A 57,671-nucleotide genomic window follows, 5' to 3' on the forward strand; every position below is an offset into this window, starting at 1 on the left:
CCGATCCCTGAGGTGTTGCCATGAGCCCTGCCAATCCGAACGACCCGTTCAGCGACCCGTTCGCGGCGGTGGAAAACCAGCGCACTTTCGTGATGCCGAACCCGGGCGCGCGGGCGCCTGCCACGCCGCAGCCGGGCGCGATGCCGAGCGCCGGCGCAGCCGACGTGGTGGCCGATCTCAGCGCCCCCGACACCGGCCTGAACCCGCTGCTCGCGCTCGCCAACCCGCTGCTCGCGGTGGTGCCGCAGATCCGCACCACGAGCCACTTGCCCGACCCCGGCGTGCTGAAGGAATCGCTCGCGCAAGGCCTACGCGAGTTCGACGCGAAAGCTCCGCAGCAAGGCATCGCGCCCGAGCGGGTGATGGCCGCGCGCTACATCCTGTGCACCTTGCTCGACGAGGCTGCTGCCAGCACGCCCTGGGGTGGCTCGGGCGCCTGGGGCCGATACAGCCTGCTGGCGATGTTCCACAACGAAACCGGCGGCGGCGAAAAGGTCTTCCAGCTGATGGCCAAGCTGGCCGAGAACCCGGCCGCCAACCGCGACCTGCTGGAGCTGATCTACGCCGCGCTGTGCCTCGGCTTCCAGGGCCGCTACCGCGTGGTCGACGGCGGCCTCGCGCAACTCGAAGCGGTGCGCGACCGGCTCGCGCAGATCCTGAAGAAAGAGCGCGGTGGTTACGCCCAGCCGCTGGCCGAACACTGGCGCGGCCAGACGCTCAAGCGGCGGCCCTTCCTGACCTGGCTGCCGCTGTGGGTCACCGGGGTGGTGGCCGCGGCAGTGCTGCTCGGTCTTTACTTCGCGCTGTCGATGTCGTTGGGCGGCGTGTCCGACCCGACCTTCGGGCAGATCCAGAGCCTGCGCCTGTTGCCGCCCACGCCGACCGTGGTGCAGCCCGCGCCCAAACCGCGCCTGGCGCAGTTTCTGGCGAGCGAGATCAAGGCCGGCCTGGTGGCGGTGCGCGACGACCTCGACCGCAGCGTGATCACGATCCGCGGTGACGGCCTGTTCGAGCCCGGCAGCGCGAGCCTGAGCGACGACCGCGAAGCGCTGATGAAGCGCATCGCTGAAGCACTGGCGCAGGTGCAGGGTCAGATCCTCGTGACCGGCCACACCGACAACCAGCCGATCCGCTCGGTGCGCTTCCCGTCGAACTGGCACCTGTCGGAAGAACGTGCCAAGGCGGTGCGCGGCATTCTGGTTTCGCGTGGCGTGGCACCAGCGCGTGTGGCCGCCGAAGGGCGCGCCGACGGAGAACCGGTGGTCGCGAACGACACGCCAGGCAACCGCGCGATCAACCGGCGTGTCGAAGTCACGCTGGTGGCGGCCCGCACCGGAGCGGCTTCATGAAGAAAATAGTCGGGTGGATCTTCAACGGTTGGGTGCTCGCGATCCTCGGGCTGCTGGCGATCTCGCTGCTGATCTGGATCGTCGGGCCGATGATCGGCATCGGCGAAGCGCGGCCGCTCGAGAGCGCCACCGTGCGGCTGGCAGTGATCGGCACGATCGTGCTGCTCTACGTGCTGCAGAAGGCCTGGAAAGCCTTTAGTGCGCGACGCACCAACACCGCGGTCGTGAACCACATGCTCGCCGACGCGCCCAAGGCGGGTGGTGACGCCGCGAGCGCCGAACTCGCCACGATCAACGAACGGTTCCAGAAGGCACTGACCACGCTGAAGCAGGCACGCTTCGCCGGCAACCGCAGCCTGTGGTCGAGCGCCTCGGCACGCGTCGGCCAGCGTTACCTGTACGAGCTGCCTTGGTACGTGATCATCGGCGCGCCGGGCTCGGGCAAGACGACCGCGCTGCTCAACTCCGGCCTCGAATTCCCCCTCGCCGCGAGCATGGGCGACGCGGCGGTGCGCGGCGTGGGCGGCACCCGCAACTGCGACTGGTGGTTCACCAACCAGGCCGTGTTGATCGACACCGCCGGGCGCTACACCACCCAAGACAGCGACCGCGACACCGACCAGAAAGCCTGGACCGGCTTTCTTGGCATGATCAAGAAGAGCCGGCCGCGCCAGCCGGTCAACGGCGTGCTGGTCACGGTGTCGGTGCCCGACCTGCTCACGCGCAACGCCACGCAACGTGCCGAATACGCCGCTGCCGTGCGCACGCGCATCCAGGAACTGCACCAGCATCTCGGCATCCGTTTCCCGATCTACCTGCTCGTCACCAAGACCGACCTGCTGGCCGGGTTCATGGACTACCTGGGCGACGCGAGCAAAGAGGTGCGCCAGGACCCGTGGGGCTTCACCTTCGCGCTCGACGCGCAACAGCGCACCGACCCGAGCTCGCTGCCACAGGAGTTCGACCTGCTCCAGGCGCGCCTCACCGACGGCCTGATCGACCGCCTTCAAAGCGAACGTGACCCGGCCCGCCGCGCCCGCATCTACGCCTTCCCGCAGCAGTTCGCGGGGCTGCGCGGGGTGCTGAAAGAATTCGTCGACAAGGTGTTCTCGCCGTCGCAGTTCGAAGAGCGCCCGCTGCTGCGCGGTGTGTACTTCATCAGCGGCACACAGGAAGGCACACCGATCGACCGCATGCTCGGCAGCATCGCCCGCACCTACCGCCTCGCGCGCACGCCGGTGCCGGCAAACCAGGCCAGCGGCAAGAGCTTTTTCCTCTCGCGCCTGCTGCAAGAGGTGGTGTTCAGCGAAGCCGAACTCGCCGGCACCAACCTGAAGTGGGAACGCCGGCGCTCACTGCTGGCGGCCGGCGGTTACGCGCTGATCGGGCTGGTGTTCGTGTCTGCCACCGCCGCCTGGACGATCAGCTACCTGAACAACCGCAAGTACGTGGCCGAAGTGACGGCCAAGGTCGACAGCGTGCGCCAGCTGGTGCAGGCCACGCCGAACCGCGCGTCGTCCGACATCACCGTGCTGCTGCCGGCACTGGCCGCCACCAAGGCGCTGGCCGTGGAAGAGCAGGCCAGCGTGCCGTGGTCGCTCGGCTTCGGCCTGTACCAGGGCCGCAAGCTCGACTCGGCGACGCAGCAGGTCTACAAGCGCATGCTGGTCGACGCGGTGCAGCCACGCATCGCGCTGCGTGTGGAAGACCAGCTCAAGCGCAGCTTCGACAACCCCGAGTCGCAGTACGAGGCCCTGAAGGCCTACATGATGCTGCAGGACCCGGAGCACTTCGACGCGCAGGCGCTCAAGCTCTACGTGATGGTCGACTGGGAAGTGAACCTGCCGCGCGACGTGACGACCGAGCAGCGCACCGCGCTCGAATCGCACCTCGACGCGTTGCTCGCGCAAGGCGCGACCGTGTCACCACTGCCCGAAGACAAGGCCCTGATCGCGCAGGTGCGCGCCAAGCTCGCTTCGGTGCCGCTGGCGCAGCGCGTCTACAACCGCATCCGCCTGCAAGGCGTGGGCGCCGACATCCCCGAGTTCAGCATCGCCAAGGCGGCCGGCACGAGCGCGCCGCTCGTCTTCGCGCGCGCCAGCGGCCAGCCGATCACACGCGGCGTGCCGGGCCTGTTCACCTACGACGGTTACTACAAGGGCTTTCAGCCCGAGGTCGAGAAAACGACCAAGCAATTGCGCGACGAAGAAGGCTGGGTGCTCGGCCTGCCCGAGGCTTCGCGCTCGGCCGCCTTGCGCGACCCGCTCGCGCTCGGCCGCCTGACCGACGAAGTGCGGCGCGCCTACCTGCTCGAATACGCCAAGCTCTGGGAAGCCTACATCGCCGACATCCGCATGCTGCCGATGGGCAACCTGGCGCAGTCGGTGCAGATGGCGCGCATTCTTTCGGCGCCCGACAACCCGCTCGCGCCGCTGATGCGCGCGCTGGTGCGCGAGACCACGCTCACGGCCACCGAGTCGAAGTCGGTCGTCGAACAGGCGAGCGACAAGGCCAAGAGCACGATCGACAAGTCACGCGAGCAGTTGCTCAGCATGCTGCGCGACAAGAACGCGCCGGCCGCCGCGCCGGTGGCGCGCATCGAGCGCATCGTCGACGACCGCTTCGAAGGCCTGCGCCAGCTCGTCAAGCCGGGCACACCCGGCGGGCCGGCACCGATCGACGGCACCATCGCGCTGATCAACGAGGTCTATGCCTTGCTCAACGCCGCCGACACTGCGGTGAAAGGGGGCAACGCACCGCCGCCGTCGGAAGTGCCGAACAAGGTCAAGGGTGAAGCCGCGCGCTTGCCCGAGCCCTTGCGCAGCCTGATGAACACGCTCTCGGCCAGCAGCGGCGCCGCGGTGGCGCGCGAGATGCGCAGCAACATCAGCAGCGGCGTCAATTCGAGCATCGGCGAGTTCTGCCGCCAGGCGATCGCCGGTCGCTACCCCTTCTCGCGCAACAGCACGACCGACGTGACGCAAGACGACTTCTCGCGCCTGTTCTCGCCCGGCGGCCTGTTCGACGAGTTCTTCCAGAAGAACCTCGCGGCGCTGGTCGACACCAACACGCGGCCCTGGAGCTTCCGCCAGCTCGGCGAAACATCGCTCGGCAAGGACAGCGGCACGCTCGCACAGTTCCAGCGTGCGGCGGTCATCCGCGACACCTTCTTCCGCTCCGGCGGCAAGGCGGCCGGCTTGCGGCTCGACTTCAAGCCGCAGGAGATGGACGAGTCGATCACGCAGTTCACGCTCGACCTCGACGGCCAGCTTGTCAAGTACGCGCACGGCCCGCAGATCCCCACCGCCGTGCAGTGGCCCGGCCCGAAAGGCAGCACCCAGGTGCGGGTGCAGTTGCAACCCGCGATCGCGGGCGGCACTTCCGGGCTGGTGACCGAAGGGCCGTGGGCGCTGTTCCGCATGTTCGACAAGCTGAATCTCGTGCAGTCGGGCGGGCCCGAGCGCTTCAAGGTGACCTTCAACGTCGACAACCGCAAGGCCACCTTCGAAGTCACCGCGAGCAGCGTCGTGAACCCGTTCAAGCTGCCGGAAATCGCGGCGTTCGGCTGCCCCAACGCGATCTGAGTTCGGCGCGATCACGGTGACCGATTTCAGCACCACCCTCGACCCCGTGCCGGCCTGGTTCGGCAAGCTGGCCTGCCTGGGCGACTTCGCCAGCCGGCGCCTGCCGCAAGACACGGCCCAGGTCTTCGACACCTGGCTCGCGCGCGGGGTCGAAGCCAGCCGCGGCCAGCTCGGCGAGCGCTGGCTGAACGTCTACCTCACGAGCCCGCTGTGGCGCTTTGCGCTCGCGCCCGGCGTGATCGACGCGCGCTGGTGGTTCGGCCTCATGATGCCGAGTGTCGACAACGTCGGCCGGTACTTCCCGCTGCTGGTCACCCAGCCCTGTGCCGAAGCGCCACAAAGCAGCGACGCCCTGCACCAGCTCGAACGCTGGTATTCCGGCATCGCCCGCGCCGCGCTCGGCACACTGCAACCGGGCGGCAGCCTGGAGCAATTCGAAAGCGAGTTGGCGCAAGCGCCCCGTTTGCCGGCGAGCGAGCCGGCCGCGCCCTGGGCTGCGGCACAATGGCCCGAACGCAGCCGCCACGAACTGGCCGCTGGCGTGACGCTCGCGCAATGCCTGAACGAGCTGGCGGTGGTCGAAAGCCTGCGGCGCTTTCGGGGCTGCTCGTTGTGGTGGTCGTTGCGCCCGGGTTCGGGCCCGAGCAGCCTGAGCACGGCGGTCGGCTTGCCCGGCGGCGATTCCTTCATTCACATGCTCGAAGGCACCTGGTGAAGATGACGTTCCTTCAACGCGCGGGCGCTGCACTCTCGGGAGCGCGGCCTTGACCGAGAACAGCGGCGCGCCGTCGGCCTTCACCGAGTTCGCCACCACCATGGCCAGCGTGCGCCCGGTGCCGCCCCCGCCGGGCGAAGGTGGCAACGCCTTGCCGGCCGGCTACAAGATCCACGAGTTCGAGATCGTGCAGGTGGTGGGCGAGGGCGGCTTCGGCATCGTCTACCTCGCCCACGACCTGCAGCTGCAGCGCACCGTGGCGCTCAAGGAATACATGCCGAGCTCGCTCGCCACCCGCGGCGCCGACCACGGCATCTCGCTGCGCTCGGAGCGCCACCGCGAAACCTTCGAGCTCGGCCTGCGCAGCTTCGTCAACGAAGCGCGGCTGCTCGCGTCGTTCGACCATCCGTCGCTGGTGAAGGTGTACCGCTTCTGGGAACAGAACGGCACGGCCTTCATGGTGATGCCGTTCTACGAAGGGCCGACGCTGAAGATGCTGTTCAAGCAGTCGCCGCACCCACCCGACGAAGCGTGGTTGAAGAACCTGCTTCGGCCGCTGCTCGACGCGCTGCAGATCATCCACAACGACCACTGCTACCACCGCGACATCGCGCCCGACAACATCCTGCTGCTCGGCTCGCAGCTCAAACCGCTGCTGCTCGACTTCGGCGCAGCGCGGCGCGTGATCGGCGACGCGACACAGGCGCTGACCGTGATACTCAAACCCGGCTACGCGCCGGTCGAGCAATACGCCGAAGTGCCTTCGATGAAACAGGGCGCGTGGACCGACGTGTACGCGCTGTGCGCCGTGCTGTACGCCGGCATCACCGGTCGCGCACCGACACCTTCGGTCGGCCGGCTGATGAAGGACGAGATGATGCCGGTCTCGGAAAGCGCCCGCGGGCGGTATTCGGCGGCTTTCCTGGCTGCGATCGACCACGGTCTGGCGGTGCGGCCCGAACACCGGCCGCAAGACATCGCTTCGTTGCGCGCCAGCCTGTTCGCCACCGAGCAGCCCGACGCGGGCGACGACGTGACGCTGATCCGCCCGACGATCGCCCCGGCGCCGGTGCTGCTGGAACCCGCCGGTGGGCCACCCTCGACCGGCTTCGGGGCGCTCGCCGCGCCACAGTCGGACGTCCGCCCGCCTACAGCCGCGCCGGCGGCGCGCAAGTCGAAGGTGCCGCTGATCGCGGGCGTGGCCCTGCTGGCCGTGGGCGCAGGCGTGGCCTGGTTCCTGACCCGCGGAAGTGCAAAGCCCGTCGAAGCCGCCGCGCCTTCGGCCGTGACCACGCCGGCCGTGGCTGCCGCCGCGAGCAGCGCGGCCACGCCGGCGGCAGCCTTGCCCGAAACCGCTGCCCCCGTTCGAGGGCCGTTCAGCACGGTGGCCGCGCTCGAAGACATCGTGCGCCACTCCGACCCACTGATCTCGGTCAACACGCTGGCCGACAAGCAGAGCCTCGTGATCGGCCGCGACCGCATGAAGTTTCGCGTCAAGTCGAGCGAGGCCGGCTACCTGTATGTGTTCTTCAGCGGCACCGACAATGCCGGCCTCACGCTGCTGTTCCCGAACGCCAACGACGCCAAGAACCGCATCGTTGCCGACACCGAGATGGTGCTGCCGCGTGAAAGCTGGAACATCGACGCCGGCGGCCCGCCCGGCGTGAACCACATCGTGACGATGGTGTCGCGCTCGCCGCGCGACTTCTCGGGCGTCGGCCTCAAGCCGGCCAACCCGCTGTCGGAGTTCGACCTCGCCACGCTGCAGCGGCTGTGGCCGACGGCGCCCGCCGACAGCAGCGTCTATGCGGGCACGGCACGCTGCGTGGTCGGGGTGGCGTGCCCGGCGGAGTTCGGCGCCACACTGATCCGCATCGCCGAAGAAGCCCCCGGCAAGTAGCCCGGCTTGCGGCGCCGGCGCCGCTTACTGCGTGATCGTCGTGATGGTGACGCGGCGGTTTTCGGCAGCAGCCACGTCGCGGGTGTTCATGGGCTCGGTGTCACCTTTGCCCACGGCGCGCAGGCGGGCTTCGGCGATGCTGTGGCTGCCCACCAGGTAGGCGCGCACGCTCTCGGCGCGTTGCTGCGAGAGCAACTGGTTGGCGTCGGCCGCACCGCGCGAATCGGCATGGCCTTCCACCTCGAAGCTGAAGTCCTTCAGGCGATCGTTCTTGAGCGCCGCCGCCACCACATCGAGCTGTTCTTTCGAGCGCGCGGTGAGCTGCGCCGAGTTGGTCTCGAAGGTGATCAGCAGCGACGCGCTGGCTTTCTTGCGTGGCGCCACGGCGGCAGCCGAAGGTGTGTTGGAGGTGACGCGCAGGCTGCGGGTGCGCACCGCCACGTCGGCATCGCCATTGCCATCGCCCGCCGCAGCGGGTGCAGCAGCCGGCGCCGCAGCGGCAGGCGTCAGTGCATCCAGCAGGTTGTTCTCTGTCACGGCCTTGCCGCTCAGCACCTTGCCGTTGCCGGCCTGGGCCCAGACCGTTTGCGAGAACACGAGGCACGACACGATGCCCGCCGTGGCCAGGCGCTGGGCCAAGGTGGTGCGGTGTGAAAGGGCAGGCGCGAAGGGTTTCGTTTGCATGATGGTTTCCTTGGTTCGAATCTGACTGGTTTGAATGTGGCCGCTCACAAAGGCCCGATGCGCGTGACTTCGGCCGGGTTGCCCACCCACACCGCGACCGCGCTGAAGTTGTCCTGGTTGGCGCGCTGGCGCTCGTGCACCAGCGCCTGCATGCCGTCGAGCCAGTCTTCGACACTGCCGGCCTCGGCCAGGCAGTGTTCGATGTCGGCTTCTTCGAGGCGGTCGTACCAGCCGTCGGAGCAGAGCAGGAAGGCATCGCCGTCCTGCACCACGAAGCCGGGTTCGCTCACGTGGGGCTCGATCGGTTCGTCGGAGCCCATCGCAGCGATGAGCTGGTTACGCTGCGAATGGCTGCGCGCTTCGTGGGGGGCGATCAGGCCGGCGTCGACCATGGTCTGCACCACGCTGTCGTCGCGCGTGACCTGGGCGACGCGGCCCTGGCGCAGAAGATAAAGACGCGAGTCGCCGACGTGTGACCACATGGCCTCGCGTGAGCCCTTGGCGATCCAGAGCATCACCAGCGTCGCATGCATGCGCTTCTGACCGCGCAAGCCTTGCTGCTGACGGTTGAGCGCATCGTTCGCGGTGTGCACCACCTCGTCGAGCGCCGGTTGTTCGCGGCCCTGCTTCGTGAGCTGGCTGCCGAGTTCGTGCGCGACCATGCGCACCACCAGGTCGGCAGCGACCGCGCCGTTGCTGTGGCCCCCTGCGCCATCGGAGAGCACCGCATACCAGCCCGCGTCGAAAGCGCCGTGCTGAAGATAGTCTTCGTTGCGGCTTCGCGCTCCGACCTCACTGCGGCTGGCGATCACGACATCGGGCATGGTGGCGGAGGAAGATGAACTGAAGGAACGCATGGGCCGCGTCAGCCACGCGGCGGGGGCAGCTGATCGAGCTGCTCTTCGTAGGCGGCGACGAATGCAGCGCCGAAGAGGTTGTGGAAGTCGTCGTGCGCATCGTTGCGGATCGACTCGAAATGCTGCAGGTACAAGTCCCAGAGTTTGGCCTTGCGACCGCCCGGCATCAGGCTGTCGAGCATGCTCTTGCCGGCCAGCTTGGCTTCGAGCTGGCCCGGCTCGAAACGCGCCAGCACACCGGCCAGCGCCGCCCGCATGCCGGCCATGGTGCCGATGCTGTGGCCCACCAGATCGTGCATCGCGTCCTGCATGGCCACCGGCCCGGCCATGAAGCCACGCAGCGGCGGCTGCAACATCTGGCCGAGCGCCACGTCGGCGCTGGGCGAGAACTTGAGCGGGTTGTTGTTGCGGGCGCGGATCGTGGTCACGGCCGCGCGCAATTCGGTCTTGGCGGTCGCGCGCACCGCCATCAGGCGCAAGGTGCCGTCGACAGCCTCGCGCAGGATGGTTCCGAGCACGCGCATCTGCTCGGGCGTCAGGCCCTGGGGCAGCGCCACGTCGACGCCCGCGCCTTCGCAGAAGGCTGCCCACAACGCGTCAGGGGCGTGTGGCGCCGCACCGGCCGCCGCAGTCGGTTCGGCACTTCGGGCCGGCGTGGCGGCTGCAGCAGCGGGCGCAGCAGGCACTTTGGCTGCCGGCGCAGGCGCCGCGGCGATGAACGCCGCCAGCGGGTCGCTCGAAGGCGCCGGGCCGAGCCCGAGCCCGGCGAACGGATCGGTGGCCGCTGGTGCGGCGACCGGGCTCGGTGCCACGATCGGCGCCGGCGCCACCTGGCGGATCGCAGGCCGTGTTTCGTGGACGATCGGCGGCGGCTCGTAGGCACCCTTCAGTTCGGGTGTGTGGTTGAAGGCAGCGGGCCCGGGCGGTCGAGCCGCAGGAGCGGCTCCGAACATCGCAAACGGGTCGGTGCTCGCCGAAGCCGCGCCGGCCATCGGGCTGGCAGCGCCCGATGCCGACGCGCCCGCCATGAAGGCGGCCAAGGGGTCAGCCGACGACGCAGCCGCGGCCCCACCCAGGCCAAAACTCGCGTCGAGCGACTGCGCCGGGCCGGCACTGGCGCCGATGGAGGCGAGCAGGTCGTTGGCACCCACCGGTGCCGCAGAGGCAGCCGTGGGCTTCGCCGGCGGGGGGCTGGCAAGAAGACCGGCGAACGGGTCGAAATCGTCGGGCAAGCGCGCCGGTGCGCCGGCGGGTGCGGCGCTCGGCGTGGCCGACGCCGCCGAGCCGGCGCCCGGCGCCCCGAGAAACGCGAACGGGTCGTCGGCAGAAGACGCCGATGCCGCCGGCGCCGCCAACAGATCGGAAAACGGATTCGAAGCGCCACTGGCGGGCGCCGCCAACGGCGGCGGAACCACCGGATCGGGCGCCGCAGCAGGCGCCTTTCGCCCGACGCCCATGTTGCGCGGGTCGGTCCGGTTCTCGACCGCCGAGCCGACGATCACGGCGCGCGCATCGATCACCGCCCGGCCTTGCGTGATGGTGCGCACGACTTCGTTCTCGGCCTCGACCATCACACCCAGCGCGTAACCGCCGATGCGCAGCTCGTCGCCGCTCGACAGCAGGCTGCCTTCGCCGGGGGCGAGGGCCCGGCCGTTGATGAAGATCGCGTTGGCGGCACCGGAATTGCGGATTGAAAAGCCACCGCTCTGGGCGCTGACCTCGGCCTGCAGGCGCGAGATGTGGCGTTCCGGGTCGGGCAGCGCCATGGTGTTGGTGTCGGAGCGGCCGATCGTGCCGCCTTTCAGGTCGAAACAGCCGACGATCGCTTGCGACAGCGGCCGATCGTTGAGGGTCTGGGCGCGGATGACGAGATTCATGGTGCGTGGGCCGGGAAGAATGTGGCTGCGGGTGCTCTCGTGCGCGGCATGGTGGGCAATACCGCCTTTATCGGTGACTGGCGCCGGGGCGGCAATCAACGAAAGTCACATGCCACTGCGCGCTCGGAAAAGCCTGCCCACCGCTTTGTGAACTGCGGCCGCACGACGTGGCAAAAGTGCCGCGCCGGCTCAGTGAACGGGCGCCGGGGCAGACACCGGCCGCCCTGCCAGCGCAGCGCGGGCCGCCAGCTCCCAGCGTGCTTCGAGGTCGAGCTGCGTCAGCCATTCGCGCGGGTTGTCGCGATCGAGATCGAGATCGAGCCCGTTGCACCAGCGCCTGCCTGCCGCCCACTCGGGGCCTCGCCGCTCGAGCAGCGCGCGCGCGCTGGGCACGTCGGGCAACCACACCTCGGGCGCCATTTCGCGGCTGAACTCGTCGGCGCCTTCCGGCACCGGCAACTGCTGGCGCCGGCCCCGCACTTCGGCGCCGGTGATGCGCGTGAAGGCTCCGCCGGCCGCAGCGGCGAGCGCGAGATCGTCGCCACCCATCCAGTGCAGCAACGCGTTCAGGGCAGACGGGTGACCGAAGCGCGCGAGCAGCACGCAGCGCGCGCCCACATCGGGTGTTGCAAGCGCGGCCTTTTGCAGCAGCGGCACGTCCTCTTCAGTACCGAGCACGGCGAGCCAGTGCAGTGCAGGCGCGTCGCCGCTTTCGGCCATCTGGCGCAGCAGCGGCAGCGCGCGCGTCTGGCCTGACCAGGCGGCGGCCGCCCAGCCCGCGCTGCGCACGGCGGGCGAGTCGTGCGCCAGCGCGTGGTTGAACGGGCGCTTGGGTGCGGCCAGTGGCGCCACCGCATCGGCGGCCGTGGCAGCGCGCCAGGCGAGCTCGCAGACGCTGGCGTCGGGGTCTTCGAGCAAGCGCGCCAGACGCGGCGACGCGCTGTCGAGCAGCCGGTGGTTGGCCAGCACCACGGCAGCAGCCGCCGCGGTGGTCGGCTTGGCCTGATCGAGCGCCGATTGCATCTCGGCGGCGAACAGTGCGTGCGGGGCCACGCTCAGCGCATCGCGCAAGCCCGCGAGCGCCGGCCCCGCAGCGCGCGAGAACTCGACCACCACGCTGTGCGTCGAGGCCGGCTCGGCCAGGCGAAGCAGCGAGTACGCGGCAGCAAAGACGTCGTCACGTTCGACGCCCGTCAACTGGGGTTGAAGCCACGAACTGAGATGCTCCGGTTCGGCGACCAGCAGCCCTCGAAGATGGGCTTCGATGCGCTCGTTCAGCTCGCCGTATTCACGCAGCGTGTGCTTGCGCGAGCCGAGTGCCTCGCGACGCTGGCCCCAGAGGAAAGCCAGCTCTTCGAGGTGGACCTGCAGCAGGTCGGCGATGTGGCGCGCGCGCGAAGCGGTCATGCGGGATGGCGTGTCCGTGGGCCGCTCAGTTGATCGACACCGTGCCGGCGCGAATGCGCTGCGTGCCCTTGGCGCGCAGCAGCACGTCTTCGCCGCGCACCATGACCTTGCCGTCGGCTCGCAGGTCGACAGAGGCTTCGCCACACTTGAGCACCAACGAATGGCTGGCTTCGATCACGACCTCGGGCTGAACCGGCTGGCGAGCCTGGTATCGGCCGACACGCCCCAGCACCACGCCGGGTTCGCCGTCTTGCGGAGGCAAGACCAGCAGCCGGTCGCCAGGCAACCAGGCCGGACCGACCTGGGGCTGCTGAAGCACGTCGCACAGCCACGTGCCCGTGGCACTCTCGACCAGCACCTCGCCGGCGTCGGAGATCTCGATCAGCGTGGCCCGCACCGGGGAGCGATCGACGGCGTCGGCTTCGTTGGCAACGAGCTCGGCGGGTCTCAGGACACGGTTCGTTTTCATGCGGTGCATTCCTTTCAGCCGACCCACTCTTCAGGGGCCAGAAACGTGAGTGTGTCGATGTTTGCGGCCTCGATGGCTTTCTTGACGCGCTCGTGCACGACGATGCCGTTGACCGACTCGGCCAGGCGAAAGAACAAGGCGCCTCTGACCCGCTGCTCATCGATGGCGAGCTTGTCGAAATCGACGGAAACCATCGGGCCATCGGGCGCGCTGAAACTCGACTTGCCGAGGTCGGCAGCCGCGATACTGCCCACGATGTTGAACGCCACGTGCGACACGTGCTTCTGCTTCGTCTCGAGGTCGTGCACGACGACATCGTAGTAGTCGACGTTGGAGACACCCGCTGCCTGCAGCACTTCGGCCAGACGGCGGGACATCAAGGCGATGGTGGCGTCGTACAGCTCGAGCACGACGCCGGACTCTCCTTCATCGATCGTCACCTCGATCGGGGCCGGGGGTGCGTCGGCAAAACGCTTGCACGACTTCCACGTGCGCAGCTCGCCACTCGCCGATTCGTCGGGCTGATAGGTCAGCAACGCCGGCTCTGCGTCGACGGGGGACTGGCACACAAGCATGAAGTACACACGCGCTCCGTCAGATGATGTGGGCTGGAAAGGGCACGATCAGCCCTCGAGAATCGGCGGGGAGTTGCTCGAGACCATGTGCATGCCTTCGAGGTGCGCCCCACGGCCCCAGCTCGACGTGTAGACCTGCGCATGCCCACGCTTGCCGATCAGGTAGCGAGACAGCCGATCGGACACACCGTTCAAACGGTGGGCCAGCATGAAGTGCGTCGGAATGCCCTCGTCGGCCACCTTCTTCAGGCGCTCCTTGCACTTCGGGCATGAAGGTTGGAGATCGAGCTTTCTCTCCTGGTAGGCCTGCGCGATCTTGTCCAGGATGCCGGTGACGAACAGGCTGTAATCGCCATGGCTGTCGTGGAACTGCGCGTTGTACAGGTAAGTCGCGCCCATCACGTACTGACCCTTGCGGTTGTTGTCGAAGAAGGTGTGGCGCATCCCCGTCAGTTGCCGGCTCTGCGGTGGCGCGGGCGGAGCGGCCTTGGCGCTCGCCTTTTCGTTGTCGAGCGCGCTCGGCGCCGACGTCCATTCGGCCGTGCCCCCCGTGGCACCACCCACCGCGTAGTTGCCCGGCAACCAGACGCCATTCTCGACGCCGTTGACGTCGTAACCCACGTCGGCCCAGACCTTGCCCGTCGCCGACCCGCTGCCACCCAGGGGCTCGGACTGCTTCTTGTAGACCATCCACTTGTGCAGCGCGACCGACTTCTTCAGCGAAGCCTGCGCCGGAATCAGGTGATGCGCGGCGCAGGTCACCGGGTAGTTGTGGCCGTCGACCACCACCGGCCAGCTGTTGTTGGCATCGGTTTCAGGGTACGGTCTTTTCGGTGGCGCATTCGGCAGGTTGGGCTTGTAGGTGATGGCGCTCTTGGCCGCTTCCATGTTCTTGCCGAGCGTTCCGCCATCACCGACGAAGTTGTTCTCGCTCTTGATCGGCGTGATGTCGCTGTGGTCGAGCGGGCACTCGAGCTCGGATTCCGACAAGACGCCGATCGCGACGGCTTCACCCAGTTGTGTCATGGCCGCCTCACCCGCAGATGTTCTTCTTGTTGTGCCACAACGGGTCGCCCATGCGGCACACGTTCTTGCCTTCGAGCATCACGTTGAACGAGTACATCAGGTATTCGCATTCCTGCTTGAACACGCTGCTGATCATGCCGCCGATGCTGCCGGGCTCGTCGCCCGCGCTCATCATGTACTTGGCGCCCTTGACCATCACCATGTTGCCGTCGGCCTCGACCTTGGTCGTGCCTTGCGAGGTGTCTGCCGACTTGCCGATGTTGGGGTAGGGGATCGGCACGAAGGGTGCCGGCGGCGCCGGTGTCTTGCACACATCGGGGAACACCATGCTCATGCCGCCGCTGCCCTTGTGGGCAAAACCGGTGATGTTGTGGACGGTGCAGGGCATGGTTCAGCTTCTCCAGAAGTTCTTCATTGCAGCCGGCCGAGCAACGAGGCCGCGCGGTCGCCGTGGTCCGACGAGGCATACACGAGACACGGCGCCTGCCGGTAGCCCTGCTGCACGGCGTGCGCCGCCAGCGCGGCGAGCGCCGGGCCGTGCGCCGAACCCATGTCGCCGAAACACTCGGCCGGGTGTTCCATCGGGTGCTCGGGCATGAAGTTCTTAGAGTGGCGCAGGCGGGCCACACCGAATTCGCGCGCCCAGTAGCGCTCGCCGTTGAAGCTGCTGTAGACGCTGGCGATCGGCTCGGGCGGCGGCGTTTCCGCGAGCAGGCTCGCGAAGGTGCCCGCCAGGCCTTCGCCCAGGTACTTGTCGTCGGAGTAAAGATGCCCCGGTTCGTGGCCATGCGCATGGCCGAGCAGGCTCGCCAGCGGCGTCAACCCGTTCTCTCGCGCCGTCGAGGCGCGCGACAGCAACAGGAAGGCCGCACCTTCCGACGGGCTGAAACCGTCGCTGTTGACCTCGTTGCGGATGCGCCCCTGCAGGTCCAGCGTGCCGAGCACGTACAGGTCGACAAGCGAGTCGACACCGCCGACCAGCACGAAGTCTGCATCGCCGCGCGCCAGCCGAGCCGCCGCCTCGCGCAAGGCCATCAAGCCGCCCGCGCGGCCGCGCGACACGGCCACGCTGCGTTCGATGTCGAGCGCACCGGGCATCTGCAGGCCGAGGTGGGCGAGAAACTTCTTCGGCTGCAACGGCAGCGTCGTGTGTTGCTCGGGCAGGCCGAGCAAGAGGGGGATCGAACCCGCCTTGCCTTGCAGCGGAGCCAGTGCTTCTTCGAGGGCCACATGCGCCAGCCGCAGCATGCGCGCTTCGCGGTATTGCAGCGGCAGCTCGGCGAGACCGTCCGCCAGCGGGGGCAAGCCGTCGTCGGGCACCGTGCCCACGATGAAGGGCTCGAAGCGCCGGTCGCGCCACTCGATTTCGCGCAGGCGTGCGACCCGCGCACGGGCCGAGGCGGCCGTCTCGGCCAAGCTCAGGCCGATCGGCGTCACGACACCGGCGCTGGCGATCACGAGTTCAGGCGTGGCGCTCATGGCTTCACGCGGCGGCGTAGCTCGGCGGCAGGCTGTTCAGCGCACCGAGGGGCCGCGGCTTCGAACCGTCGCGTTCGAAGGCGCTGCTGCGCACCACGATCTGCTTCAGCTTGAGCAGCTTCTTGTCGACGGCCAGCGCGGCACGCCACAGCATCTGGAAGCGCCCGGCATCGGGTTCGAACAACACCGCTTCCAGCTGGAGCGGTTTCGGCACGCTGGCGCCGTCGAAGTCGAACGCCAGATCAAGCCCGCACTCCGGGAGCTGAAAGCGGATCGGCGCGCCTGCCGTGAAGCCTGCCAGTTCCACCGGCTCGCCACCACGCAGGAAGCCCGGCGCGATCAACTCGGGGGGCGCCACATGAAAGAACCGTGCATCGAAGTCGAGCGGCAGGTAGGGCGCACGGCCGCTGATCCACGCGTCGTCGTAGGTGCCGGCGAAGCTGCGCCGCGGCAGCCAGGTCGGTGCGATCGGCGAAAAACAGGCGGGCGTGGGCCGGTCGGTCGGTGATGCGAGCAAGGCCTTCGGGTCTTCGAGGTTGGGCAAGGGCTGCGCGTCGGCCGGCACGCCGTCGCGGCCGACGATGCCACGCCCGACGGGGTTGCGCGGCTCGTGCTCGGGCACTTCGTCGCCCTTCTGCGGAGCAATGCCACCCCAGGCCAGCTCCCAGCGCAACGGCATGCGTTCCCAGGGCTGCGGCTCGGAGGGGCGCCACTTGCCGCCCGCCTTTTCCCAGTGGCGATCGCCGAAGACGCGCACAGTGCGCGCCACGGGGCCGACCCTCAGGCTCACATCGGCGACGCGCGTGTTGGCCACGGGCGCGATGGCGCGCCCGATCAGCAACACGTCGGTGGCGGGCTTGAGCAGCGCGAACTCACCGGCAGCGCGCAGGCTGGTCTGCATCGGGTCGCCCCAGAACACGTCGGCGGCCAGCAGCGGCGCTTGTTGCTCTGCCAGCTCGGGGCCTTGCGGGCCGAACCGGAACGTGGCTTTCACCACGGCATAAGCGCTCTCGACACCCGCCGGGTCGGGGAACACCGACAGCGAGGCCACGAACGGCGTGTGGTTGACGACCTGCAGCATGGCCGGCGCCGCCTCAGTTTTGCGCGATCTTGGAGCCCTTGAGCACCATGTCGCCCGAGGCCTTCACACCGATCTTGCCGCTGCCGGTGATCGTGATGTCTTTGCCCTTGATCTCGATCGTGCCGTCTTTCTTCATCACGATGCTCGCGTCGCCGGTCTTGAGCGTGATCTCGTCGGCCGCTTCGAGATAGAACTTCTTGCCCACCTGCCACTTGTCGTCCTTGGCGATCTTGGTGGTGCGAGCCTCGCCGATTTCGCGCACTTCGTTCTTGGCCACCACGGTCTTCAGGTCCTTGCCGACCTCGACCGTGCGGTTCGCGCCGATGGTGGCCGACTGGTCGGCGCCGACGCTGGTGGACTGGTTGCTGCCGACAGTGATGTCCTGGCTCGCGCCGACGCTGACGGTCTGGTAGGCGCCGATCGCCACTTCTTGCGCGGCACCGATCGCGATGCTCTCGTTCACGCCGACCGCATGGCTGCGTTGCATCGCCACGGTCTTGGTTTCGCTTGCGCCGACGCTGACACTGCGGTTCGAGCCGACCGAGATCGTCTCGTTGCGGCCCACCGACTCGGTGCGGTTCACGCCGATCGTGATCGTCTCGTTGTTGTCGACCGTTTCGGTGCGGTCGTGTTTGACGTGCACCGTCTCGTCATGGTCGATCGTCTTTCTGCGGTCGTGCCCGACCCAGTGCGTCTCGTCGTTCTCGACCTCGATGTCCTGGTTCTTCTCGGCGTGGATCCAGAGCTGCTCCGAGCCCTTCTTGTCTTCGAAGCGGATCGCGTTGGCGTTCGCATAACTGCCGCCCTTGGACGAGCGCGTGAGAATGCCCGACTGAGTGGCGTTGGCCGGCAGTTCCCAGGGCGGCATCTGCTCGGCGTTGTACACGCGGCCGATGATGATCGGGCGGTCGGGGTCGCCTTCGAGAAAGCCGACCACCACTTCCTGGCCGATGCGCGGAATGTGGATCACACCGAAATTCTTCCCGGCCCAGGGGTGCGACACGCTGACCCAGCACGAGCTCTTCTCGTTCTTCGTGCCACGCCGGTCCCAGTAGAACTGCACCTTCACGCGGCCGTACTTGTCGGTGAAGATTTCTTCGCCCGAGGGGCCGACGACGACCGCCGTCTGCGGGCCGTTGACCGACGCCTTCGGTGTACGACGTGTGGGACGGTATTGCTGCCCCGTTGCGATGGCGCCGAAATCGCACTGGAACACCGCGTGCCCGGCGTCGGACTCGTAGCCCGGGTGCTGGATCTGCAGCGTGGTCGAGGTGACGAGGTATTCGGCGTTCTGGTCGTCGCGCGGGTGGCGCTGCAGCTTGAGCGTGTGGCCGGCGCGCAGACCCACGGTGTTGGCCGCACCGTGAAAAGCCTCGAAGTCGCTTTGCAGCTCGTCCATGCGGTTCTCGGCGTATTGCGTACCGTCGGCCGACTGCGTGTAGCCGCCCGGGTAGTCGAAGACTTCGGCGTCCGACAGGTCGTAGCTGCGCGTGCGGGCCTTCTCGACCTTGAGCGACGTGGAAGGGCGTTCGAAGTCGTGGTCAGTGAGCACGACCTTGCCCGGCTCGACCTCGCGCGACACGGCCCAGTGGTTGACGCAATCGATGTCGGGCGGCGTCTGCCCCATGTTGCCGTGGTAAGGCAGCGTGCCGTGGCCCGGGGTGCTGTCATGGGCACTCGACGAGTCGACGAGCACGAGCTTGTGTTTGCCCTTGGCGTGCTCGAAGTACCAGTAGATGCCTTCGTGTTCGAGCAGCCGTGCCACGAAATTGAAATCGGTCTCGCGGTACTGCACGCAATAGTTCCACTTGCGGTAGGAGCGGAACAGCTTGAACTCGAAGTCGGCGACCGGGTGGTCGGAGAACACCGATTTCACGATGTCGGGCACGCTCAAGTCCTGGAAGATGCGGCAATCGGCGGTGCGCGTGAGCATCCACAACCAGGGACGCACGGTCATCTGGTAGACGTAGTACGAACCTTCGGTGCCGCTCTGCGTGAACCGCGTGACGTAGCCACTGAGCTCGCGCGTGGTCTGGTCGCGCATGATCACGCTGACCGTGACCGATTTGCCCAGCAGCTTGTCGGCAGAAATATTCGGGTCTTTGCCGAGCACGGCGACGTCCATGTCGCCGAGCACGCTCAACGACTCGCGCGCCACGCAGCTGCTCAGACGCAAGGCGTCTTCCGGAAGCGGGGTCTTGATCTGGCAAGGGTTCAGCATGGCGCAGAGGGGCTCAGTTCGGTTGCGAAGGTAGGGCGTACGGCCATCGCGGTAAAGCGACGAAAGTCATGCCTTCAGCGGCAAGCGCCACCGGTCAAGGCACTCTCGGTGTCGCACTTCAGCTTGCCCTCGAGCTCGCCGAGGCGGCTCCGCACCGGCCCACGGCACGCGACGCTGCTTTCCTTGCCAGCCACCGTGACCGTGACCCCGGCCTGCCGACGGCCGGACTCGGCATAGTCGAAGAGCACGTACTCGACCCCCGCGTTGTCGAAGCGGAGCTCGAATCGGTCGACCTGGGCGCGAAAGTAGTGCGCATAGCGGAACGTGTCGATGCCGTCTTCCGGCCGCGCCGGAAAGGTGAGCTCCGCACGCCCCGGCCTGCCGAAGCGGTACTGCAAGGTCTGGTCAGGTTTGCCACACAGGTTGATCGACCGCCCATTGCTGGCAGGGCAGCTGAAATAGGTGGTCTCGTCCTTGGCGCACAGGCTCTGCGCCCGGGCGGCGTGCGCTTGCGTGGCGGCGACCACCGCCAGCACCAGGCCGAGTTTCGCGCCGCGATTCATGTCATGCGCCCGAGCGTGATCTTCGGAGCCGGAACCGAAGGCTGGGTCGGCACCGGGGTTGGGGTCGGCGTTCGCACGGGTGCTTGCAGCGGCGGGGTTGGCGCCGCGAACTTCTTGTAGGCGGCGGCGAGCTTCTCGTCGTACTTGTTCTTGGCGTAGCCCTTGCCGTTGTAGGCCTTGGCAAACGCAGCCCAGTCGCGGTCCTGCAGGGCCTTCTTCATCTTCGGGTTGGCGGCCACGAAACTCACGAACGCGCGCAGATGATCGGCTTCGGAGCGCGTCATCGCCTTCACGAAGGCGCGCACCGACGTGAACCCCGCCGCCTTGTAGTTGCTGCCCATGATCTGGAAGCGGCCCCACGAGGCCGAGCCCAGCGCCGCGTCCTTGTCGAGTTCGTAGGCTTCCTGGAGCTTGCCGTACTGCGCCGAGAACTTGCCGTAGCCGCCCCCCGTCTTGGCCGAGATGGTCGGGTGCTTGGCGGCGAACTTGCCACCGGTCGCCTTGTGGAAGTAGTGGCGCTCGAACAGGATGCGCGGCCGCCCCTGGTCGTCGAACGCCGCGCCCGAGGTCTCGACTTCGGCGACGGTCATGATGCTGGCGGCGTCGACACCCAGTGTGGTGGCGGCCGCCTGGTAGTCCTCGGCCGTGAGGCCACGCGTCGGGTTCAGGCACTGGATGAACAGGAAGTCGATGTCGGGCTCGGGCGCCGCCGCCGGCGGCCGGTCGTTCGCGGTGCATTGCAGGGTTCGCGGCGACATCGGGTGCTGGGCCCGCAGCAGCAGGTCGAGATCACCCCATTGGCCGAGCAAGCCGACGCTGCAGAAGTTGCCGGGCCCGCCGGCCCCGGCACTGGAGTTCGGGTGCACGAGCCGGCCGTTCCAGCCGGTGTAGCTGCGAAAGAAGCCGTCGCTCATGGTGCTTGCTCCTTGCTGTGGCGCGCCGCGACCAGCCAGCCGACGACCGGCCGGCCGGCCTCGTGGCGCAGGGTTTCCTGACGCAGTGCGCAAGGCACCAGACCGGCTTGCGCGAGCGAGTGCTCGACGTAGTCGCGGCGATGCGCGTACCGGCCGTGCGATTGAAGCTGGTAGGGCGCTGCGTCGTCGGCGAGATTCGCTTCGACGGTGAACACGAGTGTGCCGCCCGGGCGCATCGACTGGGCCGACGCACGCAAGGCCTCGCCGAGCTCGCCGAAATAACACAGCGTGTCGGCGCAGATCAGGGCGTCGAAACGCAGTGGGTGCGCGAGCATGTGGGCCACGAGTTCGGCGTGGTCGAGGCGGTCGTAGACCTGCCGCCGCTCGGCCTTGGCGAGCATGCCGCTCGACAGGTCGCAGCCGCTCAGCTCGCGCGCCCAGTCGCGCACCAGCGGGCCGCACAGGCCGGTACCGCAGCCCAGGTCGTGGATGTCGAACTGGCGCGCCGGCTCGGGGAGCAGCTCACGCAGCAATGTGGCCACGAGGCCCGGCGCGCGGTAGCCCAGCGCGCTGAGGTTGGCATCGAAGGTGGCCGCGAAAGCATCGAAGGTTCTTTCGACATACGCGTCGCTCGCGCGCTCGGGGGCCTGGCCGCCCGAGCAGGCCGCGAGGTGGTGCCGGATCACCGGGTTGTCGGGGTCGACCTTGAGCCACTCGCGGTAAAGCGTGGCCGCTTCGTCGAGGCGGCCCAGGAACACCAGCGCGCGCGCCACGGCGTCGCGCGCCTGCAGGTGCTTGGGCCACAGCAGGATCGCGCGGCTGTTGGCGGCCAGGCCTTCTTCGATGCGCTTTTGTGCCAGCAATGACACCGACAGGTTGTACCAGGCTTGCCCGAAGTCGGGCTTTGCCGCGATGGCGCGGCGGCACAGCGCTTCGGCCTCGGCGTGGTCGCCGCGCTTGCTGTGGATGGTGGCAAGGTTGCTGAGTGCGTCGACGAAGTCGGGCTGCAGCTCGAGGCACTGGCGGAACGCGGCTTCGGCCTCTTCGAAACGTTGCGCCTCGACCAGCACATTGCCCAGGTTGTTCAACGGGCCGACGACGCCGGGCAGCGCTTCGATGGCCCGCTTGATGAGCGCGATCGCGGCGTCGCTGTCGCCCGTCTGGTGCTTGAGCACGCCGAGGAAGTGCAACGCGTCGGGCTGACCCGGCCAACGTTGCAACACCGACTCGAAGACGAGGGCCGCCTTGTCGAGCTCTTTCGCACGCAACAAGCCCACGGCGTGCTCGAGCTGCTGGCGTTGCGCCAGCTTTGCCGCCCCCTGCACGGCGCGCGGTCGGCGCGCCGCAGTGGCTTCAGTCGAACGCATACGCGAAGTCGCCGGCTTCGACCGACAGCGCCACCTTCTGCAGTGGCGCGCCGGTGGCCAGGCGGGTGAGGTACTCGTGGCTGATGCGCGGCAGCACGGTGTTGGTGAGCAGCGCGTCGATCACGCGCCCGCCACTCTCGATCTCGTTGCAGCGGCTCACGACCAGCTTGACGACGGCATCGTCGAACAGGAAAGGCACGCCGTGGTTCGCCTCGACGCGCTTCTTGATGCGGTTCAGCTGCAGCTTGACGATCTGCGCGAGCATGGTCTCGCTGAGCGGAAAGTACGGGATCGTGACGATGCGCCCGAGCAAGGCCGCCGGGAAGACCTTGAGCAAGGGCTCGCGCAAGGCCTTGGCGATGGCGTCGGGCTCGGGCATGAGCTCCGGGTCCTTGCACAGGCTCATGATCATCTCGCTGCCAGCGTTCGAGGTCAGCAGGATGATGGTGTTCTTGAAGTCGATCAGGCGGCCTTCGCCGTCTTCCATCCAGCCCTTGTCGAAGACCTGGAAGAACAGTTCGTGCACGTCGGGGTGAGCCTTCTCCACTTCGTCGAGCAGCACCACGCTGTAGGGCCGGCGGCGCACGGCCTCGGTCAACACACCGCCTTCGCCGTAGCCCACGTAGCCCGGTGGCGCGCCCTTGAGCGTGGAGACGGTGTGCGCCTCCTGGTACTCGCTCATGTTGATGGTGATGAGGTTCTGCTCGCCGCCGTACAGCGTTTCGGCCAGCGCGAGCGCGGTCTCTGTCTTGCCCACGCCCGAGGTGCCGGCGAGCATGAACACGCCGATCGGCTTGCTCGGGTTGTCGAGCATCGCCCGCGAGGTCTGGATGCGCTTGGCAATCATCTCCATCGCGTGGTCTTGGCCGATCACGCGAGCGCCCAGCAATTGGGGCAGCTTCAGCACCGTCTCGATCTCGTTGGCGGCCATGCGCCCGACCGGGATGCCGGTCCAGTCGCCAACGACGCTGGCCACGGCCTGGTAGTCGACGGTGGGCAGGATCAGCGGGCTTTCGCCTTGCAGCGCGGCCAGTTCGCCCTGCACGCGCTTCAGCTCGCCAAGCGCAGCGCTGCGTTGCGCGTCCGACATCTTCGGCGTGTCGGTGGCCGCGGCGTCGGCCACCTTTTCGAGTTGGCTGCCCGTGCCTTCCACGGGCTCCACCGCGCCGCGCAGCTTGGCACGCAGGTCAAGCAGTTGGTCGACCAGTGCTTTCTCGGCCTGCCAGCGCGCTTGCAGCCCTTCGAGCCGCGCCCGCTCGGCGACGAGCTGTTCTTTCACCTGCGCGGCGCGCTTCGCGGTGTCGACGCCGATCGCGTTCTCACGGCCGATGATGCCTTCTTCGGTTTCGAGTGCTTCGATGCGCTTGCTGCAGTCGTCCACCTCGGCGGGTGTGGCATGCAGGCTCACCGCCACGCGGGCGCAAGCGGTGTCGATCAGGCTCACCGACTTGTCGGGCAACTGCCGGCCCGGGATGTAGCGGTGCGAGAGTTTCACCGCGGCTTCGAGCGCTTCGTCGAGGATCTGCACCTTGTGGTGCTTCTCCATCGTCGAGGCCACGCCGCGCATCATCAAAATCGCGCGCGCTTCGTCGGGCTCGTCGACCTGGATGCTCTGGAAGCGGCGCGTCAGCGCCGGGTCTTTTTCGATGTGCTTCTTGTACTCGGCGAAGGTGGTCGCGCCGATCGTGCGCAGCTGGCCGCGTGCGAGCGCCGGCTTCAGCAGGTTGGCCGCGTCACCGGTGCCGGCCGCGCCACCCGCGCCAACCAGCGTGTGGGTTTCGTCGATGAACAGGATGATGGGCTTGGCCGAGGCCTGCACCTCGTCGATCACCGAACGCAGGCGCTGCTCGAATTCGCCTTTCATGCTGGCGCCGGCCTGCAGCAGGCCGACGTCGAGCACGCGCAGCTCCACGTCTTTCAGCGAAGGCGGCACGTCGCCGCGCGCGATGCGCTGCGCAAAACCTTCGACCACTGCCGTCTTGCCCACACCGGCTTCGCCGATCAGGATCGGGTTGTTCTGGCGCCGCCGCATCAGGATGTCGACGACCTGGCGGATCTCGTCGTCGCGGCCGACGATCGGGTCCATCTTGCCGCCGCGCGCCTGCTCGGTCAGGTCGGTGGTGAACTTCTTCAGCGCCTCTTGCTTGCCCATCGCCGCAGGCCCGATCGCACCGCTGGTTTCACCGGGCTCGGCGCCGCTCTCGCTCGCCGCCTGGCCTTCTTCGGGCGAGGTGCCGAGCAGCGAGTGGAAGTTCTTCGCGAGGTCGTCGACCTCGATGCGTTCGAACTGTTTGCTGATCGAGAGCAGCACGTTGCGCAGCGTCTTGGTCTTGAGCAGGCCGACGATCAGGTAGCCGGTGCGCACCTGCGTGCCACCGAACATCAGCGAGCCGTAGACCCAGGCACGCTCGACAGCGTCTTCGACGAATGACGACAGGTCGGTCACCGAAGCCGCACCGCGCGGCAGCCGGTCGAGCGAGTTCTGCAGGTCGGTCACGAGCACCGAGGCGTCGATGCCGTAGTGCTTGGCCAGGCGGTGCAGGTCGGAGTCTTGGGTCTGCAGGATCTGGAACAGCCAGTGCTGCAACTCGACGAACGGGTTGCCACGCAGTTTGCAGAACACGAACGCGCCTTCGATCGCCTTGTACGACAGCGGGTTGAGCTTGCCGAAAAGTGCGGTGCGACTGATTTCAGCCATGAATGTCTCCCTGTTTCATTGGGCGCGCGCCGAGGCGCGCGAGGTCCAGGCGAAGGTCGCCACGGTCGGTGTGCGGGGTCTTGTTGCGGCCGAGCCAGCTGCTGCGCCCCAGCGCGGCGCTGGCACCGTGCCCGAGCCTCAGCTCGGGCACCTCGTTGCCCTTGAGCACGAGCTGCAGGTCCCAGAGCATGTCGAAGCCGAGCAGCTGGCGCATCCAGTCGCGCAGCTCGACCAGCGAGCGGCGGCCGGGCAGAAACTGCTCGTACTGCGCCAGCGTGAGCGGGCCGAGGTGCAGCCTCATCTTGTATTGCCGGTCCCAGACCTTGGCACCGGCCACGGCCGACACGCCGAGCCGCGCGCTGCGGCCACCCCCGGCGCGGCCGAGGCGGCTGCGGTCTTCGGCACGCAGGTGCATCCAGTGGCCCACATAGGACTCGACCCGCACCGGCACCTTGAAGTACTGGCGCAACACCTTGGCGATGCTCTCGGGGTTGCGCGTCGGCCGCGCCAAGTGGCCCGCCGCAAAGCGCTTGGCCGTGTCGGGCACGGCATCGGCGTGGCGCAAGGCGGCCGGCGCCTGGCCGAACAGCGCACTGACCCACTTGGAGAACTGGTCGTCGTTCGGCCGATCGGCGTGCACCGCCGGCTGGCTGTGAGCCCAGGCGCGGTAGAAGAGCAACAGCGCGCGGTGATGAAAGATGTCGGCGAAGCGCACCAGGGTGGGGTCGGCGTGGTTGCGCTGGCGGTCGCGGGCGTATTCGGTGAGGTGCAGCGGCAGCGGGCCCATCGGCCCGAACAGTCCGAAGAAGCGTGTGCCCAGACGCGGCGGCTTGCCGCCACCGGCATCGGCCTTGAACGACATCAGCGCGGCCGGTGCGAAGTCGAGCTCGGGCTCTTGCCCGAGGCGCAGCGGCTCGGCGCTCGGGCGCAACGCGCGGCCCAGGCGCGGCGAGGCCGGCGACAACGACTCGATCTGGCGCAGCACGGCGTAGAAATCATGCGCCCAGGGCGCGGCCGCCAGGCTGTCGAACAAACGCGCGCGTCGCTCGTGCAAGGTGCGGGCGTCGTCGGTCATGGCTACAGAACGGCGTGGCTGCCGATGCGCGGCGCACTGCGCATGATCTCGCCACGCGAAGCCGAGCGCAGCACGGTTTCGCAGAAGCTGTTGGCCGCGGCATGGCGGGTAAAGAAGCGGTCGAGCACGCTGCCCATCAGGAACGCGCTTGAGCCCTGGAAGCCGAGCTCGTCGACCAGCGCCGTGACCTCGACCCCGCAGCCGAAGGTCAACGGCCCGGGGAATGGCAGGCGCCGCACCACCGAACGGGCTTCGAGCCAGTGGATGCTTTCGACCTGCTTGGTCCACGACGTGTCTTGTTCAGGCCCGTGCAGCGTGAGCAAGGTCCGCAGTGCCGAAGCGGCGCGCTTCGGGTCTTCGCCGGCGATGCTCAGGTAGTTCAGCGTGAGCATGCTGACCATCGCCCAGCCCACGTCGCCACGCGCCAGGCGCTGCACCGGGCGCGTGGGCCCACGCAGCGTTTCGATGCGCCCGGCCGGGCCGGCGCCGTCGAGCAGCCAGTTGGTGGTGCTGCCGGGCAGCAGCGTGGGCAGGTCGCGGTTGGTCACGAGGGCCGTGACCGAGAGCTGACGGATGTCTTCGCGGTACGGTGCGTTCTGCGGGTCAACCAGCGACAGGAAGACCTCTTGCCCCATGTAGGCCGAGCGCGGGCCCTCGAGGCGCTGGCGCGCCGACAGCAGGCGCGGCTCGCGGCGCACGGTGTAGTAGGCCCCGTGGTTGCTCGAAGCCTCGTGAAAGCTCGCGTAGAGCGGCTGAAAGCTCTGCTCCGACACCTGCGCCACGCCGTAGCCGGTGACAGACTCGAGCGTGTGCACCTCGTGGTCCATCGGCCGGGTGCGGTCGGGCACGACATGGTGCTCCCAGCTGCCGGCACCGAGCTGGATGCGATCGAGCCGCTTCGGGAAGAGGTTGATCGCGGGCGTACAAAAGAGCGCGAGGCTGCCGGCGTCCACCAGCGATTCAAGGGCGGCTTCCCCACGCGAAAACAGCAAGACGATCTCGGCTTCGGCGCTGTCGACCGAGGCCAGGCGGCGGGCCAGATCGTTGATCTCGAAGAACAGGAAACGCTGCGGCATGGCCGCCAGTTCCTGCAGCAGGCGGTTGCCGCTGAAGCCGCGCAGCGTCTCGGGCAAGAGCGCATGCGTGTCTTCGAAACCCACCGGCTGCACCGATTCGCCGTCGGAAAAACCGGCCGACGCGCCGTGGCTGCCACCCACCACGAACGTGCCGACCGAGTTGCCGAGCACCAGCTCGTGCAGCCGGAAGGCGACTTCGTCGGGCGCTGAAATGAACAGCTGCAGCTGATCGAGCCGCAACTGCTTGAACTTGAGACCGCCCTGCAGCCGCAGCTTGATGCGCAAGCCGCCGCGAACCGGTTTGGCCACCGGCAACTGGTTCAGCGGCAGATCGGGCGCGAAGCTGAAGTACTGCACCGCGGCGATCTCGATCGGCCACAGCGTCACGTCGTGTGCGGTGCGGAATTCGCAGTGCGTGTTCTGACCGCGCGCCAGCTCGCTGGTGAGAGCGCTGCCGCGTGGAACGGTGAAGCCGCGCCCGAGGTTGGGGTCGAGCGGGTCGGGTCGCATGCGCGCGATCATCATCGACGGCACCGGCGACAGGAAACCCGGGTACACGGTTTCGAGCAGGTGCTGCACGAAGCGCGGGTGCTCGGCGTCGAGCTTGAGCTGGATGCGCGCGGTCAGGAACGCAAAACCTTCGAGCAGGCGCTCGACATACGGGTCGGACACTTCGAGCCCGTCGAGCGACAGGCGCGCGGCGATCTTCGGAAACTCCTGCGCGAACTCGGCACCGACCTCACGCAGGTGCGTCAGCTCCTCGTTGTAGTGGCGCAGCAGGTTCGGGTCCATCAGGGCCTCCGCCGCGGCGCCGAAGCAGCCATGTCACGCACTTCGACCTGGCCTGCTTCCAGGTCGATCTGGGTGCGCAGCAGAAGCTCCAGCGGCACCGGCTGGGCCCACATGAAGCCGCGGATCTCGAATTCGATGACGTTGTGGGTGTCGAGCACGCTGGTGGCTTCGAGCGCCTTGACCTCGAGCGAGTCTTCCATCACCCTTGGCTCGAACCGCACGATGGCGTGCTTGATGGTGCGCTCGAGCACGCCCACGTCGACCCGCGAGGCCAGCTGGCCCGACATGGCTGGCAGGCCGTAGTTCAGCACCGAGTCACCTGCCTGCGGATACTGCTCGGCCAGCTTGCCGAGCGACTGCACCGAGTTGAGCAACCACGACAGGTCACGCAGCACCGCGTCGCGGATCTGCGACTTGTTCATCACCCGCGCGTCGTCCGCTTCGACCGAGGACAGCGGTGCCAGGTCGGTCAGGCGGTCCAGCAGCGCGGGTTGCAGGCGGTCACGAACGTTCATGCGGCGCTTGCGAGCTTGATCTCGCGCGCTTCCAACAAGCCCATCTCGACACTGCTGGTCGACAACAGGCGCTGGCCCAGCCCGGCGAACTGGTCGGCGCCAAGCTCGACCCACGCGGTGGAACGTGCGAGCTTGAGCACGCCGTTCTGCTGCTCGCGCGTGCCGGGGTAACAGGTGGGCACGAGCGCCACGGAGTCGCCACCGTTGCTGAAGGTGAGGTGCACGGCCGACCAGACCATGTCGCGCAGGTCTTCGGGTGGTTCGACCTTGATGGCCGACAGCGCCGCGAAAGGCACCCAGGTGTAGCGCCCGTTGAGCACCACCTCGAGCACGGGGCCGAGGCGCGAATCGGCATCAGCGATCCAGTCGAAAGCCTCGCCGTTCAGGCTGCCGGCGCTGGTGGGTGCCTGCTCGAACGCGTTGGCGCGCAAGTGCTGCGCCTGGGCGAGTTGGCCTTGCGCCTCTTGCGCCAACGCTTCGATCAGCATCGCGACCCAGGCGGCGGGTTGCCCGAAGACGACTGGCGTTGTCTTGCCGGCGAACACGGCGCCGCGCACCGCTTCGCACTTGATCGCTTCGCGGTAGGTGTTGACCATGGCCAAAGCGCCATGGTCGAGCTGGCCGCAGATCTCGAGCTGCGCCAGCGCCCGTTCCCACTGCCCCAGAACACTCAGCAACTGGAACAGGAAAACGCGGAGCTTCGGGTCGCCCGGCTTTTCGCGCACCTGGGCTTGCAGCGCGACCAGCGCCTGGGCCGGGTCACCGGCAGCGAGCAGTTCCTGAGGGGTCGTGGCCATGGTTCAAACGGGAAGAATCTCGTCCTGGAAGCTGGTGCTGCCACCGCGCTGCCCGGTGCCCTGCTGGCGCTCGTGCTCCACAGAAACCTTGTTGAAGCTGAAACTGACCCGCTCGATCGCGTCGCCGTCCTCACCACATTCGATGTCGAGCGCGGTGACACGCGCTTGTGACAAGGTGATGGTGAAGAAGTCGCGCTGGCCTTCACCGGCCTTGCGCATCGACAGCTTGGCCTCCTTCACTTCGTCGTTGGTGGCCAGCACGCTCATCAACGCCGTCGACGCCGCGTCGATGCGCTTGGTGACAACGAGGTTCTTGTAGCTGCGCCGACCGGTCGCCTGCGACGAACCCAGCGCCGATGCCGAGGCCACGCCCCAGCTCCAGCCCTGCAGAACGATTTCGTCCTTGTGATCGACAGCGCTGCTCTCGCCTTTGAGCTTGCCAGCACGTTTGGACTGCACGCTCAGAAAGACATCGATCGCGCCACCGGCGACAGGGGCTGGTGAGGAGGGCATGTTGAATCCTTCGGCGCACCCGTTTCGGCGGGCACGCCATTCGACTGCTTGAACGAGAGCGCGACCCGCGGGCCGCGCGCTCGCCTGTGACTCAGCGTGTCTCGGTGGTCGAGGTGTTCCAGCCGAACTTCACTTCGCCGCCCAGACCACCCTTGTCGTCCTGGGCCTTGTAGGCAAACTCGATGTCCTTGTAGGTGCAGCGCACTTCTTCCTCGATGTTGCCCTCCGAACCTGCCGAAGGACTCACGCTGGTGATGAACACTTCCTTCATCGTGACCACGAGGAAAGCCTTCTGACCTTCGCCTGCCTTGCGGGCAGTGAGTTTCGCGTCCTTGAAGTGTTTGCCCGCCGCGCAGTGCTTCGCCAGCACGGGCGAAGCCTTGTCGTAGACGTGCGAGATCACGAACTCGCCCGGGATCGCCTTGCCACGCCCCGAACCGCCGCCCGTGGCGGCGCCGGTGGTCTGGGTCACTTCCCAGCTCCAAGACAGAAGCTCGATCTCGCCCTTGTGGTCCTTGTGGGTGGCTTCGCCTTCGACGCCGTCGAACTTGATATGAAAGTCGCCGCTCATGATGAAAACTCCTTGAGTGATGTGGTGAAAGGTTTGCGTGTGCTGGTGACGACGCTGAAAGACGGACTGCTGAAAAACCTGTGATCGATCAGAGGTGAGTTACTGCTGCTTCTGTGAAGGCAGCTTGGAGACGAGTCGCAACGAAACCGTGAGCCCTTCGAGTTGGTAGTGGGGCCGCAGGAAAAACTTCGACGAGTAGTAGCCTGGGTTGCCGGGGATTTCTTCGACGGTCACCTCGGCGGCCGCGAGCGGCTTTTGCGCCTTGGTGGTTTCCGACGAGTTCGCCGGGTCGCCGTCGACGTAGTTCATGATCCAGTTGTTGAGCCACTTGGCCATGTCGTCCTTCTCCTTGAAGGAGCCGACCTTGTCGCGCACGATGCACTTCAGGTAGTGCGCGAAGCGGCAGGTGGCGAACAGGTAAGGCAGCTTCGCGGCCAGGTTGGCGTTGGCGGTGGCATCGGGGTCGTCGTATTCGGCCGGCTTCTGCAGCGAGTTGGCGCCGATGAAGGCCGCGAAGTCGGAGTTCTTGCGGTGCACCAGCGGCATGAAGCCGTTCTTCGCCAGCTCGGCCTCGCGCCGGTCGCTGATGGCGATCTCGGTCGGGCACTTCATGTCGACACCGCCGTCGTCGGTGGGGAAGGTGTGCGTGGGCAAACCTTCGACCGAACCGCCCGACTCGATGCCGCGGATGCGCGAGCACCAGCCGTACTGCTTGAAAGAACGGTTGATGTTGACCGCCATCGCATAGGCCGAATTGGCCCAGGTGTACTTCGTGTGGTCGGCGTTGGCGGTTTCTTCTTCGAAGTTGAACTCTTCGACCGGGTTGGTCTTGGCACCGTACGGAATGCGCGCCAGGAAACGCGGCATGGCCAGGCCGATGTAGCGCGCGTCGTCGGACTCGCGCAGCGAGCGCCAGGCGGCGTACTCGGGCGTGGTGAAGATCTTGGTCAGGTCGCGTGGGTTGGCGAGTTCCTGCCACGAACCCATTTGCGCCAGGCCCGGGTCGGCCGCGGCGATAAAGGGCGTGTGCGCGGCCGCAGCCACCTTGGCCATTTCGCCGAGCAGCTCGACGTCTTGCGGGCCGTGGTTGAAGTAGTAGTCACCGACCAGGCAACCGAAAGGCTCGCCGCCGAATTGGCCGAACTCTTCTTCGTACACACGCTTGAAGATCGGGCTCTGGTCCCAGGCCGTGCCCTTGTAGCGCTTGAGTGTCTTGCCCAGCTCCGCCTTGGAGATGTTCATCACGCGGATCTTCAGCGACTCGTCAGTCTCGGTGTTGTTGACGAGGTGGTGCAGGCCACGCCACGCGCTTTCGATCTGCTGGAAATCGGCGTGGTGCATGATCTGGTTGATCTGCGCGCTGAGCTTGCCGTCGAGCTCGGCGATCATCGCCTCGATGGAGGCGACCACGTCGCTGCCGATCAGCTTGGTCTGCGACAGCGCCTGCTGCGCCAGCGTGAGAACCGCCGATTCGACGGCCGACTTGGCTTCGTCGCTCTTCGGCTTGAATTCCTTGTTGAGCAGCGACGCGAAATCGCCGCCCTGGTATTCGACGCCCTTCAGTGCCGAGTCTTCTGCTTGTGTTGCCATGGTGTGAGTTGCTCCGTCGGTCTGTGGGTTCGTGCCGGTCAGGCTGCGTCGGTGGGCTTCTTGGCAGCGGCCAGCGTGCCGAGCAGCGCCGGGTCGGCGAGCACCTTGGCGAGCAGCTCTTCGGCGCCGGTCTTGCCGTCCATGTAGGTGATCAGGTTCGAGAGCTGCTCACGTGCCTGCAGCAGCTTGCTCAGAGAGTCGACCTTGCGCGCCACCGCGGCGGGCGAGAAGTCGTCCATGTTTTCGAAAGTGATGTCGACCGACAGGTTGCCTTCGCCGGTGAGCGTGTTGGGCACCTGGAACGCGACCCGCGGCTTCATCGACTTCATGCGCGAATCGAAGTTGTCGACGTCGAACTCGAGCAGCTTGCGCTCGGCCACCGGCGGCAACGGCTCGGTGGGCTTGCCCGACAGGTCGGACAGCACGCCCATCACGAAGGGCAGCTGCACCTTCTTCTCGGCACCGTAGAGCTCCACGTCGTATTCGATCTGGACCCGTGGTGCGCGGTTGCGGGCAATGAATTTCTGGCTGCTGGTTGCCATGGGGATCACTCCTTGTGGGGTTCAGAAAAAATGCAGTGTGCGCGGCGGGTCATTCGCTGTCCACCCCGGCGATGCGCTCGACGTCTTTCAGGCCGTCGGGCGCAAGGTCGCGGATGATTTCGAGAAAACTCTTGCCCATCAGGCGCTGCGCGCGGCGGATCAGCAGCGGGGCCGGGTTGGTGGGCTCGTTGCGGTTGATCCAGTCGCACACGCGGTCGAGCGCCTTGATCGCGTCTTCGCGGTTGTTGATCGCGCCGACACCGGCTGCGCGCGCGACCGGCGCCGCGCCGTCAGGCGCATCCGCGGGCGCGGCAGCCGCCCCGGGCTCGCTGCCTGCGGCCTGCGCCAGCAACTGGGTGAGTGCGCGCAAGGGGCGCAGGTCGGGGCCGGTGGCCGGGCCGAGCTGGGTGTCGATCACGGCCTCGATCGCCTGGACATCGGCGTGGGCGGTGCTCAGCAAGGCAAACAGGCCCGGGAACTGCTGGTCGGCTGCGGCCAGGGCGTCGGCCACGCCCGATGGGCTGGGAACACTTTCGCCGCTCGAAGGCTCGGCCTTGCCCATGCCGAGCTCGACCTGGCGAACCGTGATGCCGTCACGCGGGTTGCCGATGACCGCCTGGCGCAGGTCGGCCAGCACGCTGTCGGGGAAGGCCAGCGGCGCCAGCGCGTTCAGGCGCATGGTGGGGTCGTTGTTGTCGCTGGCGTCGAGTTGCGGGTGCACCAGCGCCCAGTGCTGCTCCAGCAGGCCGCGCACCAGCTTGATGCCGGAGGCGAACCCACCGAAGCCGTGCAGCCGCGTGTTGGCACGCAGCAGGTGGATGGCCACGCGCAGGTCGCGTGTGCGTTGGGCCAGCGCGACCGCCTGCTCCTGCATGAGGCGCCAGTCGGGCTCTTGCGCCGCGATCACGGTGTCGCCGAACTGCTGCTCGGGTTTGCCGCGCGCCGCCTCTTCGAGCACCTGGAACGACGGGTCGTACTCAAGGTCTTCGCCACAAGGCGCGGTGTCGCTCACCGGGGCCAGGAAGGCGTCAACGTTGATCTCGGCCATGTTCTGAAGTCTCTTGCGTTGGTGTGGAGTGCGAACCCGTTTCGATTCGCAGTGGAACGACTTTAGGCAGCAAGCCGGTCACGCGCAGTTGTCTAAGGTCATGTCGGGCGCCACCCACGCCAGCCGAAGGTCATGTGCTCAAAAGTCCCCGCAGGCGTTCTTGCGGCCGCTGTCGAAGCAGTTGGAGATGTTTGGCCGCGTGCGCAGGCGGGCCCATTCCACCGCGAGCAGGTCGGCGATCGAGCGGCTGGCCGCGTCGACGTCAAGCGGCGAGTCGGGCACGCACATCTGCGGCAGCCCGAGGTTGCGGTCGTAGACGTAGGTGCCCTTGTCTTCGCGACGCGGTTCGATCGCGCCTGCGCCGAGTTCATGTTCGAGCACCGCCAGCGCGCGCGACCGGCCACCCGGCGTGACCGTGAGTGCACCGGAGTTGCCCTCGCCCTGCGCAAAGACATAGTTGGTGGCGCTCAGGCCACCGCCGTTGATCGCGTAGTTGCCGGGTTGCGAGAGCGTGGTGGCTGGCGACGTCCAGGTCAGCGTGCCGGTCGTCGCGCTCCCCAGCGAGTCTTCGTTGCGCAGGCCCGTGACCGTACCGCTGAAAGCCGGGTTCGGCTGGCCCTGCGAGCGAGTGGCCGGGTCGGCTTCGTAGGTCAGCGTGGCCGGGTTGACGGCGAGAGCGCCGTTGGTGACCGTCAGCACATAACCAGCGGGAGAGGTCAGCGTCGCGCCATTGATCACGTAGTTGCCGACGTTGCTGCCCGCGTTGGCGGTCGTCGTCGGGGCGCCGCCGACCACATTGGCCTGCACGTCGCCGTTGAGCAGGCCGGTCGAGGTGACCGTGAAGGTCGGGTTGGCGTCGCCGTAGGTGCGGGTCTGGTTGTTCACCGTGACCGCCAGCGTCGGGCGCTGCACATAGATGAAGGTGTTGTTGGTGGGCGAGGGCGTCGCCGCACATGTCACACCGAAGCTGCAGCCATAGATGTTGGGCAGCGCGCCGTTGCCGGCCAGACCGCCGCGGGTTTCACCAACCCAGGTGTCTGCGTACAGGTGCCAGCGGTTGCTCGCGGTGATGGTGCTGTTGCCGGTGTTCTGGAAGGTGCCCGGTGTCACCAGGTCGAGCGTACCGGCAGCAATGTTGCCGGCCAGCGTCATGTTGCCGGCGAAGGTGCGCACGCTCATCGCGCCGCCGGTCAGCGAATTGGCGTCGAGCGCCAGCGCCGCGTTGCTGGCGCCGTCGACACCCACCGCAGCGACCGGGCCGAGCACGAGTGCCTTGTTGTTGGCGTAGAGCAGCGAGCCCGTGCCGGTGTTGGCGGCCAGGGCGTCGACGCTGTTGCCGGCCAGGTCGAGCTCGGCGCTGCCGGCACGCACCAGCAGGCGCCCGGCGGTGAGCGTGGCGGTCTGGTTCGGGCCGGCCAGCGGCGCGTCGAGCGTGCGATCGCGCAGCCCCAACTGGCCTTCGCCGGCGAAGAACGAGCCTTGCGTGACGGCGCCGGCGCTCACCAGCGCCAGCGTGCCGGTGCCGACCGAGAGCGGCGCGCCGATGTCGATGCTGCCGCCCGCCCCGGTCTGCAGCGTCAGGTTGTTGTCCAGCGTGGTCGCCGTCTGCACCGTGATCACGCCACCGTAGAGGCTGGAGCCGAGCACGAGCGTGGTGCCGGCCACGAGGTTGTCGAGTTCGTTCTGGTTCAGCCCGAGCCCGGTCTGGGTGCCGATGTTGATCGCCACGTCGTTGCGCTCGACCAGCGCGCCGCTCGCGTCGACCGCGCCGGGGCGCACGTTGATGAGGCCGGTGCTCGTGACCGAGCCGTCGATCACGATCGCGTCGGTGTTCTGGTTGGCATTGCTGGCCCGCAGCGTGACACGGCCGCCGAGAACCAGCGCGTCGGGGCCTTCGGAGCCGACATCGATGTACACGCCCGCGCCGCCGTCGGCCGTGCTGCCGGCGATGGACACGTTGCCGCTGCTGCTGGTCACCGCGGCGCCTTCGCCCAGGTACACGCCGGTCGAATCGGTGAAGCCGCTCGAAGGCTCGAGCAAGACACCGCCGCGAATGTCGATGGGGCCGGTGGTGCTGCGCAAGGTGCTGTCGACGACGTCGACGCCAACGGCGATGTGGCCGCTGCCGGTTTCACTGTCGATGAACGAGCGGCCCAGCCCCGTGACCGAGATCGCGCCGCTGGTCGAGGCCAGCGTCGAACCCGAGATGCGCACGCCGCTGCCATAGGTGCCACGCGGGTCGAAGTTGCCCTTGACCGTGATGGAGCCGGTGGAGCTGTTCAGGGTCGACTGGAAGAACTGCACGCCGTAGTTGGTCGAGTTGCCGCCGCCCAGGGTCTCGCCGAGCACGGAGATGTTGCCGCCGGCGTTGGCATCGGACTGGCCGACTCGGGTGTCGATCGTCACCTGATCGAAAGTGACGCCGGCAAAGCCGCTCGACGAAGGCAGCGCCGGGTCGCCGCTGCCGAACATCCGCACGTTGCCACCATTGCTGCGCAGCGTCAGGGCCTGCAGATTGATGCCGCCGTCGAACTGCCCGGTGGCGTTCGCGTTGAAATCGACGTTCAGCGGCCCGGCGGTCGAGCTGATCGTGTTGGTCGTGCCGGGCGCCGTGACGATGTTTCGCGCCGCGTCGAGCCGCAGCGTGACCGGCGCGGTGCCGACACTGCGCACGATGTTGGCGCTGAGCGTGGAGGTCGGCCCGGAAGAGAAGATCGTGCGGCCGAGCGAGATCGTGCCGCCCGGGGAGCTGCCGGCCACGCCGGTGGTGATGGTGACGTTGGTGCCGTTGTTCAGCGTGGCGTTGATGTCGTTGGTGAAGACCGTGCTCTCGTTCACCGGCACGAACGGGTTGGGCAGTTGCGAGGGCTGGTAGCCGCCGCTGGGAAAGTCGTAGATGAAGACGTCGAACGGGTCAATGTTGAGCGTGCCGGCCACGCCGTGCGCGGCGCTTGCATCGACCCTCATGCCGGTGGTTTCGACACCGCCGCCGACGTTGAGCTTGACGAGCCCGCCGTCACCCCCGAGCGCACCGCCGCGCGCCGAAACACTGCCCAGCGTACGCGCATGGTCACCGGTGAGGTCGACGCGGCCGCCGTTGCCGCGTGTGCCGGCATCGACCGCGATCTGCGCATCGCGCCCGACCACCACCACACCGCCGTTGCCGCCGACCGACCCCGCCACCAGTTGCACGCGGCCGCCGCCCTGATCGCCGCTCGCGTCGATGCGCCCGGCATCCAGCAGGCCGACGTTGCGTCCGCTCACGGTCACGTCGCCGCCGCGCTGGCCGCTGGCGCCTTGGGCGTCGACACTGCCGGTGACCGACACGTCACCCGCGCCGCCGGCGATCAGCACGCCGCCCGGCCCCTGCGTGAGCGAACGCGCCCGCACGATGCCACCCTGGTTGACCACGAAGCCGGTCGCCTGCGTGGTGTCGGCCAGCATCAACACCCGCCCGCCGTCGGCGGCGAGCGTGCCCGTGTTGGCGGCCAGCGCCTGCAGGTCGGCTTCGGTGACACGCAACTGCGTGAGGCCGTCGCCCTGGAAGTCGAGCGTGACGGTCTTGCCCGATGCGAGCGCCACCGTGCCCTGCGGCGCGCTGATCGTGCCGCTGTTGCTGGCGGTGCTGCCCACCAGCGCGATCACGCCACCGGGCGCCGCCTGGAGGTTGCCTTCGTTGACCACCCCCGCCGGTGCGGCGTTTCCGCGCGTGAAGCTGTAGCGGCCGGCGCTGAAATCGCTGTCTGAGATGTTCAGCGTCGAAGCCACCAGGCCGCCCACGTTCACGCTGGCGCCGGCACCGAACATCACGCCGTTCGGGTTGACGAGGAAGACCTTGCCGTTGGCCGACAGGCTGCCGAAGATCGCCGACGGGTCACTGCCGGTCACGCGGTTGAGCGCCACCGACTGCGCGTTGGGCTGGTTGAACACCACGCGCCCGTTCGCCCCGATCGAGAACGACTGCCAATTGATGACGACGTTCTGCGAGTTCTGCTGCACGTTCATCTGCCCCGCGCCGGGCCGGGTGACGTTGGCGCTGCCCTGCACCACGCTGGGTGCGGTGGGCAGGGTCTGGGCCAGAACCAGGCCCGGGGCAAATGCGAGGGCCACCGCCAGCGCCGATGGGCGCAGGCGGAACTCGGGGCGACGCGAAGTTTTCATGATCAGAAGGCCTTTTGAACTTGCACCATGACCCGCGGGTCGGAAGCGTTGGTGTCGGACACCGGTGGGTCGCCCATGCGCCACGCGACCGCCCCGCGCACCGTGATCGCCCACGGTGCGCTCCAGGTCAGGCCGACGCCGGTGCCACGCAGCGTGCGCCGGTTGCGCACGTCACCCGGGTTGGGCTTGTGTGCCTGCTCGCCATGGCCGGCGTCGTGGAAGAGCGCCAGCACGAGATCGTCGGTCGCGCTGTAGCGCCACTCGACGCCGCCGATCCAGCCGGTGTCGACCAGCACTTCGCCGCTCGGGTAGGCACGCACTGCGCGGTCGCCGCCGAGCGCGAGTTTTTCGGAAGGGTCGAGGTTGTGGCTGGCGACCTGCCCGACCAGCGACACGAACAGGTTGTGGCGCCCGAACAGCGACTGCAGCCGCGAAGCCGTCAGGCCGAGCTTGGCGAAGTTGCCTTCGGTGCGGTAGCCGGTGGCCGGGTCCTGGTCGAGCGAGCGCGTGGCGTCGTTGTTCAGGTCGAGGCGGCCGAAATAGGCCGTGGCGCCGGCGTTCACGTAGCCACCACCGAAGAGCATGTCGCGCGCTTCCCAGGTGATGCCGAGCGACGCGGCGTTGACACGCTTGTCGCTGTCTTGCGCAACCGCTTCGGTCTTGTCGCGCAGCGCCTTGGTCTCGATCACGGCGCGCAGGAACATGTTGCGGCCGCGGCTGCGCAGCAGCGGGTACACAGCCGACACGTCGAACACCCGCGCCGTGCCGGTGGCGCCGAGCGCGGCGAACTGCGCGCCGAGTTCGTAGCCGACCCGGCTCACACCGGCGCCCAGGCGCAGGCCATCGGCGCCGAGCGGCGCCTCGTACGACAGGCGGCCGAAGGTCTGGTGCGCGCCCGAGCTGCTCATCAGCCGGGCGTCGAGGTTGTCGCCGATGCCGAACGGGCTGGCGTAACGCAAGGTCGCCGACAGGCGCTCGCGGCCCGAGGCGTCGGTGCCGTAGTTGTCGGCTTCGATCGACGCCTGCCAGCGCTTGGGCGCGGCCGACACCTCGACCACGAGGTCGGTCGTGCCAGTCTCTGCACCCTGCTCCAGCCCGGCCTGCACTTTCAGGCCCGGCAGGTCTGACAACAACAGCATCGTGCGTTCGTAACTCGCCTGCTGCAGCGCGGCGCCGGGCTTCAGGCGGCCCAGGATCGCGCTGACCCGCTCTTCGCTGGTGGGCGCGTCGGTCGCGACTTTCAGCTGCACCTTGCCGAGCCGGCCTTCGAGCACGCTGATCTCGGCCTGGCCGTCTTCGATCTTCTGTTGCGGCACGAGCGCCTGCGCCAGAAAGAAGCCGCGCGCGCGGTATTCGAGCGTCACGAGTTCAGCGAGTTTTTCCAGGTCGGCCAGCGTGACGCGGCGGCCGATGTAGGACGCGGCCAGCGTGCTGACCTGGTTGTCCTGCAGCTCGGTCATGCCGCGGAAGACGATGCCCTTGAGCACGAACTCCGCGCTCTTTTCGGTCGACGGGGGCGGTGTGGCGGCCGTGGCGGTCTGCGCCTGCGCAGCGGCGCAAGCGCACAACGCGGCGGCGGCCAGTGCGCTCAGGGCGCGGCGGTGGGCTGGGCGAAGGGTGGCTGCGGGCATGGTCTTATCGTTCAAGGGTCAGACGCCAGTTGCCGATCAGGTTGAACGGCGCCCAGAAGAACGGGTGCGCCAGCTTCGGCGTTTTCAGCACCGCGAGCTGGCCACTCTGCATGGCGCTCTGCAGGTCGGCGCCCTGGCTCAGACGCTGGTACACGGTGTCCATCAGCAGCGAGGTGGCGTCGTCGGCCACCGGCCAGAGCGAAGCGATCATCGACTCGGCGCCGGCCGAGAGAAACGAGCGCGGGAACCCCAGCACTTCGTCGCCGGTGGCGATGCGCCCGAGCGCCGATTCGCAGGCCGAGAGCGTGACGAGCGCCACCTTCGACAAGTCGAGCGTGAGCACCTCGCTCGCGTCGAGAAAACTCTGCCGCTGGTTCTCGTTGGCGAGCAGGATGCGCGAGCGCAGCGGGTCGATCAGGTCGGCTTCGGCGTGGGCGGCCACGTGCAAGACACGTGCATCGGAGGCCACCTGCTTGAAGCGCGTCTTGGTCGCTTCCGCGCCCATGTAGCTGGTGGTGCTGCGGAAGGTCTTGGCCAGCTGGCCGACTTCGCGGTCGGCACCCGGCAGGTCGTAGCGCGCCTCGATCTTCGGGTTGCCGAAAGCCACCACCTGCGCCGGCGTGTTCGACTTGCGCGCCACCAGCTGCGCGGCAATGCTCATCGACGGCACCGCCGCGATGCGGTGGCGCTCGATCAGGTAGACCCCGCCGACCCGCAGCGCCTGGAACGGCAGGTAGTGCAGCGGGCCGTGCGGCACGACCACGAGTCGCTCGCCGCCGGCCAGGCCGAGCGGCCCGATCAGCTGCGCGCCGAGCTTGTCGGCCTGGGTGAGCGCGACACGCCGGCCTTCGGTGATCGACTGGCGCAATTCTTCGACGGCGGCGGCCAGTTCGGCACGGGCGATCGGGATCGTGAAGGCACGCACCGCGTCGCGCGACACCACCCAGACGGCGAGGCGGTCGTTCAGCGAGTGGTACTGCAGTACACGTTCATCAGGAGCGAGCAGCGCCTGCAGCGTGCTGGCGTTGACCGCACTCAGCGCCGTCTGCGCCACCGGCGCGCGGCCGCGCACCGCATCGAGGAAGGCACGGGCGCGGCTCTTTTCGCTGATGTCCAGGGCGCGTGCCGCATCGCCCAAGTCGAGCGACAGGCCGATCGCCCGTTCGAACAGGGTTTGCAGGTCGGAGAACAGGCCGAGCTTGACCTCTTCGCTGCGGAACTGCGCGCGCACCGTGTCGAGGCTGTCGAGCGCCTGCAACAAGGCGTCGGAAGCGGCACGTTTGTCGCCCAGCGCGAGCTGGGCGTTCGCCACACCTTCGAGCGCCCACAAGCGGTGATACGGCGAATCGAACCCGGCATTGCGCGCCGCCAGCGCCTGGTAGGCGGCCAAGGCTTCGGGGGCCCGGCCTTCGGCGAGCAGCAGCCGGGCGTGCGAGCGGTCGAGCTGGGCACGCAGCGCCTGGTTGTTGTCGGGCAGCACCACAGCGTCGAGCACGCTGCGGGCGCGTTTCAGGTCGCCCGCGTCGAGCAGCGCGTTCGCGAGCGAGCCCATCACGAGCGGCCGGAAACGATCTGAACTTTCTGCCGCGGCGCGTTCGTAGCTGGCGATGGCAGCCGGGAAGTTGCGGCGCCGCGCCTGCACGTCGCCAATGATCTTGTAGGCGGGGCCGACCACGACCTTCGGGTCCTTGGCCTGGTGCGTCAGCGCCTGTCGCGCGAAGAGCTCGGCCTTGTCGAGGTCACCGCCGTAGCTCATCACGATCGCCAGGTCGCGCTTGGCCAGCGCCAGCAGGTCTTCGTTGCTGCTGTCGACCGCGAGGTGCAAGGCTTTCGACGCCGCGCGCAGGCTTTGCCTGAACTCACCGGCTTCGGCCAGCGAGACGGCCTGGCTGCAATATTGGTAACCGGTGAGCTTGATCGGCTCGGCCGCGTAGAGGGCCGCACCTTCGGCCGCAAAGCCGAGGATGGTGTCGGCGTCTTGCAGGCGCGCCTTGTTGAGCTGGACCATCGAGCGCTCGACGTCGGCGAACTGCGTCTGCGCGACGGCCCACGAACCGACGGCCAGCAGAATCAACGGCGCCAGACGGAGGGTAATTCTCGGGACGAACCTCAGTGCAACCACGCGGCCTCCTCACGGTAGCGCCGGACTCTAGAAGGCCGTGCCGGGCCAGTCCAATGACTTTAGTTAGGGCAATTCCGGCCCCGAAACCCGTTGCCCGGCGCGGGCCCGGCACGGTGTGCGCACTGCGCCACGCACCCCCCTAGGTTGAAGTTGGCGCAGTCGGGGCCCGAGCGAACTGGCGGCGTCGGTCTGCCCCGCCAGACAGCCGTTTCGCGCGGGGCCGCTATGCAAGAATGCGCTCGATCAGCAGCTCAAGGCCCGTCATGTCAGTGAACATCGCTCCGGCAGACAGTGCGACCCTGGCGTCGGGCGGCCGCCACAAGGTGCTGCTGGTCGAAGACCACGATCTGGTGCGCATGGGCGTGAAAGCGCTGTTCAGCGGCACCGACGGCGCCCACATCGACTGGATCGAAGCTTCCACGCTCGCCGACGCGCTGCGCCTGTACGGTGAACACCAAGATGTTGCCGTGGTGCTGCTCGACCTGAACCTGGCCGACTGCAAGGGCCTGCACGGCCTGTCGCAGATGCTCGCGGTGCACCCCGGCGCGCGGGTGCTCATCCTGAGTGGCACACAAGACGAGTTCGTGGTGCGACAGGCCAAGGCGATGGGTGCGGCCGGGTACCTTCACAAGGGCGGTTCGCCCGACCCGATGCGCGAGACGCTGCGGGCAATCCTCGAGCTCGACCCGGCCGGGGGCTCGGCGCCGGCGCGGCCAGTGCAGGCGTTTCCGAAGTTCCCGTCGGCGTCGAGCTACGACCGCGTGGCCGAACTCGGCGCAAGGCACCTCGAGATCCTGGAACTGGTGCTTTCGGGCTGCACCAACCAAGAGATCAGCAACTCGACCAAGCTGTCGCTCGGCACCGTGAAGAACTACGTCTCCACCATCCTGCTGGCGCTCGATGTCAAATCGCGCTCGCACCTGATCAGCCTGTTCCGTTGAACGCCGCAGGCGCCGGCGCGGCAGTGAAGCGGAGCCTCGCCGCATGAAGATCGTCAGGCCGCAAGGCCGCGCCCCCGGCTCGGTGGTTCAGGCCGCCGCGGGCCAGCCGCTGCTCGCCGACGACTTCATCGACCGCAGCGTGATGCGCGCGGAAGTCAAGCGCCTCTACGACAACGCGATTCCGGCAGCCGTTGGCGCGGTGGTGGTGGCGCTGGTGTTCTGGCTCATGTTCTACGGCCACACCCACGACCCGCTGGTGCTGGTGTGGGCGGTGCTCGCGCACGGCTGCCAGGCGGCGCGGCTGGCGGTGCTGGTCTCGTTCCAGCGTGCCAAGGGCACGCGCCGCGAACCGGCCGTGTGGCTGTTCCGCTACCGCGCAGCGCTGTTCTGCATGAGCGCCACCTGGGGGCTGGCGCCACTGATGTTCCTGCCTGCCGGCGACCTGGCCTACACCGCCATCCTGCTGCTGGTATTGCTCGGCGTGGCGGTGAGCGGCATCACCGCCATCGCCACCGACCGCCTTTCGGTGATGCTCTGGATCGTGCCGCTGATGGGCCCAGCGCCGCTGGCGCTGCTGTGGCACTACAGCCCGGCCAATCTGGGGCTCGCGGCGTTCGCCCTGCTCTTCATCTTCGTCAACCTGACCTACGTGCTGAAGCAGAACCACGTGCTCAGCACCACGCTGCGCGCGCAGTTCGAGAACGCCGCGCTCGTCAAACGCCTGAACGAACAGGTCGAGCTGACGGCCGCCGCCAGCAAGGACAAGAGCCGCTTTCTCGCTGCCGCCAGCCACGACCTGCGCCAGCCGCTGCACGCGTTGAGCTTCTTCGGCTCGACGCTCGAGAAGCGCATGGCGAATTCGCCCGACCTGCCGCTGATTTACAACATGATGCGGTCGATCGAGGCGCTCGACAAATCCTTCAACGCGATCCTCGACGTTTCAAAGCTCGACGCGCAGGCGGTCGAGCCGCACCCGCAGCTGTTTCCGTTGCGCGACCTGTTCCGGCGCCTGCAGATGAGCTTCGGCGGGCAGGCCGAAGAAGCCGGACTGCAACTGCGCTTCAAGCCCGGCGGCAAGGTCGTCAAGAGCGACCCGCAGTTGCTGGAGCGTGCGCTCGCCAACCTGGTGCAGAACGGGCTGCGTTATTGCCACAGTGGCGGCATCGTGGTGCTGGCGCGCAACTGGCGCGGCGGCACCAACATCGAAGTGTGGGACACCGGCATCGGCATTCCGGAAGCCGAGCTGCCGAAGATCTTCGGCGAGTTCTACCAGGTCGAGAACCCCGAGCGCGACCGCAACAAGGGCCTGGGCATCGGCTTGGCCATCGTGGCGCGGCTCACGCTGCTGCTCGACCACACGCTCACGGTGCAATCACGCGTCGGCCAGGGCAGCCTGTTCCGCATCTGGATCAAGGGCTCCGACCTTGAGCAGATGGAAGAATTCACCGTCGGCTCCGACACCGTGCCGACACGCATCGACGACATCCGCACCATTCTGTTCATCGACGACGAAGAAGCGATCCGCACCAGCGTGTCGGACCTGCTGCGCCAGTGGGGCTACACCGTGCTGGCCACCGCCACCGTCGACGAAGCCCGCCGCGCGGCGCTGAACCACGATTCGGTGATCGACGTGGTGATCTCCGACCTGCGGCTGCGCGGCGGCGAAGACGGCATCCGCGCCATCGAGCAGATCCGCCAGGTGTGCGGCTACACGGTGCCGGCGGTGCTCGTGACCGGTGACACCGCACCCGACCAGGTGCAGCGCATCCACGAAAGCGGCCACATCGTGCTGTTCAAGCCGGTGCGGCCGAAAGACCTGTACGACGTGCTCAAACGGATCGTTTGAGCGAGGCGGCAACCTCTGTTTGCAGGATGCACGCCGGTGCGGCGTCGGCGGAAGATGTACCTTCCCAGCAAACTCGAGGAACCTACCGTGAGCGAAGACCCGTTGAAAGGCATGCAGCCGACCTACATCGTCTTTCACAAGTGGCTGGCCGCGAACCGGACGAAGATCGCCGCGAAGCGGGACCGGACCGTCATTTATTCGGGAATGACGGAGGGCCGAGTCAAGATCTGGACCCAGCTCCCCAAGTACGAGAGACTCCTGACGCAGGAGTTGGGCAAAAATCCCCGCTGGGAACCGATCGAAACCGTGCTGAAGAAGCTGAAATGCACCTTGCCAAGCTACAAGGGTTCGCTCCAGTTGCCCGACGGTGTCGCGACCTTCAAGACCATGTGGGGCTTTGCCTGCAACGCCTACAAGGCAAACCTCGTGACGCTGCACGAGAGCCAGCAGATCTGGAAGAACCTGTCGGCCTGGTACGTCAAGAACGCGGTCGGTGAAACCTACGTCTTCGCGGGCAGCATCCTGAAGAAGTACCCCGACCTGCTGCTGGCGGAGATCCCGGTGCTGATGAAGAACAAGTCCATCTCGGTCGAGTCTCAAGAACGCGTGATGAAGTTGATCCCCAGCAGCCGGGCCGCCTGGGAAAAATACCGCGCCGACAGCCCGAAAGGCCGCATGGCCGGGCGTTGAGCAAGTTCTAGAACGGAATGTCGTCGTCCATGTTGTCGAAGCCGGTCGTCGACTTCGGCGCGGGGCGCGACGCCGGCGCCGAAGGGCGGCCAGCCGGGGCCGAGCGCTGCGGCGCGCTGCGCTCGCCGTAACCACCCCCGCCTTCGTCGCCACCACCGCCACCGCCCATGCCTTCACGGCCGCCGAGCATCTGCATTTCGGTCGCGACGATCTCGGTGGTGTACTGGTCCTTGCCTTCCTTGTCGGTCCACTTGCGGGTGCGCAGGCGGCCTTCCACATAGACCGAGCGGCCCTTCTTCAGGTACTCGCCGGCGATTTCGGCCAGGCGGTCGAAGAAGACGATGCGGTGCCAGTCGGTCTCTTCCTGCTTCTCGCCCGATTCCTTGTTCTTCCACTGGCGTGTGGTCGCCACGTTGACGTTGCAGATGGCGCCGCCGCTGGGCATGTAGCGCACTTCCGGGTCCTTGCCCAGGTTGCCGACGATGATGACTTTGTTGACCGATGCCATGGTGGTGCTCCGCGGGGTGTGCGATGGGGTTGGTGCAATTATCGCTCCCCGACCCCGAGCCACCACCACCCGCAGGCGGGAATGGCGGGTGCACTCGCCCGGCTGCCCCCGAAGGTGCGGGGGCGCCGCACGCCCCGTCCCGTACCATCGCGGCTTTGCCGTCGGCCTGACCCCTTGACCACCCTCGCCTCCACGTCCCCCGAGACGATCCTGCACGACGTCTTCGGCTACAGCGCTTTTCGTGGCGCGCAGGCCGAGATCGTCGACCACGTGGTGCGAGGCGGCGACGCGCTGGTGCTCATGCCCACCGGCGGCGGCAAGAGCCTGTGTTACCAGGTGCCGGCCATCGCGCGCCACCGTGCCGAGCGTGGCGTGGCGATCGTCGTCAGCCCGTTGATCGCGCTGATGCACGACCAGGTCGGCGCACTCGAAGAAGCTGGTGTGCACGCGGCCTTCCTGAACTCTTCGCTCACGCTCGAAGAGACGCAGAAGATCGAGCGCGAGATGATGGGCGGCCGGCTCGTGCTGCTCTACGTGGCACCCGAGCGCCTGACCACGCCGCGCATGCTGGCGCAGCTCGATTCGCTCGAAGAACGCGGCCTGCTCAGCCTGTTCGCGATCGACGAAGCGCATTGCGTGAGCCAGTGGGGCCACGACTTCCGTGAAGACTACCTCGCGCTCAACCTGCTGCACGAGCGTTACCCCGGCGTGCCGCGCATCGCGCTCACCGCCACCGCCGACGAGCTGACCCGCGCCGACATCATCGAGCGCCTCGCGCTCGGCGAAGCGCGCGTCTTCATCAGCAGCTTCGACCGGCCGAACATCCGCTACGCCGTGGTCGAGAAAGACGACGCGCGCAAGCAGCTGCTGCGTTTCATCCAAGACGAACACGAGGGCGACGCCGGCATCGTGTACTGCCAGTCGCGCAAGAAGGTCGACGAAACCGCGGCCTGGCTGAACACCGAAGGCATCAGCGCCCTGCCGTACCACGCCGGGCTCGACGCCGATGTGCGGCGCAAGCACCAGGACCGTTTCCTGCGCCAGGAAGGCGTGGTGATGGTCGCGACCATCGCTTTCGGCATGGGCATCGACAAACCCGATGTGCGCTTCGTGGCGCACCTCGACCTGCCGAAGAACATCGAGGCCTACTACCAGGAGACCGGCCGCGCCGGCCGCGACGGCCAGCCCGCCGACGCCTGGATGACCTACGGTCTCGCCGACGTGGTGAACCAGCGCCGCATGATCGACGAGAGCCCGGCCGCCGAAGAGTTCAAGCGTGGCCAGCGCGGCAAGCTCGACGCGCTGCTCACCCTGGCCGAAGCGCACGACTGCCGGCGCGTGCGCCTGCTCGCCTACTTCGGCGAACAGAGCGAACGCTGTGCGCCCTATCAGAACGCCTGCGACAACTGCCTGAACCCGCCCGCCACCTGGGACGCGACCGAAGCCGCGCGCAAGGCGCTGAGCTGCATCTACCGCTTTCATCAAAACCGCGGCCAGCGCTTCGGCGCCGGCCACCTGATCGACGTGCTGCGCGGCAAGAGCACCGACAAGGTCACGCAATACGGGCACGAGAGCCTGAGCACCTTCGGCATCGGCGCCGACGTGAGCGAAGCGCAATGGCGCGTCGTGCTGCGCCAGCTGATCGCGCTCGGCTATCTGCAGACCGAAGGCGAATACAACACGCTGGAGCTCACGGCCACCGCGCGCGACGTGCTGCGTGGCGACGTGCAGATGCTGCTCCGCGAAGCGAGCGCCACGCCCAAGCGTTCGAAGGCCGGCGGCCGTGTGACGAAATCAGGGCGCGGCGGCAAGGACAAACCACCGCCGCTGCCGCTCGACGAACAAGGCCTGGAGCGCTTCGCCGCGCTGAAGGAATGGCGCGCCGAGGTGGCACGCGAACACAACCTGCCGGCCTACGTGGTGTTCCACGACGCCACGCTGGCCGAGATGGCGCAGGCGCAACCCGATTCGCTCGACGCGCTGGCGCAGGTCAGCGGCGTGGGCGCGAAAAAGCTCGAAGCCTACGGGCGCGAGATCCTGCGCGTGCTCGGCGGCTGAACGCGTCGCTCAGCCGCGCCCGAGCCGCGCCATCTCTTCGCCGACCAGCCGCAGCACCAGCTTGTCGAGCGTCTGCACCGAATAGTTCTTCACGTCGTGCACGGTCTGCGTGCCCGGGCCGCTGGTCGGGTCGACCGCGTTCTTGTAGGTCAGGAACACGAAGCGCCCCGCGGTGTACTGAGCGAGCTGGCGGAAGACGTATTGGCCCACCGGGTCGAGCCCGCTCGCGCCGACCGCGAACAACTTGATGCCCTTGGCCAGCGCGGCCTGCATGTCGGTGCCGTACTGCGGGCCGCCGTAGTCGAGGTGCGGCGGCGCGTCGGCCACCATCACCACCAGCCGCGCGGCGTCGCTGCGCCAGGCCAGGCCGTGCACGACCTCGTGCAAGGCTTCGTTCAAGGCTTCGGGTGTGTCGCCGCCGCCCTGGGCCTGCACTTTCGCGAGCAGCGCCTGAAAAGCGCCCAGGTCGTTGGTCAGGTCGTGGGTGCGCGTGATGAAGGCATCGCCACGGTCGCGGTAGGCGACCAGGCCGTAGCAGATGTCGGGCTGGCCGGGCAGCTGCGCGATCTGGTCGGCCATCGCGCGCATCGAGCTCTTCAGCTTGCCGATCTCGTCGCCCATCGAGCCGGTGGCGTCGACCATGAAGACGAGGTCGAGGCGCGGGCGCTGCGGGCCACGCGTTGCGTCGAGCCGCACCTGCAGCGCGTTCGCCTGGCCACGCACGAGCGTGGCGCGCGCCTGCGTGGCGCCCTTGCGCACGGCCACGCCCAGCAGCGGCTCGGCCGAGAAGGCCGGCGCGATGAATGCGCGCGGGTGCAGCCACACGTGGCCGGCGGTGTCGGTGCGGGCCCACATCACCGGCTCGGCCACACCGGCACGCTGCACCGCCACTTCGGCGTCGTGCACCGGGCGGCCGGCGGCGTCGAGCACTTCGAGCAGATAACGCTCGCTGATGTCACGGTCACGCACCGGCTGCTGCGTGTTGCGATGGCGGTAGGCGAGGTAGGCGCCGAAGTCGGCGTTGTCGTCGACGACCCCGGCCGTGACGACGGCGTCGACCGGCGCCTGTCTCGCGGGCGCGATGGCGTCGCTCAACGGGCGCATGCGTCGTTCCGACTCTTCCTTGGCGGCGGCCGGCGCCGCGGCCCTGGGCGCAGCGCGGCCTGCACTCGACGCCACCGCCTCGGCATCGGCCCGCCGCTTGTCGCCCGAGTCCTTGCGCAGGTGCCAGGCGGCGTCGTTCTCCTGCGCGCTGCGGCCCGGCACTTCACGCGTGGTCGGTGCACGCTGGCAATGGTTGGCCGAAGGCGGCTCGAAGGCCGGCGGTGTGAAGCTGCCCGGGGGTGTGGGCGGCGCGTCTTGCCAGGCCGGTGGCCACGCGGTGGGGGCGGTGGCAGCGTGTGCGCTCTGTTCATCGAACGAAGCAGCGCAAGCGGCCAGCGCGGCGATCAGCAACAGGGCCGGGGCGGCGGTGAAGCGTGGGAGTTTCATGGGTTTGTCCTGGGGTGGTGGGTGCGGGTGATACGCCGCTGCCCGCAAGTCGGGGTGAAGGCGACGCCGCGCATCGCCTCGGTGAAAACACTTCACCCCACCCACACCCACCGGCCGTATCAGGTTCGAATGAGGCAGACTTCTTACCGATGCACAGCACGCCCGAACCCGACGACGACACGCTGATGGCCGCCTATGCCCGTGGCGACGCTGCCGCCTTCGAGCATTTGTACGAGCGCCATCGCGCCGGCCTGTACCGCTTCGTGCGGCGACTGCTCGGCACCGCGCTCGCCGCGCAGACCGACGAGGTGTTTCAGGACACCTGGCTGCGTGTCGTGAAAGCGCGCAGCACCTGGTCGCCCCAAGGTGCGAGCTTTCGCACCTGGCTGTTCACGCTCGCGCACCACCGCGTGATCGACCTGCTGCGGCGCAGCGGCCGCGAGGTCTCGATCGACGCGTTCGAGAGCGGCGGCCAGGAACCGTGGGAGCCCGATGCCAACGCGTGGCAGCACTGGCCGGCACCGGCGAGCGCCGCGCCGCACAGCGAAGAACTCGCGTTCTGGCGCCGCGCCGGCGAACGCCTGCTGACCTGCCTCGAGCAACTGCCGCTGCCACAGCGCAGCGCCTTCCTGCTGCACCACGACGACGGCCTGGCCCTCGACGAGGTGGCCACCGCCCTCGAAGTCGGCTTCGAGACCGCGAAAACACGGCTGCGCTACGCGATGAAGAAGTTGCGCACCTGCATGGGCGCCTACCTCGCGCCCGTGCTCACGAACGCGGGGGTTGACGCGTCATGAGCCCGCGCGACGAAGACCGCGACGCCTGGCTCGCACAGGCCCTGCGCCACGCGCCCGACGCGAACGCCGACGCACCGCCGGCACTCAGCGCGGCGATCCTGCGTGAAGCGCGGGCCGCGGCGCCTCGACCGGCCGCTGCTCGTGCAGCGCCCGCGCTTGAGTCGCGCGGCCCGCTGCAGTGGCTCGCTTCGGTGGGGGCCTGGCTCGCGCGCCCGCCGGTGGCGGCCGGTTTTGCCAGCGTGATGGTGGCGACCCTGGTCGGGGTGATGTGGTGGGACCAGCCGCTCGACGCCACCCTGCCCCGCGAGCCCGAGGTGGTCTCTTCGACGCCACAGGCGCGCGCCGATGTCGTGCCGCCCGCCGTGCCGCCCGCCGTGGTGGCCGCCGCGCCGCAGGCCACGCCGGCCGAGGCGGCTGCGCCCCGGCCCGCCGAAATCGCCGCCCGCGGCCGCCTGGCCGACAAGAAAGAAGCCGCGAAGAAAGAATCCGAGACGCGCGATGCCGAGACCAGCGCCCGCGTGTCGCGGCCCGCCGTCGAACTGCCGCGGCAACGCGCCGAAGCAGACACCGCACCCGCAGTGGCCGCGGCGGCGCCACCACCTGCCGCTTTCCCGGCCGCGCCGCCGGCGCCGGCACCGCGGGCCGCCACCACCGCCAACGAAGCACCCGCCCCTTTCGCCGAGCGGCGCGAGCGTGCGGCGCCGGCCGCAAAAGCAGCGGCCGAGCTGTCGGCACCCGCCACCACCGCCGCCGACTCGGCCACGTCGCCGCGCGACGCCCTGCGCGCCTCGCAGGGCGCCGCGAGCCCCGCGCTCGCCAAGGCACGCGTGGCCGGTGCCGGCGATGCGCCGCTGGCCGCGTTGCGAGCGGGTATCGCGCCACAGCCTGAACGCTGGCGCTGGCAGCGCGGTGCGGGCGCGCCGCAGCCGATGACCCCGGCCCTGCAAGCCTGGCTCGCCACGGCCGAAGCCAGCACCGGCGCGCTCTGGCGGGTGGACGCAGACGGCACGCCACGCGAGCCGGCGAACAGCGTGCGGCTCTTGCGCGACAGCGTGCTCCAGGCCACGCTGGGGTTCAGCGGCAACGCCTTGTGGGTCGAGGCCGCCGGCGCTTCCTCGTCGGCCGCGCTGAGCGCGAGCGAGGCCGGTTCGCTGCGCCAGGCGCTCGACGCGGCCACGCCCTGACACAAGCTCCGAGGCGCGGCCACCGGCCGTGCGGGCACGGGTCGTTATCATGATCGGTTTTGCCGCGCCCACACGATGCCCGACCTGCCTGAAGCCTCTGCCCCCTCAGCGCCGAAAGAGGCCACGCAGCAGATCCGCGTTCCCTCCGTGGAGGTCGCGAACGCTATTCGCGTTCCGTCCGCTGAGGTCGCGAACGCTATTCGCGTTCGCGGGGCCCGCACCCACAACCTGAAGAACATCGACCTCGACATCCCGCGCAACCAGCTCGTGGTGATCACGGGGCTGTCGGGTTCGGGCAAGAGCTCGCTCGCGTTCGACACGCTGTACGCCGAAGGCCAGCGGCGTTATGTGGAAAGCCTGTCGGCCTACGCGCGCCAGTTTTTGCAGTTGATGGACAAGCCCGATGTCGACGTGATCGAGGGCCTGTCGCCCGCCATCAGCATCGAGCAGAAAGCGACCTCGCACAACCCGCGCTCGACCGTCGGCACCGTGACCGAGATCCACGACTACCTGCGCCTGCTCTATGCCCGCGCCGGCACGCCCTACTGCCCCGACCACCAGCTGCCGCTGCAGGCGCAGAGCGTGAGCCAGATGGTCGACGCCGCACTCGCGTTGCCTGAAGACACCCGCCTGATGGTGTTGGCGCCGGTCGTGCGCGACCGCAAGGGCGAGTTCACCGAGCTCTTCGCCGACATGCAGGCGCAGGGTTATGTGCGCTTCCGTGTCGACGGCACGGCGCATGAAGCGGCCGACCTGCCGAAGCTGAAGAAGACCGAGAAGCACGACATCGACGTGGTGATCGACCGCGTGAAGGTGCAGCCCGGTTTGCAGCAACGCCTGGCCGAAAGTTTCGAGGCGGCCTTGCGCATCGCCGACGGCCGCGCCGTGGCACTCGAGATGGACACGGCGAAGGAGCACTTGTTCTCCAGCAGGTTCGCCTGCCCGGTCTGCAGCTACTCCCTGAGCGAGCTCGAACCGCGCCTGTTCTCGTTCAACTCGCCGGTCGGTGCCTGCCCCACCTGCGACGGCCTGGGCCACACCACGGTGTTCGACGCCGACCGGGTGGTCGCCTTCCCGTCGCTCAGCCTGGCCAGCGGCGCGGTGAAGGGCTGGGACCGGCGCAACGGCTACACCTTCTCGCTGCTCGAGAGCGTGGCGCGGCACTACCGGTTCGACATCGACGCCGCTTTCGAGCAACTGCCGAAAGACGCACAACACGTGCTGCTGCACGGCTCGGGCGAAGAGAACATCGAGTTCGTCTACGAAGCCGAAGGTTCACGCGGCAAGATGCGCAGCGTGAAACGGTCGCACCCTTTCGAGGGCATCTTGCCGAACCTGTCACGGCGCTTTCGCGAGACCGACTCGGCCGCGGTGCGCGAAGACCTGCTGCGTTACCAGAGCGCCAAGCCCTGCCCCGACTGCGAAGGCTCGCGCCTGCGCCGCGAAGCGCGCCACGTGTTCCTGGCCGATGCGGCCAGCGGCGAGCGCGAGCCGATCTACCGCGTCGAACACTTCACCTTGCGCGAGTGCCTGGCTTACTTCGAGAAGCTGAAACTGCAAGGCGCCAAGGCCGAGATCGCCGACAAGGTGGTGCGCGAGATCCGCTCGCGCCTGAAGTTCCTGAACGACGTAGGGCTGAACTACCTGAGCCTCGACCGCAACGCCGATTCGCTTTCGGGTGGCGAGTCGCAGCGCATCCGCCTGGCGTCGCAGATCGGCTCGGGGCTCACGGGCGTGATGTACGTGCTCGACGAGCCCAGCATCGGCCTGCACCAGCGTGACAACGAACGCCTGATCGGCACGCTTCGCCACCTGCGCGACATCGGCAACAGCGTGCTGGTGGTCGAACACGACGAAGACGCGATCCTCGCCGCGGACCACGTGATCGACATGGGCCCGGGTGCCGGCGTGCACGGCGGGCGCGTGATGGCGCAGGGCACGGCGGCGCAAGTGGCCGCCAACCCGGCCTCGCTGACCGGTCAGTACTTGTCGCGCGCGCGGCGCATCGCGGTGCCCGCACGCCGCGTTCCGCGCCGCGGCCAGGCCTGGGGCGTGCACGGCGACGGCCCGACCGAGCTCCGCATCGTCAACGCACGCGGCAACAACCTGAAGAACGTATCGGTCGAGATCCCGGTCGGCCTGCTGACCTGCGTGACGGGCGTGTCGGGTTCGGGCAAGAGCACGCTGGTCAACGACACGCTCTACGCCAGCGTGGCGCGCAAGCTCTACAACAGCCACGCCGAGTCGGAGCCGGTCGACGAGATCAGCGGCCTCGAGGCCTTCGACAAGGTCATCAACGTCGACCAGAGCCCGATCGGCCGCACGCCGCGCAGCAACCCGGCCACCTACACCGGCATGTTCACGCCGATCCGCGAACTCTTCGCCGAGATGAACACCGCGAAGGAGCGCGGCTACGGCGCCGGCCGCTTCAGCTTCAACGTGGCCGGCGGGCGTTGCGAAGCCTGCCAGGGCGACGGCGTGCTCAAGGTCGAGATGCACTTCTTGCCCGACGTGTACGTGCCCTGCGACGTGTGCCACGGCAAACGCTACAACCGCGAAACGCTCGAGGTGCTCTACAAGGGCAAGAACATCACCGACGTGTTGAACCTCACCGTCGAAGACGCGCACGCGTACTTCAACGCCGTGCCCAACATCGCGCGCAAGCTGCAGACGCTGCTCGACGTGGGCCTGGGCTACATCCGCCTCGGCCAGAGCGCCACCACGCTCAGCGGCGGTGAAGCACAGCGCGTGAAGCTCGCGCTCGAACTGAGCAAGCGCGACACCGGCCGCACGCTCTACATTCTTGACGAACCCACCACCGGCCTGCACTTCGCCGACATCGACCTGTTGCTGCGGGTGCTGCACCAGCTGCGCGACGCGGGCAACACCATCGTCGTGATCGAGCACAACCTCGACGTGATCAAGACCGCCGACTGGATCGTCGACATGGGGCCGGAAGGTGGCGCGGGGGGTGGCACGGTGGTGGCACAAGGGACGCCGGAAGAGGTGGCGGCAAACCCGGACAGCTTCACCGGGCGATACCTGAAGCCGCTGCTGGCGGCCTGAGCCGCGCCGTCAGACGCGCGGGCCGAAGCGCAACGCGCGCGCGCTCTCCTGCACCATGCTCTGCGGGTTGCGCGTTTCGCCATACACCTTGCGCAAATGCGTGGCGTGGTTGCCGTCGCGCGCGGCGCAGCGTTCGATCTCTTCGAGTGCGGGCAGGCTTTCGAGCGCCACGAAGTGCGGCGCCACCTTGCGCAGCGTGGCCAGAATGTCTTCGCGGATCGTGCGGCTCTCGCGCGTCTGCGGGTCGACCATGGTGCCGTCCAGGCCGAAGCGGCAGGCCTGAAAACGGTTGAAGGTGTAGACGAGGTAATCGTCTTCGGTGGGCACCGGCTGGTCGCGTTCGAGCAGGCGGCTGCACAGCGCCTGCAGGTAACACGCGAGTGCGGCGGCGCGCTCGACGGTGAGCGGCGTGTCGCACACGCGCAGCTCGATCGTCCCGTACTCGGGCTTGGGGCGAATGTCCCAGTAGAAATCCTTCATCGACTTCACCACGCCGGTCGCTTCCATCTTCGTGAAGTAGCCGTTGGCGAATTCGTCCCAGCTCAGCATGAAGGGCGCGCGGCCGCTGAGCGGGAAGGCGAACACCGAATTGAGCCGCGCCGAGTCGAACATGGTGTCGACACCCTGAAAGAACGGTGACGAGGCACTCAGTGCGATGAAGTGCGGCACGTAGCGGTTGAGCGAATGCAGCAGGAACATCGCGTCGTCGCCCGAAGCGCAACCCACGTGCACGTGCTGGCCGAACACGGTGAACTGCTTGGCGAGGTAACCGTAGAGCTGAGAGATCTGCTGGAAGCGCGGCTTGGCGAACACACGCTGCTCCGACCAGCGCTGGAACGGGTGCGTGCCACCGCCGCAGAGGTCGATGTTCAGGCGGTCGCAGGCTTTGACGAGCGTGTCGCGCATGCCACGCAGCTCGGCGAGCAGCGGCGTGTGGCGGGTCTGGATGCTGGTCGCGATCTCGATCATGCTCTGCGTCATCTCGGGCGTGACGGTGCCCGGAAAGGGCTTGCGCGAGAGCAGCTCCAGCAGGTCGTTGGCGCCCGAGGTCAGATCGAAGTCGACGGTGTTGACGAGCTGCAGTTCGAGCTCGACGCCGAGCGACAGCGCGCTGGACTGGCCGAAGGGTTCCAATGGCATCAGTTCTCCTCGGGGTGCGCTTCGCGGGCCCACAACAGCGCGCGCTGCGTGACCCAGGGCCCGACCACTTCGAGCAGCACGAGCAGGCCGACGATCACCGGCAGGCTCTCGCGCGCCAGGTCGAAGCCATAGGTGCGGCTTTCTTCGAGCAGCAGCAGCACGAAGGCCGACATCGGCATCAACGCGAAGCCGGTCAGCGCGCCCTTGCGGAAGGTGGTGCCGCTGAAACGCGCGAGGCTCACGTTGACCAGCGTGTGCGAGCCCGTGCGCACCACCAGCAGCGCCACGCCGAGCAGCAAGCCGGCGGCCAGGCCTTCCCAAGACAGCAGGCTGCCGATGTAGACGAAGAGGAACACCGCGAGCAGGTCGCCCAGCACGCCGAAGTTGCGCTGCGCGTGGCTCAGCATGATGCGGCGCTCGCGCGCCACGGCGCCGAAAGCGAGCGCGGCCAGCAGCGGCGAGAGCTGCAGGGTCTGCGCGACGCCGGCCAGCAGCAGCACGCAGATCGCGAAAGTGACGGTCGTGCTCTGGCTGCTGGTGGCCAGGCGGTTCAGGGCCGGCGCGATCACGCCGGCCACCGCACCGGCCAGCAGCGACAGCACGATCACGTAGACGCTGTTGAACAAGGCCTTGCCGAGGTCGCCGCTGGTTTCGAGGTGCCAGTAGCCGACCACGAGCTTAAGCAGCAGCACCGCCAGCAGGCAGTTGAGTGCGCACAGGTGCAGCAGCCGCTCGGTCACTTGGCCGGCGCTGCGCAGCTCGTGCGTCACGCGCATCACCGCGGCCGGCGAGGTGGCCACGCACAACGAGGCGAGCACGAGGCGGTGGTCGATCGCCAGGCCGAACTGGCCCGCCACCCAGAACACCGCGCCGAACGTGAGCGCGGCCTGCAAGACGCCCGCTGCCAGCACCCAGGGGTTGTGGCGAAACCAGCGCGGGTTGATGCGGTAGCCGAGCTCGAACAGCGTGAGTGCGAGCGCCACGTTGGCCATGAAACCAAGCGACGCATGAGAAGCCACTTCACGCGAGAGGCCCGTGCCGGCCAGCACGAGACCGGCCAACCCGTAAGCGCAGACCCGCGGCACGCGCGCGAAGCGAAAGGCCCATTCACCCGCCAGCCAGGCCGCCAGCAGCATCACGGGCCAGGCCACCACCGGCCCGAACTGATCCCAGTTCACAAGGTTTGTCTCGATCTTTTCATCCGCTCAATCTACAACGCCAGCGTGGCAGCGTCTGTAGGACTGATGCGCGAGATGCGCCCTGCCCGCGCACGGGACGCGCGGGCTCGATAGACTTCTGCACCACCTTCGAAGGAGCGCCGTGAGCACCACCGTCGACTACTACTTCTCGCCGCAATCACCCTGGACGTACCTCGGCCATGAACGCTTCGCCAGCATCGCGCGGGCCGCTGGCGCGCAGATCCAGGTCTTGCCGGTCGATCTGGGCAAGGTGTTCCCCGTGTCGGGCGGCCTGCCGCTGGGGCAGCGGGCGCCGCAGCGGCAGGCTTATCGGCTGGTCGAGTTGCCCCGCTTCAGCCAGCACCTCGGCGTGCCGCTCAACCTGCATCCGAAGTATTTCCCGGTGGCGAGCGACGCGGCCTCGCGCGTGATCATCTCGGTCGAGCTTCACGACGGTACTGACGCCGCGATGGCCATCGCCGGTGCCGTGATGCGCGCCGTGTGGGTCGAAGACCGCAACATCGCCGACGAACAGGAGCTCGCGCTGATGCTGAAGACGCTCGGGCTGCCGGCGCAGCGCGCCGACGACGCGCACTCGGCAGCCGTGCAAGAGCGCTACGCCGCCAATTCGCAGCGCGCCATCGACGCAGGCGTTTTCGGTGCGCCGAGTTACGTCGTGGAAGGCGAGTTGTTCTGGGGCCAGGACCGGCTCGACTTTCTGCAGCGGCGCCTGGCAAAGGCATGAGCATGACTCCGCGCAACATGCTTCGACGCCTCGGCCTCGGCGCGCTCGCGTTGTTTGCCCTGGCGATGAACGCACGCGCCGAACCGTATGCCGGCCCGCTGTTCGACACGCACCTGCACTACAACGAAGAAGCCGTCGGACCTTACCCGATGGCCGATGTGCTCGGCCGAATGCAGCGCAGCGGCGTGCGCGCGATCGTCGCCAACAGCCGGCCCAACGACGGCACACGCGCTCTCGCCACCGCGCTCGACGCGACCCGCGCCGCCGGTGTCACGGTCGTGCCCTTCGTGCGCCTGTACCGCAACCGCGCCGACTACAGCGGCTGGTTCAAGGACGAATCCATCCACACGATGGTGCTGCAGCAGCTCGCCGCCGGCACGCCCTCGGGCCCGTTCCGCGGCATCGGCGAGTTCCATCTGTACGAGAGTGCCAACGCCAACGGGCCCGTCGCACGCAAGCTGATGCAGCTGGCGCAGGCGAAAGACCTGGCCGTGCTGGCGCACGTCGACGACGACGCGATCGACCTGCTGATGGCGCACGCGCCCGACGCGAAACTGATCTGGGCCCACACCGGCATCGGCGGCGCGCCGGTCGCACGGGTGCGCGCGCTGCTGCTGAAGTACCCGAAGCTGATGGGCGAGCTGTCGTACCGGCCAGGCCTCACCGACGGCAGCGGCCACCTGAGCGCCGACTGGAAAACGTTGATGCTCGAATTTCCGGGCCGCTTTTTGGTCGGCTCCGACACCTGGGTCAACGCGCGCTGGGACAGCTACGAAGCGCTGATGACGCAGGCGCGCCTGTGGCTCGGCGACCTGCCGCCGGCCGTGG

Annotated in this window: 44 protein-coding genes (1 of these 44 running past the window's edge); 13 read left to right on the plus strand and 31 right to left on the minus strand. The window is 68.0% G+C overall.

Annotated elements, in window-relative coordinates; all coding sequences use genetic code 11:
- Nucleotides 1-20 precede the first annotated feature (20 nt).
- From AC30PD_RS23105 to AC30PD_RS23120, 4 genes are read left to right on the plus strand one after another with little or no spacing between them, the layout of a single operon-like run.
- Nucleotides 21-1,349, plus strand: a complete 1,329-nt coding sequence (locus tag AC30PD_RS23105; protein WP_489538054.1) for a DotU family type VI secretion system protein — start codon at nt 21-23, stop codon at nt 1,347-1,349.
- Nucleotides 1,346-4,933, plus strand: coding sequence for a type VI secretion system membrane subunit TssM (tssM, locus tag AC30PD_RS23110; protein WP_489538055.1), 3,588 nt, complete (start codon nt 1,346-1,348; stop codon nt 4,931-4,933). Before AC30PD_RS23105 ends, tssM begins: the two co-directional genes overlap by 4 nt.
- A gap of 16 nt (nt 4,934-4,949) precedes the next feature.
- Nucleotides 4,950-5,648 (plus strand): type VI secretion system-associated protein TagF, encoded by a 699-nt coding sequence (tagF, locus tag AC30PD_RS23115; RefSeq protein WP_489538056.1) that lies wholly within the window; start codon nt 4,950-4,952, stop codon nt 5,646-5,648.
- A gap of 49 nt (nt 5,649-5,697) precedes the next feature.
- Nucleotides 5,698-7,548 (plus strand): protein kinase domain-containing protein, encoded by a 1,851-nt coding sequence (locus AC30PD_RS23120; RefSeq protein WP_489538057.1) that lies wholly within the window; start codon nt 5,698-5,700, stop codon nt 7,546-7,548.
- A gap of 24 nt (nt 7,549-7,572) precedes the next feature.
- Here AC30PD_RS23120 and AC30PD_RS23125 read toward each other — a convergent pair whose 3' ends face one another.
- From AC30PD_RS23125 to AC30PD_RS23255, 27 genes are all read right to left on the minus strand, one after another.
- Nucleotides 7,573-8,232, minus strand: a complete 660-nt coding sequence (locus AC30PD_RS23125) for an OmpA family protein (protein ID WP_489538058.1) — start codon at nt 8,230-8,232, stop codon at nt 7,573-7,575.
- Nucleotides 8,233-8,276: 44 nt separating this feature from the next.
- Nucleotides 8,277-9,056 (minus strand): PP2C family protein-serine/threonine phosphatase, encoded by a 780-nt coding sequence (locus tag AC30PD_RS23130; RefSeq protein ID WP_489538059.1) that lies wholly within the window; start codon nt 9,054-9,056, stop codon nt 8,277-8,279.
- 41 nt (nt 9,057-9,097) lie between these two features.
- Entirely contained in the window at nt 9,098-10,966 is a 1,869-nt protein-coding gene (gene tagH, locus AC30PD_RS23135) for a type VI secretion system-associated FHA domain protein TagH (RefSeq protein ID WP_489538060.1), read from the minus strand.
- A 189-nt stretch (nt 10,967-11,155) separates the two neighbouring features.
- Nucleotides 11,156-12,373 (minus strand): hypothetical protein, encoded by a 1,218-nt coding sequence (locus AC30PD_RS23140; protein ID WP_489538061.1) that lies wholly within the window; start codon nt 12,371-12,373, stop codon nt 11,156-11,158.
- A 25-nt stretch (nt 12,374-12,398) separates the two neighbouring features.
- Nucleotides 12,399-12,842 carry a hypothetical protein gene (locus AC30PD_RS23145; protein ID WP_489538062.1) on the minus strand — a complete coding sequence of 148 codons (444 nt, stop codon included), beginning with the start codon at nt 12,840-12,842 and terminating at the stop codon, nt 12,399-12,401.
- A gap of 14 nt (nt 12,843-12,856) precedes the next feature.
- Nucleotides 12,857-13,417 carry an imm11 family protein gene (locus tag AC30PD_RS23150; protein ID WP_489538144.1) on the minus strand — a complete coding sequence of 187 codons (561 nt, stop codon included), beginning with the start codon at nt 13,415-13,417 and terminating at the stop codon, nt 12,857-12,859.
- Between the two features lie 48 nt (nt 13,418-13,465).
- Nucleotides 13,466-14,443: an AHH domain-containing protein gene (locus tag AC30PD_RS23155; RefSeq protein WP_489538063.1), complete on the minus strand. Its 978-nt coding sequence runs from the start codon at nt 14,441-14,443 to the stop codon at nt 13,466-13,468.
- A 7-nt stretch (nt 14,444-14,450) separates the two neighbouring features.
- Nucleotides 14,451-14,831 (minus strand): DUF4150 domain-containing protein, encoded by a 381-nt coding sequence (locus AC30PD_RS23160; RefSeq protein WP_489538064.1) that lies wholly within the window; start codon nt 14,829-14,831, stop codon nt 14,451-14,453.
- A gap of 23 nt (nt 14,832-14,854) precedes the next feature.
- The gene (locus AC30PD_RS23165) at nt 14,855-15,922 is read right to left on the minus strand and encodes a beta-ketoacyl synthase N-terminal-like domain-containing protein (RefSeq protein ID WP_489538065.1); all 1,068 of its coding nucleotides are present in this window, start codon (nt 15,920-15,922) and stop codon (nt 14,855-14,857) included.
- A gap of 4 nt (nt 15,923-15,926) precedes the next feature.
- Complete coding sequence (locus AC30PD_RS23170; protein WP_489538066.1) at nt 15,927-17,003, minus strand: DUF2169 family type VI secretion system accessory protein; 1,077 nt, start codon at nt 17,001-17,003, stop codon at nt 15,927-15,929.
- Between the two features lie 13 nt (nt 17,004-17,016).
- Nucleotides 17,017-19,224, minus strand: coding sequence for a type VI secretion system Vgr family protein (locus tag AC30PD_RS23175; RefSeq protein WP_489538067.1), 2,208 nt, complete (start codon nt 19,222-19,224; stop codon nt 17,017-17,019).
- A gap of 74 nt (nt 19,225-19,298) precedes the next feature.
- Nucleotides 19,299-19,787: a hypothetical protein gene (locus AC30PD_RS23180; protein WP_489538068.1), complete on the minus strand. Its 489-nt coding sequence runs from the start codon at nt 19,785-19,787 to the stop codon at nt 19,299-19,301.
- Nucleotides 19,784-20,701: an N-acetylmuramidase family protein gene (locus tag AC30PD_RS23185; RefSeq protein ID WP_489538069.1), complete on the minus strand. Its 918-nt coding sequence runs from the start codon at nt 20,699-20,701 to the stop codon at nt 19,784-19,786. The genes AC30PD_RS23180 and AC30PD_RS23185 overlap by 4 nt, the downstream gene beginning before the upstream one ends.
- Entirely contained in the window at nt 20,698-22,068 is a 1,371-nt protein-coding gene (locus AC30PD_RS23190; RefSeq protein WP_489538070.1) for a tetratricopeptide repeat protein, read from the minus strand. Before AC30PD_RS23190 ends, AC30PD_RS23185 begins: the two co-directional genes overlap by 4 nt.
- Nucleotides 22,055-24,766, minus strand: a complete 2,712-nt coding sequence (gene tssH / locus AC30PD_RS23195; RefSeq protein ID WP_489538071.1) for a type VI secretion system ATPase TssH — start codon at nt 24,764-24,766, stop codon at nt 22,055-22,057. The genes AC30PD_RS23190 and tssH overlap by 14 nt, the downstream gene beginning before the upstream one ends.
- Nucleotides 24,759-25,841 carry a type VI secretion system baseplate subunit TssG gene (tssG, locus tag AC30PD_RS23200; protein ID WP_489538072.1) on the minus strand — a complete coding sequence of 361 codons (1,083 nt, stop codon included), beginning with the start codon at nt 25,839-25,841 and terminating at the stop codon, nt 24,759-24,761. The genes tssH and tssG overlap by 8 nt, the downstream gene beginning before the upstream one ends.
- A gap of 2 nt (nt 25,842-25,843) precedes the next feature.
- Nucleotides 25,844-27,709 carry a type VI secretion system baseplate subunit TssF gene (tssF, locus tag AC30PD_RS23205; protein WP_489538073.1) on the minus strand — a complete coding sequence of 622 codons (1,866 nt, stop codon included), beginning with the start codon at nt 27,707-27,709 and terminating at the stop codon, nt 25,844-25,846.
- Nucleotides 27,709-28,224, minus strand: a complete 516-nt coding sequence (tssE, locus tag AC30PD_RS23210; protein ID WP_489538074.1) for a type VI secretion system baseplate subunit TssE — start codon at nt 28,222-28,224, stop codon at nt 27,709-27,711. The genes tssF and tssE overlap by 1 nt, the downstream gene beginning before the upstream one ends.
- Nucleotides 28,221-29,021 carry a type VI secretion system accessory protein TagJ gene (locus AC30PD_RS23215; protein ID WP_489538075.1) on the minus strand — a complete coding sequence of 267 codons (801 nt, stop codon included), beginning with the start codon at nt 29,019-29,021 and terminating at the stop codon, nt 28,221-28,223. The genes tssE and AC30PD_RS23215 overlap by 4 nt, the downstream gene beginning before the upstream one ends.
- Before the next feature lie 3 nt (nt 29,022-29,024).
- On the minus strand, nt 29,025-29,534 hold the full coding sequence (locus AC30PD_RS23220) for an Hcp family type VI secretion system effector (protein WP_489538076.1): 510 nt from the start codon (nt 29,532-29,534) through the stop codon (nt 29,025-29,027).
- 91 nt (nt 29,535-29,625) lie between these two features.
- On the minus strand, nt 29,626-30,105 hold the full coding sequence (locus AC30PD_RS23225) for an Hcp family type VI secretion system effector (RefSeq protein WP_489538077.1): 480 nt from the start codon (nt 30,103-30,105) through the stop codon (nt 29,626-29,628).
- A gap of 99 nt (nt 30,106-30,204) precedes the next feature.
- Entirely contained in the window at nt 30,205-31,695 is a 1,491-nt protein-coding gene (gene tssC, locus AC30PD_RS23230) for a type VI secretion system contractile sheath large subunit (RefSeq protein ID WP_489538078.1), read from the minus strand.
- Nucleotides 31,696-31,733: 38 nt separating this feature from the next.
- Entirely contained in the window at nt 31,734-32,237 is a 504-nt protein-coding gene (tssB, locus tag AC30PD_RS23235) for a type VI secretion system contractile sheath small subunit (RefSeq protein ID WP_489538079.1), read from the minus strand.
- A gap of 49 nt (nt 32,238-32,286) precedes the next feature.
- On the minus strand, nt 32,287-33,285 hold the full coding sequence (gene tssA, locus AC30PD_RS23240) for a type VI secretion system protein TssA (protein WP_489538080.1): 999 nt from the start codon (nt 33,283-33,285) through the stop codon (nt 32,287-32,289).
- Between the two features lie 138 nt (nt 33,286-33,423).
- Nucleotides 33,424-37,446 carry a two-partner secretion domain-containing protein gene (locus AC30PD_RS23245; RefSeq protein WP_489538081.1) on the minus strand — a complete coding sequence of 1,341 codons (4,023 nt, stop codon included), beginning with the start codon at nt 37,444-37,446 and terminating at the stop codon, nt 33,424-33,426.
- Between the two features lie 2 nt (nt 37,447-37,448).
- Nucleotides 37,449-39,077 carry a ShlB/FhaC/HecB family hemolysin secretion/activation protein gene (locus AC30PD_RS23250; protein WP_489538082.1) on the minus strand — a complete coding sequence of 543 codons (1,629 nt, stop codon included), beginning with the start codon at nt 39,075-39,077 and terminating at the stop codon, nt 37,449-37,451.
- A 4-nt stretch (nt 39,078-39,081) separates the two neighbouring features.
- Entirely contained in the window at nt 39,082-41,151 is a 2,070-nt protein-coding gene (locus AC30PD_RS23255; protein ID WP_489538083.1) for a CHAT domain-containing protein, read from the minus strand.
- A 311-nt stretch (nt 41,152-41,462) separates the two neighbouring features.
- On the opposite strand from AC30PD_RS23255, the gene AC30PD_RS23260 reads away from it, so the two are divergent.
- The 3 genes from AC30PD_RS23260 to AC30PD_RS23270 all read left to right on the plus strand — a co-directional run bounded on the left by AC30PD_RS23260 (nt 41,463) and on the right by AC30PD_RS23270 (nt 44,676).
- Complete coding sequence (locus AC30PD_RS23260; protein ID WP_489538084.1) at nt 41,463-42,140, plus strand: response regulator transcription factor; 678 nt, start codon at nt 41,463-41,465, stop codon at nt 42,138-42,140.
- 43 nt (nt 42,141-42,183) lie between these two features.
- Nucleotides 42,184-43,986, plus strand: a complete 1,803-nt coding sequence (locus AC30PD_RS23265) for a hybrid sensor histidine kinase/response regulator (RefSeq protein ID WP_489538085.1) — start codon at nt 42,184-42,186, stop codon at nt 43,984-43,986.
- Between the two features lie 87 nt (nt 43,987-44,073).
- Entirely contained in the window at nt 44,074-44,676 is a 603-nt protein-coding gene (locus AC30PD_RS23270) for a hypothetical protein (RefSeq protein WP_489538086.1), read from the plus strand.
- 7 nt (nt 44,677-44,683) lie between these two features.
- Here the strand turns inward: AC30PD_RS23270 and ssb are convergent, their stop codons facing one another.
- Nucleotides 44,684-45,184, minus strand: coding sequence for a single-stranded DNA-binding protein (ssb, locus tag AC30PD_RS23275; protein ID WP_489538087.1), 501 nt, complete (start codon nt 45,182-45,184; stop codon nt 44,684-44,686).
- 81 nt (nt 45,185-45,265) lie between these two features.
- On the opposite strand from ssb, the gene recQ reads away from it, so the two are divergent.
- Nucleotides 45,266-47,242, plus strand: coding sequence for a DNA helicase RecQ (recQ, locus tag AC30PD_RS23280; protein ID WP_489538088.1), 1,977 nt, complete (start codon nt 45,266-45,268; stop codon nt 47,240-47,242).
- A gap of 9 nt (nt 47,243-47,251) precedes the next feature.
- Here recQ and AC30PD_RS23285 read toward each other — a convergent pair whose 3' ends face one another.
- Complete coding sequence (locus AC30PD_RS23285; RefSeq protein WP_489538089.1) at nt 47,252-48,733, minus strand: vWA domain-containing protein; 1,482 nt, start codon at nt 48,731-48,733, stop codon at nt 47,252-47,254.
- Between the two features lie 149 nt (nt 48,734-48,882).
- On the opposite strand from AC30PD_RS23285, the gene AC30PD_RS23290 reads away from it, so the two are divergent.
- The 3 genes from AC30PD_RS23290 to uvrA all read left to right on the plus strand — a co-directional run bounded on the left by AC30PD_RS23290 (nt 48,883) and on the right by uvrA (nt 53,780).
- Nucleotides 48,883-49,530 carry a sigma-70 family RNA polymerase sigma factor gene (locus AC30PD_RS23290; protein WP_489538090.1) on the plus strand — a complete coding sequence of 216 codons (648 nt, stop codon included), beginning with the start codon at nt 48,883-48,885 and terminating at the stop codon, nt 49,528-49,530.
- A complete protein-coding gene (locus AC30PD_RS23295) occupies nt 49,527-50,714 on the plus strand; it encodes a hypothetical protein (RefSeq protein ID WP_489538091.1) in 1,188 nt (395 codons plus the stop codon). Before AC30PD_RS23290 ends, AC30PD_RS23295 begins: the two co-directional genes overlap by 4 nt.
- Nucleotides 50,715-50,789: 75 nt before the next feature.
- The gene (gene uvrA / locus AC30PD_RS23300; RefSeq protein WP_489538092.1) at nt 50,790-53,780 is read left to right on the plus strand and encodes an excinuclease ABC subunit UvrA; all 2,991 of its coding nucleotides are present in this window, start codon (nt 50,790-50,792) and stop codon (nt 53,778-53,780) included.
- A 9-nt stretch (nt 53,781-53,789) separates the two neighbouring features.
- On the opposite strand, the gene AC30PD_RS23305 is transcribed toward uvrA, so the two are convergent.
- Both AC30PD_RS23305 and AC30PD_RS23310 read right to left on the minus strand, forming a co-directional pair.
- Nucleotides 53,790-54,920 carry a YbdK family carboxylate-amine ligase gene (locus AC30PD_RS23305; RefSeq protein ID WP_489538093.1) on the minus strand — a complete coding sequence of 377 codons (1,131 nt, stop codon included), beginning with the start codon at nt 54,918-54,920 and terminating at the stop codon, nt 53,790-53,792.
- Nucleotides 54,920-56,098, minus strand: coding sequence for a cation:proton antiporter (locus tag AC30PD_RS23310; RefSeq protein WP_489538094.1), 1,179 nt, complete (start codon nt 56,096-56,098; stop codon nt 54,920-54,922). Before AC30PD_RS23310 ends, AC30PD_RS23305 begins: the two co-directional genes overlap by 1 nt.
- Nucleotides 56,099-56,240: 142 nt before the next feature.
- On the opposite strand from AC30PD_RS23310, the gene AC30PD_RS23315 reads away from it, so the two are divergent.
- On the plus strand, nt 56,241-56,843 hold the full coding sequence (locus AC30PD_RS23315) for a 2-hydroxychromene-2-carboxylate isomerase (RefSeq protein WP_489538095.1): 603 nt from the start codon (nt 56,241-56,243) through the stop codon (nt 56,841-56,843).
- On the plus strand, nt 56,840-57,671 hold the 5' portion of the coding sequence (locus AC30PD_RS23320; protein WP_489538096.1) for an amidohydrolase family protein. It continues 80 nt past the right edge of the window; only the first 832 of its 912 coding nucleotides appear in the window; its start codon is at nt 56,840-56,842; its stop codon lies beyond the right edge, outside the window. Before AC30PD_RS23315 ends, AC30PD_RS23320 begins: the two co-directional genes overlap by 4 nt.

Origin of the sequence: Rhizobacter sp., from assembly GCF_032229685.1 — a bacterium.
In the GTDB taxonomy this organism is placed as follows: domain Bacteria; phylum Pseudomonadota; class Gammaproteobacteria; order Burkholderiales; family Burkholderiaceae_C; genus LMDS01.

Bases quoted from the DNA above. Each gene is read 5' to 3' on its own strand.
- AC30PD_RS23105 (WP_489538054.1), top strand. From the start codon at position 21: ATGAGCCCTGCCAATCCGAACGACCCGTTCAGCGACCCGTTCGCGGCG.
- tssM (WP_489538055.1), top strand. From the start codon at position 1,346: ATGAAGAAAATAGTCGGGTGGATCTTCAACGGTTGGGTGCTCGCGATC.
- AC30PD_RS23125 (WP_489538058.1), bottom strand. From the start codon at position 8,232: ATGCAAACGAAACCCTTCGCGCCTGCCCTTTCACACCGCACCACCTTG.
- AC30PD_RS23130 (WP_489538059.1), bottom strand. From the start codon at position 9,056: ATGCCCGATGTCGTGATCGCCAGCCGCAGTGAGGTCGGAGCGCGAAGC.
- tagH (WP_489538060.1), bottom strand. From the start codon at position 10,966: ATGAATCTCGTCATCCGCGCCCAGACCCTCAACGATCGGCCGCTGTCG.
- AC30PD_RS23140 (WP_489538061.1), bottom strand. From the start codon at position 12,373: ATGACCGCTTCGCGCGCGCGCCACATCGCCGACCTGCTGCAGGTCCAC.
- AC30PD_RS23145 (WP_489538062.1), bottom strand. From the start codon at position 12,842: ATGAAAACGAACCGTGTCCTGAGACCCGCCGAGCTCGTTGCCAACGAA.
- AC30PD_RS23150 (WP_489538144.1), bottom strand. From the start codon at position 13,417: ATGCTTGTGTGCCAGTCCCCCGTCGACGCAGAGCCGGCGTTGCTGACC.
- AC30PD_RS23155 (WP_489538063.1), bottom strand. From the start codon at position 14,443: ATGACACAACTGGGTGAAGCCGTCGCGATCGGCGTCTTGTCGGAATCC.
- AC30PD_RS23160 (WP_489538064.1), bottom strand. From the start codon at position 14,831: ATGCCCTGCACCGTCCACAACATCACCGGTTTTGCCCACAAGGGCAGC.
- AC30PD_RS23165 (WP_489538065.1), bottom strand. From the start codon at position 15,922: ATGAGCGCCACGCCTGAACTCGTGATCGCCAGCGCCGGTGTCGTGACG.
- AC30PD_RS23170 (WP_489538066.1), bottom strand. From the start codon at position 17,003: ATGCTGCAGGTCGTCAACCACACGCCGTTCGTGGCCTCGCTGTCGGTG.
- AC30PD_RS23175 (WP_489538067.1), bottom strand. From the start codon at position 19,224: ATGCTGAACCCTTGCCAGATCAAGACCCCGCTTCCGGAAGACGCCTTG.
- AC30PD_RS23180 (WP_489538068.1), bottom strand. From the start codon at position 19,787: ATGAATCGCGGCGCGAAACTCGGCCTGGTGCTGGCGGTGGTCGCCGCC.
- AC30PD_RS23185 (WP_489538069.1), bottom strand. From the start codon at position 20,701: ATGAGCGACGGCTTCTTTCGCAGCTACACCGGCTGGAACGGCCGGCTC.
- AC30PD_RS23190 (WP_489538070.1), bottom strand. From the start codon at position 22,068: ATGCGTTCGACTGAAGCCACTGCGGCGCGCCGACCGCGCGCCGTGCAG.
- tssH (WP_489538071.1), bottom strand. From the start codon at position 24,766: ATGGCTGAAATCAGTCGCACCGCACTTTTCGGCAAGCTCAACCCGCTG.
- tssG (WP_489538072.1), bottom strand. From the start codon at position 25,841: ATGACCGACGACGCCCGCACCTTGCACGAGCGACGCGCGCGTTTGTTC.
- tssF (WP_489538073.1), bottom strand. From the start codon at position 27,709: ATGGACCCGAACCTGCTGCGCCACTACAACGAGGAGCTGACGCACCTG.
- tssE (WP_489538074.1), bottom strand. From the start codon at position 28,224: ATGAACGTTCGTGACCGCCTGCAACCCGCGCTGCTGGACCGCCTGACC.
- AC30PD_RS23215 (WP_489538075.1), bottom strand. From the start codon at position 29,021: ATGGCCACGACCCCTCAGGAACTGCTCGCTGCCGGTGACCCGGCCCAG.
- AC30PD_RS23220 (WP_489538076.1), bottom strand. From the start codon at position 29,534: ATGCCCTCCTCACCAGCCCCTGTCGCCGGTGGCGCGATCGATGTCTTT.
- AC30PD_RS23225 (WP_489538077.1), bottom strand. From the start codon at position 30,105: ATGAGCGGCGACTTTCATATCAAGTTCGACGGCGTCGAAGGCGAAGCC.
- tssC (WP_489538078.1), bottom strand. From the start codon at position 31,695: ATGGCAACACAAGCAGAAGACTCGGCACTGAAGGGCGTCGAATACCAG.
- tssB (WP_489538079.1), bottom strand. From the start codon at position 32,237: ATGGCAACCAGCAGCCAGAAATTCATTGCCCGCAACCGCGCACCACGG.
- tssA (WP_489538080.1), bottom strand. From the start codon at position 33,285: ATGGCCGAGATCAACGTTGACGCCTTCCTGGCCCCGGTGAGCGACACC.
- AC30PD_RS23245 (WP_489538081.1), bottom strand. From the start codon at position 37,446: ATGAAAACTTCGCGTCGCCCCGAGTTCCGCCTGCGCCCATCGGCGCTG.
- AC30PD_RS23250 (WP_489538082.1), bottom strand. From the start codon at position 39,077: ATGCCCGCAGCCACCCTTCGCCCAGCCCACCGCCGCGCCCTGAGCGCA.
- AC30PD_RS23260 (WP_489538084.1), top strand. From the start codon at position 41,463: ATGTCAGTGAACATCGCTCCGGCAGACAGTGCGACCCTGGCGTCGGGC.
- AC30PD_RS23265 (WP_489538085.1), top strand. From the start codon at position 42,184: ATGAAGATCGTCAGGCCGCAAGGCCGCGCCCCCGGCTCGGTGGTTCAG.
- ssb (WP_489538087.1), bottom strand. From the start codon at position 45,184: ATGGCATCGGTCAACAAAGTCATCATCGTCGGCAACCTGGGCAAGGAC.
- recQ (WP_489538088.1), top strand. From the start codon at position 45,266: ATGGCGGGTGCACTCGCCCGGCTGCCCCCGAAGGTGCGGGGGCGCCGC.
- AC30PD_RS23285 (WP_489538089.1), bottom strand. From the start codon at position 48,733: ATGAAACTCCCACGCTTCACCGCCGCCCCGGCCCTGTTGCTGATCGCC.
- AC30PD_RS23290 (WP_489538090.1), top strand. From the start codon at position 48,883: ATGCACAGCACGCCCGAACCCGACGACGACACGCTGATGGCCGCCTAT.
- AC30PD_RS23295 (WP_489538091.1), top strand. From the start codon at position 49,527: ATGAGCCCGCGCGACGAAGACCGCGACGCCTGGCTCGCACAGGCCCTG.
- uvrA (WP_489538092.1), top strand. From the start codon at position 50,790: ATGCCCGACCTGCCTGAAGCCTCTGCCCCCTCAGCGCCGAAAGAGGCC.
- AC30PD_RS23305 (WP_489538093.1), bottom strand. From the start codon at position 54,920: ATGCCATTGGAACCCTTCGGCCAGTCCAGCGCGCTGTCGCTCGGCGTC.